A 46,491-nucleotide genomic window follows, 5' to 3' on the forward strand; every position below is an offset into this window, starting at 1 on the left:
GCCGCGCAAGACGCTCGGTTTCCAGACACCCGCTGAGATGTTCAGCGAATGTGTTGCATCGACCGGTTGAATCCGCCGTCTGAAGCGGTCATGTCAGATGCGAAACATCCGCCCGCTTTGGGCGAATACCTTGCTTCCATCCAACGAGCACGAGCTGACCTTTCTCAGCTATCGACAATGGTGGTTATGAGGAACTGAATTCACCGTGTGTGCCGTTCGGTAGCAATTGCTCAAGTAGCGATACGCCGCACTTACCACTACATTGCCGTAGCAATGTCGAGCGCTGACAGATCAACATTTGAGATCGAAGAATCTCTGTAAACGTCCGGCCAACTCATCTTGATCCTCGCCAGCGAGCCTAGGAGCATCTTGTTCACTACTCCACTTATTTCTTGTCGGACACGTGAACACTATCGATACGGTGAAGGGAGGTCGGCGCCGTAGACGCATACGCCTGTTCGCTCTTACGACGGACTTGATCGAGAACCAGCAACCCGAGATACTGAATCCCTCATATCGGCGGGGGATGGCCATGGATTCGCTCCCAGATGAACTCAAGGCGCTTGTGGAGAAGGAAGCGAAGTCGCTCCTTCGGGTCTTGGTTCGGGACGCCTTAGTGCTGTTCCACACTGGGGAGAAATCGAAGCAATGGGAGGCAGTCTCCGTTCTCGCGGATATGCGAAAGAAAATCCAAGAGCCGACGGGATTGATTGGGTACATAGAGGCGTCGAATGAACAGTTGGTTGCCGCTGCGCAGAAGACGTGGTCTACGCTCGATGCACACGCTCTGGATCGTCAACATGTAACACGTCCCCTGTGCGAGAGGTTGGAGGCATTGCAGAAGCAGCTGCAAGAAATAATCCTCTCACGCCCCCCTTCGCCTCCGCCTCGTCCCCCTCCTCCCCCTCCCCCTCCCCCGGTCACGGTTGTCGGCGCAGTGTGTTCGGATGTCCACCTCGGGACAAAGCAGGCCGGGACCGCTCCGTTCCAGGCTTGGCTGAAAGCTCGGAAGGCAGGCGAAGAGGTGGTTCTGCTGGGAGATGTTCTGGATTTCTGGCTCTTCGTGCGCAGCGACAAGCCAAGGGACTTTGTGAATCGAGTCGCCGCTGCCTGGGATCACCTCTACAAGCAACTCGCGCGACTGGTCGATCGCGGGGTCAATGTGCACTACGTGCCCGGCAACCACGACTCGTTCGCCTTCTTCGTGGAGGCAGCCGAGCATGTCGACTGGGCGCGGGTCATCCTGGATCGCACTCCGGAGTTGCTGGCCGTCCGGGACAAGACGGCCCATCAGAGAATCACGGAGGTCGCGACCGTTCACTACCCGTTCCTGGAGCTCAAGCCGGAAGAAGACACGCGCCTTCTTCTGACGCATGGCCACTACAACGCATGGGGCTGGCGCATGACGTCCGGCATGCCGGAGGAGTGGTCCACGCGCCCCGTTCCGTTCCTCACGTCGCTCGCGATATCGATGTCTCACAAGAACGCCCGTCTTCTGCGCCGGTTCGTCAAAGAAGGAGAGTGGCTCTTCAGGGTGGGCGGACTGGAGGATGCCGGCTTGGCCATCACGAATGCCGTCCTGGTCGCGTATGACGGAGCGATGGAGATGGCGGCAGAAGCTCCCGCCGACCTAGCGAAGATCGTCGACAACGCCTCCAGTCTCTACTTCGGGGGGAGGCCGCGAGTCTCCAGGGCCGAAGAAATACTGTTGCGCGACTCCTTGCTGGCCGTGCATCGGATGCAGGGAAAGAGCCTTCGCGAAGACATGGACAGCATCTGGAACGACACGAAGCGCACCCTCTCCACGGAAGCAGACGCCCTCAACATCACGCTGCCCCGAAAGACGATGTCGAGTGGCCAGGCAGGCAAGCACGAGACCAGGAGGTTCGGAGAGTTCGCCGGTGCCGAGAAGCTCATCTTCGGCCACCATCACAAGCCTCGGAATACGGAGCGGGCTTTTGAAGTCGGTGGATTTGTGGGCCCGGTGAATTCCTGGCTCGCCATTCAGAGCGACGGGACGGTGACGCGCCCGGCTTGATGTTGTGCGGTGCTATGTGGAGCCCTGTTCCACCGTGAAGGGTGTGCCCGCCTGCCTCGCGTTCTCGCGTGGAGCGGCTTCGTCAAACGCATCCTGGTAGCTCTTTCCAGACGGAAGCTTCATCGCGAGCACCTCATCGAAGGCCCTTGGGTGCCACACCAGGTTTCGCCCGAGGCTCTCGAACCTGTTCGTCGCCTCTTGATTCCGGGTGGACCGGCCGAAGTGACAGCGATGCCTAGAAAAGGCCTGCAGCTCGTCGAGCTTCGGAAACGAGTTCGAAGGGTCAAATTCATAGAAGACAAAGAACATCGGGTCGCTTTCGGTCGCGTCCAACACATCCGAGTGAATTCCTTTCAACGCCCCTGCCTTGCCTTCCCTGAGGTACGAGTCGCCGTACGTCTTTGGCGACAGCCAGCCTCGGTGCTTGCGCACGATAATGCCGTCCGCTCGTGAGACTTCTCCGATCTTGGAGAACGCCTTCCTCTTTTCCAGATTTGCGAAGCGATAGAAGTAAAGTCCGACTGAGCCGCCCAACCCTTCTACCGTCAGTGCGGCGTGAATGGATCCATCGCCGCCCGCAAGCACCTGCGCGGGAGATGAAATCTTCGAGACAAGGACCTTGCACTGGGTGCGCTCGCCCGACTTGTATGGCTCAACTACATGCATACCTGATTGCTGTCGAATTCAACAGACCCACGATCCTTGAGCAATGGGCTCGAGAGGGTATTCAAGACGAGGCCGCGCGAACCGATCGGTGCAGCAGCTGACCGGCCGATGTTAATTCATCGGTCGTGAGGCAGCGTGGTTGTGACCTCAGCGCATCTGGCGGGCGCTGGTCTCGACTGATCGGGAGGTCTCTAGGTCCCTGGGCCAATGGGCCAGGGGAACTCGTAGCCAAGAGACGGCGCGGGCGCCGTCACCGCGATAAATTCAAGGCGAACCTGATACAAGCAAGGAGACACAAGAGGGCGACAATTCGTCTCATGGCGTAGCAGGAGTCAGTCTCAAGCTATCGGCCCGATGCCCCGGCACGCTGGGTACTGGCACCGATGCTATCTTTTAGTTTTTGAGCCGCCCCTTATCGAAGGCATCTGGCAGCAGGCGCGAGATTCTGCTTCTCTTGATCTTCGTGCCACTCAAGTCTGAGCAAATCACCTCAATGTCGTGGCCGCTGAGCTGCGCGCTCTCCGCTATCAGCTGACGACATCGACCACAGGCCGAAATTGGAGATGCCTGCTGCGGTTCGGTGGGATGCTGTGAGCCACCCACAATCGCGATCCGCCGAATCTTTCCAAGCTGCCCAGCAGTGGAGGCTGCCTGAAGTGCTCCAGCCTCAGCACAAAGGGTAACGCCATACGAGGCGTTCTCCATATTCGCGCCAACAAACACTTGGCCGTCCTCGGTTTCGACAGCAGCACCTACAGCAAATCGCGAATAAGGAGCGTAGGCGTTCATCGAAGCGTCGCGCGCACGCGTGAGCAAATCGAGAAAGCCCAATCTACCGCGCCTCGCAGCAGGAGGCTGCTTTGCCATCAATCAAACTCCCCAAGCACCACAGATGATGTGATGAGTCTGCATAAATAGTTCAAAGAAAAAGCAGCCCGATGCAACAAGCGACACCCACCAGGCACTACGGTAACAAAGCTGTCGGCGATTCATTGTTTTCGAGAGCGCGCAAATCTCCTCGGAGAATTTCACTGTAGCGCCACTAATCTCTGCTTTTCCAAGAAAGGGCCAACCCACATTGACAACAAACAGGCACAACGTGATCGAAATCGCCGATAAAAGAGCCGCGACAACGACGAGGACTGCCTGCACTCTACCACCGAGCATCAAAGAGTGAGGTGATGCGAACTGAGCAAGAAGAAATGTAGCTGCAGCGATCAAGACGCCATTCAAGCGCATCAGGGCTGACGCCTTAGTGTCAAGCATGGTGAGGATCCCGTAAATCCATGCAACCACCTCTGATGGAATCAGATCCTTCGATTCCGCTGTGCCTTTGCAGTCATTTCCTGCTCTTTCGAGCGCCTTGCGCTTTTGCAGGTACTCGTCCTTGTTCCATTCCGTCATGTACGCTCCTTATCCGGAAGACTGGCGATGTGTCGCATCCATAACGGGCCTGAAATGCTGCGCACAACCTCTCCTGTTTCGCATGCAGCGCGAGCCCTAGCGGTACCTGTCGAGGAGTACCCGCAACCTCTCTCTTACCGGCGCCCTCAGACGCTCCGAATTTGCAAGCTCGCTGGATCTAGCCAAGAGGTTGGTCTTGGCCTCGGATTGGGACGTCTTGTAGAACTCCACCAGTTGCCGAGCGTTGTCCAAAACCGCAGGAGAAATGGGCTTGGAAAGGCCCGTGGGGATCATCTTCTCCGCCCCGGGCAGAATAGTTGGGAGCTTGGGCTGGAATGCAGACAGCATCGCGAGTTGCACGCCTATCGTCTCAACGTACTCATCCTGGTACCACTTGCCCTGGCTTTTCTCATAGGCAACCTCATATCTCTGAAGCATCGGTGCGAGTGCATTCAGGATCTCATTTGTGATCTTCTCGTTGTCAACCCCGCGAGAGAGCCCATAGAACACCATCGCCGCGTTGTCGGCATTCAGGACCGTGTCAACGCTCCTCCCGCCCTCGTCGCGCAACCACAGGGGCTCATCGGGGTATGCGACCTGCCGCTTTTCCGCCGCCCGTAGAGCTAACAGGTATTGATTCAACAGGCTTGAGCTCTGAACCGCCGGGTAAGGCAACACAGGTAGCGTCGCACGTCCGCATGCTGTCGTCATGACGAAGGCGCAAAGCGCAAGCACGAACCGGAGTCGTAAGAGCATCTTCATTCGATCAGTGTGATCTTTTGTTATTCGGGTCACATCCCATGTTCCGGCGATGCCAGGACGGTGCAAACCCCTACGCTCATGGCAGGCCGAGCACGTTGGACTAGTAAAGCGTCCGGTTGACCTCGCGAGCAGGCGACCGCTTGCAACCCAAGGCCGAACACAATCCATACCATGATCGAAACAGAGATGCTGCCCGACGAGGAATTGGGCGCAAGGGCCATTGAATGGCGCCGACGAGCGCTGCAGGGTGATCTGCACGCCCGCGGCGTAGCTCATCAACTGGAGGTGGAATTGCGGCGGCGCGCAGGCGCACTCCATCCCGACTACCACGACCTAGACCTGCGACCGCTTGAGCATCGACGAGAACCACTGCGTTGGTGGAAGCCGTGGCGGTCTGACTAGCCGAGGGCGCAATTGGAAATCGAAGCAGGACTTCGCTCCTTCTCTCCGGAACATGAGCCGCGCAGATTGCACGCGTGAACTCTGCATCCTCTGCGCCCCCACCCCAGAAATCCTGGCTGTATTGCGCGTGATTTCCCGCATGGACCTGTCCCTCGGCATCGCCATTGGCCAAAGCTTCGGCCAACCGGTCACTGCAGAGCTGATGGCACTGCACGGACAGGGCTATATCCGCGAACATATCGGTCGACGACATGGCGGAACACCGACCCAGCTATACACGATCACAGCCAAGGGTCGCGGAGCTCTTCAAGAACAGAACAAAAAGCTTGGGCCTGTTCCAACACGCACGACTGGCCCCAGCCCGCCGCTACGCCGCGAGACATGCAGCGGCGGTGCAATACGTCCCTTCACAGGGCGAGCAGGAGCGATGGACGCGCTGAAGTATCCGAGTCGAGTCGGCAATCGACTGCACTATCGGGTTGAGGAGATCGAACCCGCAGACAGGGCTAGCTAGGACTAGGCGCGATTGGTGGCTCCACGGTGCGGCGTATCGCCATTGCGATCACCGCCGCCCCGAGTAGCGGCGCCCAAACGATGAAAATCTCGTTGAACAGCACCTGCGCACCGCGCGGCGAAAGGAACCGCTTGATGGCCACCGGCGACACCTCGATCGGACGCCACGGGCTGAAATAGCGCGTGCTGTCGAAAGGCCAGAAGAGCGCGATCCCGATGCCGCCGTTGGTCAGCATGTCCAGCAGCGGATGCGACAAGGTGCACAGCGCCACCCATGCCCAGCCGACCGCTCGGCGCATGCGCCACCGTGGCGCAAGCCACCAACCAAGAAGGCCGAACACCAGAGCGAACATTAGGGTATGCGTAAAGCCGCGATGCCCCGCCATGCCGCCGTAGGCTATGCCGAGTTTGAAAGCCAGACCGTCGAAGTCTGGCGCGATGGCCGCGAGCATGCCAACCAGCAACGCCGATGCGGGCACGCGCCGCGTTCCAAGTGCAATGGTCGCGCAAACTGGAACTGCGACATGGGTAAAGATGGTCGGCATTGGTGTACGAACGGCGTAAGCGAGAAGTGGTGGGAGCGGTAGATAAGATGGCTTCGGTGACGGGGCGCTCAGCCCAAACGCGTATTGGTTCAGCGTCCCGTAGGGCGCAGCCGAGTACCAGCCTGGCGCAGCAACCGCGTCAGCCGAAGCTCTCCCGTGCGATGCCGCCTGGACAGCTCTAGACTCAAGCCGCTTTCATACTGCGGCCAGAGTTCGAGCGAAAAGACAGATTGCGTACTTGCTGACGCTGCATCCACGGCGGCTGCCTGCGATGGAGCGGTTTCTTCAGTTCTCATTTTGCGGACAGCACCTCGTCGAATCGGGATCGGCCAGAGCATAACGGCTGGCCACGCCGAACGTGTCATTCTCTGCATCCTGTTCGCCAGCAAGGCACGCCCACACCTTATCTGGAGACTTCTGATCGCACAGTGCGACTTTTTTCGCCACCACAACTCATCATCCCTCGATCTCGACCTGAGACCATGGCATACATTGAACTCTTTGCCTGCGGCAGCCATCCGGCATCGAGTAATCAATCACATGCAACATCTTTCCCGTGAAAGAATGAACCACCTCTCGTTAATCGTCGCCGTTGCAGCGTTGGCAGGCTGCTCGACGACAGAGTACACACGAGCTCCTGTCCCCGCGGCAAGGCGCGCTCCTGCGGTCGAATCGACGCCGACAGCTCTCGTTGATCTACCGAAGGAATGCAGTGACTACGCCGAGAGGGTCACTGCTTGTGTAAGCAAGCAACGCAACGCCACGACCGATGCGCTGAAAGTCAGCCTCGATCAGATCAAGGCAATATGGAACTCCATGGGACCAGAAAAGGCCCTGGCAGGTCCTGCATGCAAGACCGCAAACGAGGAATTTGCAAGGTCAGCTGCAGATGTGGGGTGCTGACACTCACCCCATTCGAAATCGCAACTAGAGCCTCAGCAGCGCGGTATCGAACCAATCATTTATCGATACGGTGCAGTTATCGCTACATTGCCATCGCAGCGTTGCGCATGGCCAGACCTGACAGATCAGCACTTGAGATCGAAGAATCTCTTGCGAGTTTGATATAGCCGTACTTCTTCCTCTGCTCGCGCCTTGGCGTCCGGACTGCCGCTTCCACCTTCGAGCACAGGCAACTGGCGATCAAGCCGCGCGCATTCCGCTTGATCCTGTGGCGGCAGCCGCACTCGACGCCGCAATACCTCCATCTCGCCGCGCGACTTCCCGGTTAACGGCCTCAGCGCATCGTCGAACGCGTTGTTCGTCTCTGCGCGCTGCACTTCTGCTCCCTTGCGAGACTGCCCCGACATCTTGTCCACACCCTGATTCGGCGTTGCATCGATGATCTTCGCGCCCACGCAGGGAGAATCCGAATAGGCGACGCGGCCATTCGTCTCGCAGCGGTAGACCGGTGGCGCCGCTGATGCAATGCAAGAGGCCAGGAGACATGAGAGGGCGACCAGCCGGCTCACGGTGTAGTTGGAGCCCATATCAAGCTATCGGCCGGACACCCCGGCACGCCGGATACTGGGAACATCCCCAAAACTGCCCGCCAGCATTCGCGCCCTTCTTGGCAGTGCGCTTGACCATCCCCGAGCCACATGCAGGGCATGCGGTTGCGCCAGCCGCGACACTTGGTGGACTCGATGGTGCGACCGGGTGCAACCTGTCGGCGGCGTCGACACGCGAAGACAGCGATTGCCGAGCTTGTTTGATCAGGCCGAACAGTCGATGCCCATCCACCAGCTTGACATTGCGGCCATCGGCAAAGGCCTTGGCATCCTCGCTGAAGCTGCCGGAGGTCACAACGAACCCGCCCGTAGCTCCCTTCGCTGCCATCACGCCGTACAGCTCGCGCACCACGTCGACCCCAACCTTGTAGGCCTTCCACTGCTTGCACTGGACGAGGAATTTCTCTGTGCCCTTCGAGAGCACCAGGTCCACGCCGCCATCTGCTCCACCACCGCCGGTTTCAGAGACGCTGAAGCCTTGCAGACGAAAAGCTTCACCGACCAGCATCTCGAACTCGCGCCACGACATGCCGTCGAGCGCATCTGCGCCTTTGGCCTGTGCGGTATTCGAGATCAAGGTTCGGCGCTGGTGCCGCCGCCATGCTGAGACTCCCGCACCGCTGAGGCAGATTAGCGGCACCACGTACTGGCCGACGGTCGCCAGCGCGGTGCCCATCGAGCGGACCATCAAGTCAGCCACCTGACCTGGCTGAAGCGCGACCGGTGGTAGAGGCGTGGCCAGCCTGTGCAAGAGCAGGTAGCTGATCACTGCAAGAACGACGCCGCCCCACCATGGCAGCAGGGACACCAGATCCATCAGATCTTCCGCAAGACTCGTTTTCTTTCTAGCCAAGATTCCCTCCAGTGGTGGCCAACTTTCTTGTTGCCGACGGCTCCGTGCCAGATGATCAGTTGGTATCGCTGGACTGTAGCGGCTTCGTGAGGCTCTGGAATTCCGTGCGGCCTGGGCGCTCTGCCGAGCCTTGGTCACGGCGGATCTTGAACTGCTTGGATTCGTGCAGCACCTGCCGCCACGTCGTACAGCCGTAACGCTTGAGTGCCTGCTCAGGATGCATGAGGTTCATTCGCTCTATGACCTGACCGAGGTCTGCCCACCCGTCGACAGCCAGCACCGTTTCAGCCGTGCGCAGGCACCGCACGATGCCGCAGGTCGGCCAGTCGACAGTCCCGTCCGGGCGGATGCCATCAAACAGCAAGTCGGTATATGCGGGGCTCGCCATAAATGCCCCCATTGCGCTGCGCGCTTGGTCCATGGTGATCGCCCATTGACGCAACTCGGCGTAGTGGCCGTCGACCTTCGCCATTCCAACGTCGAGGTACGCATCCGCGTCATGACACCCAGCTTCAGACCAGATGTCGAATCGTTCGAGGAAGTGATGCACGAGCTCGTTGCGCAGCGCGACGAGTTCTTTCAGTCCCACCACGACGCGTTCGTAGTCTTCCGGCTGTAGTGCCATCCGTGTCTGCATGCGAAACCAGATGCGCTGGGAGTCGACTGGGTTCCACTCGGGCTCGACCGTGTCCGGCGGCTCTGGCTGCAGGTAAGTCCCGGTCAACTCGGCGACCAACTGTCCGAGCGTCATGCGCGAGACGACTTCACCGCGCTTCTGTCGGATGGCCATCAGTTCATCGGAAGGGCCGGCGATCTCGAAGTCAACGGCGAACGCCTTCATCAAGCGTTCGTACTGCTGAAGACGAATCAGACAGTGCCCGAGTTTGCGCTGGACCTCGCGCTGCAGTGTCGAAACTGGCTCAACTGGCCTTAGCTCGACGGCCAAGCCTTGCCCTTGAATCTGTAGTTCGATGCTCATGCCCTCTTTCATGAGTTTGCCCGCAGGTCGCGGCCACAGTTTAGACGAGCTCTCGCGGCGGGCTGTTTTCAACTGCCCCCTCTTGGCTGTTCTTCAGCCCAGGTCGAGGGCGAAATGAACGGCGTCCCAAGAGTCGCGCTTTTGGGAGACTCTTTTCTCCGTTTCTCCTATACTGGACGTCGGCATCCGGCCCAACCTGTCCTCGGGTTAAATCGGAAAGAAAGTCACCCATTCGCTTTGCCTATCCGCATTCCGTCGGAGGCCGGCGCGTAATCGAGGAACGCTGGTCTTACCTATGACAGGAGTGCCTTCATGGCCCAATCTACCTCTGCTGCGCGCGAGAGTTTTCGCGCATCTCCCATTCCGGGTACTCTCGCTTTTGTCGAGCCCGCGCCCGATATCGCACTGCGAGCCCTAAAGAACCGGCTGCAGGCGCGCTTCCCCAATGTACGTTCCGCGCACCTGAGCGAAGCCATCGCGACTTCGCTTGGCTTTAAAACGCATGCGGCACTTCAGGCCGACCCGCCGGCATTGATGCGGGCACTCGAATTCGACATGTTCGAGCCGCTTGAGCTCAATCGCCGCTTGGTTGAGCTCGGTTATCCGGTTCAGCACGACTTCACGTTGAGCCCCGTCCTGAACTCCCCGACTCCTTCTCCACGCTATCTCGAAGCGATTGCCGAGCTGCGTCAACTTGAGAAGGCTCCTGACCGGGTGTGGGGCCGCATCCATGCATTGCGCGCCTGGTGCGCAGCCGAATTCTCTTCGGCCTTCGACCTCGGCCACGGCGAAACAGAGGACAAGCACATGGTGAAGCGCTGGAGCATCGGCGTTGACCATGGCGCATGCCTACCGGGGTGGGGCCGTAGTCTCAAGAACCAGCGAGGCGGCCATGTGGATTTCCCTGGCTCGGACCATCGCAGAAAGTTCTACGAGTCGCTTCCGCTCACCAGGAGGGTCAAGCCTGAATGGGCGGAATATTGCAGCGCGACGGTGTCAATGCCCTACGTCGGAAATGACGGCCTTCCGCCGAAATTCGCCGAAGCGGCGCACATGGCCGGCTGCATCGGCTGGACGTGCAGCGTGCATAGTGAATGGTCGTGGTACCAAAGCGGCAGGACTGCTCTCGTTCTGTTCAAACGCACCACCACGGCGGACAGCATCCGCCAACAATGGGCTGGCTCGTTCAAGCGCTGGCTGCTCGAAAACCAGTCCCGGTTGAAGCGGGGCGCATCGATGCGCAAAAATGTCGTCGAAGACATCATTGACTGCAACCACCTGCCGTTCTATCTGAAGGACTTCCCAGACTGTCGCGAGCGCTACCTCAAAGAGTTCGTGCCGAAGCTCTACGCTGGCCTCGACCCGGAGATGGCGAGAGTGTTCGAGCGCTTGATGACCAAGTGGGCCGAGGAGTGGCCTCGCCAAGAAGGCCTACGACCATGAGCACTGTCCAGCCACGCCTCTGCCCTCAAGCACGCCGGTCAACGGACGCGGACATGCGCTTCATCAAGGCCTGGCTTGAAGCGCAAGAAAACGACGAAGTGCACGGCACCTTCTTGTGCAATTGGAATCTGACCGTTGAAGCGCACGAGGCCGGCAAGCTTCTTGTCTACGTTGACGAACAGTCACAGGAGGTCGTCGCATACCAGTGGGGAGCCTTGGTACATCCCGGCATCCTTGAGGTCCGCAACGACATGCGCGGTCAAGGTATTGGCAAGGCTTTGGTTGCGCATCGGCTGGCGGAGGCCGCCGAAGCGGGGCATGACATCCTTCGCATCCAATGCACGCCACGCTCTTCCATTCCCTTCTGGGAAAGCATGGGCTTTGAATTACAGAAAAACGGCGATGTCGGCATGCAGAACGTCTACGCCTTCAGACTGATGCCCAGGACGCTTGTGGTGCCTGACGAAGGCGAACGAGTACAGGTGATCGTGGAGTGGTATCCGGAAATGCGGGACCGGAAGCCTGAGACGCCTGCCGAGCGTACTCAGGTCATAGCCGGGGTGCGTGAAGGAGGAATGATCTACTTGTCCGAGCGCGCACTCTGTCCCAACAAAGTAGTTGGTCAGGATGCGGTGCTGCGGGTGACTGTTGACGGCGAAGAGTGGCTCTGCGGAAAGGCAAAGCACGAACGGGCCGCGGATCTCGGCGTGGAACACTGCCCCAACGGATTCTTCCTAGACTTTCTCTGGCCCGAAGGCCTCCTGGCGAGCTAGCGAAGATCGAACAACCGGTCCATCAGCGATGAAGGAGTTTCGCCACGCGGCCTACTGCACCGAAGAAATCCAGATCATGTGCGGATGCCCCAGTTCCAATCCGAGGACTGGGTCAGGAAGGCCGACATGCCGGTCGAACGTCCCGAGCACATGGACTTGTACCGGTCTCGTCCAGACCGGCGTGTTGGCATAGTCAAGCAACTGCTTTTGCAGCGCGGCTCCCGCTGCACCCTGTGCCAGGCACGGGGTCGTCGGAATCCACACGCAAAGTTCAGGGCCGCCCATTTGCCTTTCGTGGAGCATGACGTCAAATCCATCCGGGTATGCCACAACCTCGCGAGCGGTGCCGACGAATATCTTCATGTGGCCGCGCGGGACGTTGGGGTCGTAGTCCAAGGGATGAAATGCGCTGAAGAATGTGCCACCTGAATTCCACGACGCCGCCAATGACTGAGTCTTGCGGCTCGCAAGGTTCATGCTGTGCCAGCCTCGTGCGAATTTTTCGACCGTCTGCGATTGAGACTCGGATGTTCCGGAGCCACTTCCATTGCGGTTCCTCGATCCAGTACCGGATTGCCCATTGACTTGAGGATTGGGCCCCGCCCCACCCGGCACAGATGGCGCGGCGGTCACGCGCGGATCGACCCATCGTGTCGGCCACATGTCCCGATTCGGGTTTGCGGGAATCTTGCCTTCGCCAGCACTTACTCTGGTCGAGTCATCGGGTGCAGGCTCTCGGTTGCAGGTGTGAGGGTGATTTGGATCGCGCCTCCGGAAACTAGACGAGGGGGTGATCTTTCGGCCGACCTTGAAAGGTTCGATGATCACCGCGCTGACCGGCACGCCGCAATCCGCACAGACAAACGTGAGCGCGTTGTTGGCATCATGGGATGTCTTGAAATGCTTCTCGACCAGGCTGATCGAGATCAGATCGTCGACAAATCTGGCTGCAGCAGGAAATGGGGACTTCAGGCGTGCTTCTTCGTGCATGAATCGGGTAAGCGGGATGTTGATGCCATCATGCTAAGCAGCATTTCGATTTCGTCTCCATTTTTTTGCGCTCGACAACTGCCACGCAGCAGTCGCAGGCCCAACGCCATTCCGCCGAGATGAATCACTTGCTGCCAAACGCGGCCAATCGTTCATTGTTTGATTAACACGCCGTTATCGACACATTGCCGCCGCCGCAGCGTCGCGCTACACCATCCGTCGTCGAGGTCACCTACCTCGACCGAGCATCACCGGAATGGCCGCTTCCGAGCCTGCCCGATGTCGCATTTGGTTTAGGGTTGTCCGGCACCTGTCCGTGCATGACGACGGTGCCGAGCACGACACGGCCTGAGGACAGGTGTTGGACAAGCCTCCATGGAGGAAACCGCGGAATGCACCTGTTGAGCCTGAGAAGACTACGAAGCTATGGGGATTCGAGATGCGTGAATCGAGGTGATGCAGTCGATGGGCCCAAGCATTCGTTCGACGACGTCGATGTGGCGCCGCAGATCGAACCAGCACGTTGGGTCGCTCGGTCCCATGGCCTGCGGCAAGTCCCTCGCGGGGCGTGTAGGCAAGACATCCTCTCATCGCCCTGGGACGAGATGACGACCGACGCTGCTGATGATCAGTGCTCATAGTGTCTGGGGCTGCTGAGGTGGTGCGCGGATTGGTTGTCCGCGAGCGAAGGTCTGCACGATGATCATCGGACCACCGCAGTGCGGGCAAAAGAAACTTGGTCGCGCAGATTCAGGCTCGGCATCAACGTCCGAACTCTCCGTCGCCTTATCGGTTGGCTGCAGTAGCAGTGCGCGAACGCATGTTAGGCCCTCCTGGCGATGGCCGTTGGCCAGGAGCCCGTAGTGGCGAATGCGATGGAAGCCGCCCGGCAGTACGTGCAGCAGGAAGCGGCGCATGAACTCGTCGGCATCGAGCGTCATCGTCTTGTGGCGCGTTCGGCCCTTGGCTCGGTAGTCCTTCCAACGGAAGGTGACGCCACGTTCATCCACGGCCACGAGCCGGCTGTTGGAGATCGCCACGCGGTGGGTGTAGCGCGACAGATAGGCCAGCACCGCTTCGGGGCCGGCAAACGGACGTTTGGCATAGACGCCCCATTCACACTTGCGCAGCGGGGCGAGCCAGTCGGCGAAGGCGTGCTCATCAGGCCAGCGCCGCAGGCCTTGCAAGATAGCGCTCGCGGATCGCCTTGGCCGACCAGTAGGTCAGCGCCGCCACCAGGCCAGTCGGGTTGTAGCCCAGCCCCTGCGGGAAGGCCGACGCGCCGGGCACGAAGACGTTGTGCACGTCCCAGCTCTGCAAGTAGCGGTTGATCGCGCTGGTGCCCGGGTCGGTGCCCATGATCGCGCCGCCGTTGAGGTGGGTGGTCTGGTAGCTCGTCGTGTCGAAGTGCTCGCCGAAGTTCTTGACGAACACGCGCACCGCCTTCGGGCCCATCGCCTCGGCGATGCCGTGCATCTTCTCGGCCATGAAGCGGGTCATGCGGACGTCGTTGTCCTTCCAGTCGAAAGTCATGCGCAGCAAGGGCAGGCCCCAGGCGTCCTTGTAGGTCGGGTCCAGGCTCAGGTAGTTGTCGTGGTAGCTCATGTGCGCGCCGTGCGCATCCATCGACATCGTGTGCGTGTAGTTGTCGGCAACGGCCTGCTTCCACGCACTGCCCCAGCCGGGCGCGCCCTCGGGCAGCGAGATGCCGCTGATCGGCTTCACGCCAGCCTGGTTGACCCACATCGGCGAGCCGCCGACGAAGCCGAACGGGCCGTGGTCGAAGTTGTCGGCATTGAAGTCGTCGATCGCCACGCCGTTGCCGCCCGCGCCGATGAAGGGGTTGGCGTACACGTCCTTGTCGAAGAAGGCCTTGATCGTCGCCATGTTCTGGTAGGCGAAGTTGCGCCCGACGGTGCCCTTGCCGGTCGCCGGGTCGTAGGGCGTGCCGATGCCCGACAGCAGCATCAGCCGCACGTTGTGGAACTGGAACGCGCAGATGACGACGATGTCCGCCGGCTGCTCCACCTCGCGTCCTTGCGCATCGACATAGGTAACGCCGGTGGCGGTGCGGCGATCGGCCGCGAGGTTCACGCGCAGCACGTGCGCATGCGTGCGCAGCTCGAAGTTCGGCACCTGGCGCAGCGCCGGCAGCACATTGACGTTGGGCGAGGCCTTCGAATAGTTGTAGCAGACGTAACCGCTGCAGTAGCCGCAGAAATTGCACGGCCCCATCTGGCAGCCGTACGGATTGGTGTACGGCCCGGAGGCGTTGGCCGACGGCAGGTCGTAGGGGTGATAGCCCAGCTTGCCCGCGGCATCGCCGAAGCGTTGTGCCGACACCGTGCGCTTTTGCGCGGGCAGCGGAAAGGCGTGCGAGCGGTCGGCCGCGAACGGGTTGCCGCCCTTGCCTTCGCCCACTTTCTGGCCGGCCACGGTCCATGCGGTGCCCGAGGTGCCGAATACTTTCTCGGCGAAGTCGAAATGCGGCTCCAGCTCTTCGTAGCTGACGCCGAAGTCCTGGATCGTCATGCCCTCGGGAATGAACTTCTTGCCGTAGCGCTCTTCGTAGTGGCTGCGCAGGCGCAGCTCCGCAGGGTCGACGCGAAAGTGCACGCCCGACCAGTGCAGCCCCGCGCCACCAACGCCGGTACCGGGCAGGAAGGCACCCAGCTGCCGATAGGGCAGCGCCGTGTCGCTCACGCCGTGGCGGATCGTCACAGTCTCGCGCGAGATGTCCTGGAACAGCTTGCGGCGGATGTTGTAGGTGAGCTCGTCCAGCACCTTGGGGTAGATGCCGTCGGTGGCCGTGTCCTGCATCGGGCCGCGCTCGAGCGCGACCACGTTCAGGCCGGCCTCGGTCAGCTCCTTGGCCATGATCGCGCCGGTCCAGCCGAAGCCGACGATCACCACGTCGGCTTTCTTCATCGTGTTGCCGGCCATGCTCAGCCTCTCTGCCCGCTCAAGGCCACGGGTGGCAGCGGGTACTTCACGTCGCGCTCGACCCAGTCCATGAAGTCGGCGCGCGCACCGGGAAACCCGATCAGCTTCCAGCCCGCAAGACCGCGGTTGCCGCCGTGCACCGGATCGGCGAAGAAGCCTTCGCGCACGTTCTGCAGCAGCATCGAGAAGAACAGCTGGGCCGGCACGGCTTCGAACACGGCCTTGCCCGATTCGATTTCGTGCAGCGCCGTGTCTTGCGCATCGGCTGCGAGTTGCACGAAGGATTTGCCTTGCGCCTTCTGCACGAAGCCGTTGGCGGCATCGATTCCCAGCCGATAGATCTGCTGCGGCGTGAGCTGGGACTGATAGCCCATCGTGGCCGGCGCGTCGGCGTTGAACGGCCCTTGCATGTACCAGAGCTTGCCGGTGGCCCAGGGCGTGTCCATCTGCCGGTCGATGTACTCGGGCACGCCTGCTTCCACCGCCCCTGGGCCCGATGCGTCGTTCGGAATCAATCGCGCGCTGGCGGCGTTGACGAAGGCCCATTCGCCTGCGGTGAAGAAGCGCGGCGAATAGGTGCTCGGTGCCGGGTTGCTCGCGGCCGCTTCGCCTTGCGCGGCCTTCGCCTGCCGGGTGTCGCACCCGGGAAGCACCGCGACGGCGAGGGTGGCGGCGCCCAAGCCCTTGAACAACTGGCGCCTCGATGACGGTGGTTGCGATGAGTCCGGTGCGGTCACGGGCGTGCTCCTGTCTGGGTTCATGAGGCGATCGATCAACGCGCGGGAGCGGCCTGCGCGGACCGCTCCTTCTCGATGGCGCTGCGGATCGTGCCGACTTGCGCGGCCTGCACGGCCGAAGCCTTGTTGCCCCAGCTCTGGCGCGTGAAGCTCGCGAGCTGTGCCACTTCGTCGTCCGACAGACGCCAGCCGAAGCCGGGCATGCCGAGCTCCGATGGCGCGACGCGCGTGGCGGGCAATTTGCTGCCCTCGAGGATCAGGCGAATCACCGAGCTCGGGTCGCCTGCCAGCACGGTGGAATTGCCGGCGATGCGCGGAAACACCTGCGCGTAGCCCAAGCCGTCGCTGCGATGGCAGGCCGCGCAGTTGTCGACGTACAGCTCGGCGCCGCGCGTCGAGTTGACGCCCTGCCACAGCGCCTTGGCGGTCGCAGGGTCGGCATTGAACGACGATGGAGAGTGCGCCGAGGGTGGCAGCGCTTTGAGGAATGCGGCAATCGCCTTCAGGTCGTCGTCACTCAGGTGCTGCGTGCTGTGCACGATGGCATCGTTCATCGCACCGCCGACCACTGCATGCGATGCATTGCGCGCGCTGCGCAAGGTCGAGACGATGTCGGCGGCCGACCAGGCGCCCAGTCCGTCCGCCGGATTGCCGCGCAGGTTCACCGCCACCCATCCGTCGATGAGCGGCCCACCGGCCAGGTACTCGGGGCTGGACTCGTCCAGCGCCTTCTCCTGCATCGTCGGCGCGCGCGGCGTATGGCAACTGCCGCAATGCCCCAGGCCCTGTACCAGATATGCACCGCGCGCCACCGACATGTCGGCATAGCGGGCGGCGTCGAAGGCCACGGCATCCGGCTGCGGCGCGAATGCCTTGCGCCACAGCGCCATCGGCCAGCGCATCGACAGCGGCCAGGGAATGCCGCGTGGATGCGCCTGGGATTGGGCCGGCGCCACGCCGTGCATGAAAAAGGCATACAGCGCGCGAACGTCGTCGTCGCTCATGCGCGCATACGACGGATAAGGCATCGCGGGGTACAGCGAATCGCCGTCGATCCGGATGCCGTGGCGCACCGCGCGATCGAAGTCGGCGAGCGTGTAGTTGCCGATGCCGCTGTCGCGATCCGGCGTGATGTTGGTGCTGTACATCGCACCGATGGGCGAAGCCAGCGGCAGCCCGCCGGCGAATGGCGCTCCGCCCGGCGACGTGTGGCAGGCCACGCAATCGCCGGCCTGGGCCAGGTAGCGGCCCTTGTCGACCAAGGCTTTCGAATTGCTGTCGGACGCGGCGGCGATGTCCCGCGTGGTCGTGGGCCACAGCGCAAGAATCAGCACCGCGCCGATGACGAGGACGGTGATGCCGGCGAAGGCCCACAGAAACTTCTTCACCATCGTTGCATTCTCCTTGCAATGCCAACCGTCGTTGAGCAGGTGCCGCGTCAGACGATACGCGTCTCGAGCTCGCCCAGGCCGTCGATCCATACCTTCGTCACATCGCCGCGCTTCAGGAAGACGCCGCTTTCCATGCCGACACCCGCAGGGGTTCCGGTCAGGATCACGTCGCCGGGATACAGGTCGGTGCGCTCGCTCAGGTGGGCGATTTGCTCCGCGACGTTGTACAGGTGGTTGCTCGTGTTCGAATCCTGACGGATTTCGCCGTTGACCCACAGCTTGATGTGGAGATTCTCCGGCGAACCGACGAACTCGGCCGGCGTGAACACCGGCCCGAGCGGGCACGAGCCGTTGAAGGACTTGTGGCCGATCCAGTCGTATCGGAACGGGGAGCTGGGGTCGGCCTTGTCGCGCACGAAATCATCGCGCGCCGACAAGTCGTTGGCGCACATGTAGCCGGCCACGTGGTCGAGCGCCGACCCGACCGTCACGCCCGACGCGTGGCGGCCGATCACGACGGCCAGCTCCGCCTCCCAGTCCAGACGCTGCGTGCGGGCAGGGAACGCCACCTCGCCACGATGGCCCGACAGATTGGCGGCGCCTCCCTTGAGGAAGTGCCAGGGCGCGATCCCCACGCCCTTGGGGTCCAGCACCAACTTCATGTTGAAGGCACTGCTCATGGCCGCCACGTGGTCGCGGTAGTTCGCCCCCGCCGCGTAGATGACGCCGGGACGTGTCAGCGGCGCGAGCAACGTGAGCTGTGCCGCGTCGAGGGCCGCATCGCTGAAGACCGCGGCATCTTCGGCCACCGCGTTCGCCAGTCTTCGCAACGCCGACTGCGACGTCTCCCAGCGCTGCAGCAAGTCATCGACCGATGACCGGGCCAGTGTCGCTTGGCCTGTACGGTCCGCCACACCAGCAAGAGACAGCCAGGCATTGCCGACCACGATCCCGGCGTGCGGCGCCCTGCCCGATCCATAGGTGAACAACTGGTACTTCAAGCGCCTACTCCTCGATGACGAAACCGGAGGCCTTCACAACGCCCGCCCAGCGTTGCAGGTCCTCCCGGATGAGGGCGGACACGCGCTGCCGCGCCATGGACTTCACGGCAATGCCGAACTTCGCGAAGCCTTCGGCGATCGCGTCGGTCTTCAACGCCTCGCCAATCGATTTCTCCATCCCGGCAAGAACGGGCTCCGCGGTGCCCGCGGGCGCGAAGACGCCGATCCAGCTCTGCACCACGACATCGTGGTAGCCCGCTTCGCGCAGCGTCGGCGCGTCGGGCAGGAATCGCGAGCGTTCGGGACCGGTCGTCGCCAGCACGCGCAGCTTGCCGCTCCCCAGCTGCGGCAACACTTCGGCCACCGGGTTGATGCTTGCAGGGACCTGGCCTCCCAGGAGATCCTGCACCGCTTGCGTTCCTCCCTTGTAGCCCACATGCGTGAGTTCGACCTTCGCCGCCGCGGCCAGCATGACGCCGGTGAAGTGCGGCGTCGATCCGGGGGCGGGCGAGGCGTACAGCGCCTGCTTCGGGTTCTGCCGGCACCATTGCAGGAACGCCCCGACGCTCGTCACCTCCCTGGGCGCGGCCGGGCCCACGCACAACGCGAACTCGGACACGCCACACATCGCCACGGGCACGAAGTCCTTCAGCGGGTCGTACGTCAGCTTGCGGTACAGGTAGGGATAGACCGTGAGCGGAAAGTCGGGCGTGACGACGATCGTGCCGCCGTCGTTCCTCGCGCGCGCCACCGCATCGAGCGCCAACCGGCCGCCCGCGCCGGCCCGGTTCTCCACGATCGGATCGAAGCCGCTCATCTGGCGTGCCACCAGGCGCGCGATCACATCGGTAGCCCCGCCTGGGGAATAACCGACATACACGTGCAAGGGGTTGGCCGCGAAGGTCGGCAGCACGCTGCCTGCCGCGACGGCACCTGCGCATTGCAGGATCGCCCGGCGTTGAAGTTGAAAGGTCATGGGTGTGTGAAAGGCGGGGTCTGGTGCAATCGCCTCGTCTCCTTGTAGTCACGTGATTCTGAAACGCACCTTTTCATCAATCCATATCGAATGAATGATTCGAAGGTATAGATGAAATTTATACTTTTGCAATGAAGGACCTGAACCTGCTCTATGTGTTCGAGGCCATGTGGCGCGACCGCTCCGTGACGGTGTCGGCGGAGCGGCTCGGATTGACGCAGGCCGCCGTCAGCGCCTCGCTGAAGCGGATTCGCGAAGCGTATGGCGACAAGATGTTCACGCTCGCGGGCCGGCGCATGGAGCCCACGCCGCTGGCCGAGGAACTGGCGCCGCAACTGCTCGATGCGCTGGCCATGGTGCGCAAGACGCGCGCCGAGCGCGGACGCTTCGACCCCTCGACCGCGCACCGCATGTTCACGGTCAGGACCCGCGACATCGGCGAGGTGGTGTGCTTTCCCCGCATCCTTGCCGCGCTCGGGCAATCGGCACCGGGACTTCGCCTGCGCACGCTGTTTCGCTCGATTCCGGAAACCATGAGCGCCATGGCCGCGGGGCAGATCGACTTCGCGCTCGGCTTCCTGCCCTCGCTCGAGGCAGGCATTCACAGCCGAATGCTGTTCAGGCAGAACTACGTGTGCGTCATGCGGGAAGACCATCCGCTGGCCGGCGTCAGGCTCACGGCCAGGCGATTCGCCGAAAGCGAACACCTGCTGGTCGAGTACTCAGGCAGCGGGCACGCGGTTCTCGAGCGCGCGCTCATCGAAGCCGGTGCGCGCAACCGCATCAAGGTGCGGCTGCCGCAATACCTGGCCGCGCCCCACTTCGTGATCGGCTCCGACCTGCTCTGGTCCGTGCCCGCGATGCTTGCCGAGACGCTCAGCGCGCACTTCCGGTTCGCGATCAAGCCGCACCCGCTGCCGCTGCCTCATTTCGAGGTCGCCCTGTACTGGCACGACCGCTACCACCGCGACCCCGCGAACAAATGGCTGCGCGATTTCATCGTGCAGCAGTTCGCGGCGGACGGCGGCGCGGTCACTTGGCCAGATGCTCCTGCAGGAACTCGATGAAGCGCTGCGTCTTCGCCGGCAGCAAGCGGGTTTCGGTCAGGGCATAGACCGGTATCGGCTTGCCCTCCCAGTCGGGCAGTATCCGGCGCAGCCGGCCGGCCGCCAGGTCTTCGGCGGCGATCTCCACGGGCAGCAGGATCACGCCCAGGTCCAGCGTGGACAGGCGCCGGAACATGCCGACGCTGTTGACATGGAAGCGCCCCCCGACTTCGACCTCGACGGTCTCGGCACCTCGGTGCAGTGCCCATTTGCCGGCCTTGGGAAAACCCAGGCACTCGTGCTGCGCCAGGTCGGTGGGGTGCGTGGGCTCGCTCGATAGCTCGAGGTAGCGGGGCGACGCATAGGCCTGCACCGAAAGGCGAGCCAGCAGCCGGGCGATCAGGTTCGAATCCGCTGACTCGCCCATGCGGATGGCCACGTCGAACGGCTCGGTGACCAGGTCCACCCGCCGCGGCGTGAGGTCGAGATCGAAGGTGATGCCCGGGTAGCGGCGGGCAAATTCCACGATCAGCGGCGCCATGTAGATCATGGCGAAGTCCACCGGCAGCGACGCGCGCAGCACGCCGCTGGGCTGCGCCAGCATCTCCCCCAACTGCTCGTGGGCGATGCGGGCTTCGTCGACGATGCGCCTGCAGCGCTCGTAGTAGAGCTGCCCGGCTTCGGTCAGCTCGACCTTGCGCGTCGTGCGATGCAGGAGCCGCAGGCCGATGGCCTTCTCCAAGGCACTGATTCGCCTGGACAGGGTCGAGTTCGGCACGCCCGTGGCATCGGCCGCACGGCGAAAGCTCAGCGTGCTGGCGACCTCGACAAACAAAGCCATGTCATTCAGCAGCTCCATTTTATTGCGCCATTTTTGGATCAATGATTGCCATTTTACCGTATTTATCTCTCCCTTAGATTAATCAAAGATACGTCCATCGCAAGCACACGCCCCAAGGAATTTCCCATGAGCCAACTGTTCACCCCCGTTCGCATCGGCCGCTACATCGCGCCGAACCGTCTCGTCATGGCCCCGATGACCCGCTCCCGCGCCGACGGCGACGGCGTTCCCAGCGACCTGACGGTCGCCTACTACGCCCAGCGCGCCAGCGCCGGCCTGATCATTTCCGAGGGCGTGTTTCCGTCCGCCATGGGCAAGGGCTACGTGCACACGCCCGGCATCGAAACCGAGGCCCAGGTGGCGGCCTGGAAGAAGGTGACCGAGGCCGTGCATGCGCGCGGCGGGCGCATCTTCATGCAGCTGATGCATTGCGGCCGGGTGTCGCACCCTTCGCTGCTCGACGGCGCCACGCCCGTCGCTCCCTCGGCCATCAAGCCTGAAGGCCAGGCATGGACGCCGGCCGGCCAGGTCGACTTCGTCACGCCCCGGGAGTTGAGCCTGGCCGAGATCGCCGACGTCATCGAAGACTATCGCCAGGCCACGCGCCGTGCCATCGACGCGGGCTTCGACGGCGTGGAGTTGCACGCGGCCTCCGGCTACCTGCCCGAACAGTTCCTCTCGTCGGGCAGCAACCAGCGGCAAGACCTGTACGGCGGCTCTGTCGAAGGCCGCGCCCGCTTCGTGCTCGACGTGCTGGATGCGATGGCCGCTGAGGCCGGTGCCGACCGCGTCGGCATCAAGATTTCGCCGGAGATGAACTACAACAGCATCACCGATGCTGCGCCTCAGGAGACCTATGCCTACCTGATCGACCGGCTGCGCGGCTGGGGACTGGCCTATCTGCATGTCGCGCTGTTCGGTGCGAAGTTCGACTACCACGCGCTGTTGCGTCCGCGCTTCGAAGGTGCGTACCTGATCGGCGGTGGCCTCACGCAAGACAGCGCCGAGGGTGCACTGTACGAAGGCAAGGCCGACGCGACTGTGTTCGGCAGCGCCTTCCTCGCGAACCCCGACCTGCCCGAGCGCTTCCGCGTGGGCGCTGCGCTCAACGCAGTCGACCGCACCACCTTCTTCGCGCCGCCTACCGCCAAGGGATACATCGACTATCCGGCGCTGGCCGTGGCCGAAGCCGCCTGAGGCAAAGCGTCATGACGATCACTGCCCGCATGCAACGCGCCAACCGGGGAAGCCACTTCAGGGCCTACAGCCTGCATGGCGCCGAACCGGCGCTGATGGACCCCTTCCTGGGCATCGACCACGCCTGGATGAGCGCACCCACGTTTCCGCCGCATCCACACGCCGGCTTCTCCGCGGTGACTTACCTGTTCCTCGATTCGGAGACCGGCATTGCCAACCGCGATTCGCAAGGCAACAGCACGCTGATCCAGCCGGGCGGCCTGCATTGGACCGCCGCCGGGCATGGCGTGATCCACGAAGAGAACCCGGCCGTGCCCGGAAGCACCGTGCACTTGCTGCAGATCTTCGTCAACCTCCCCGTTGAGCGGCAAGGCGCCGCGCCCTTCGCGCTCAGCCTCGCCCCGCAGGACGTGCCGGTGGTCCAGCGCCCCGGTGCACGCGTGCGCATTCCCTTCGGCAGCTTTGGCGGCGTGCACTCCCCGCTGACGCCGCCCACCGATGTCACCCTGCTCGACATCTCGCTGGAAGCAGGCGCCGAGCTGGTGCTGCCGTTGGCCGTGGGACAGCGAGCTTTCGTCATGCCGATCTTCGGCAGCGCGGAAATCGATGGCGAGAGCTTCAGCCTCGACAACCTCGGCGTCCCGATTCTTCCTGCCGCGAACGAAGCGACGACGCACACGCTCGTCGCCAAGTCGGATGGAGCCAAGGTCGCCGTGTTCATCGGCGAACCGTTGCACCAACCCGTGTTTTCGAACGGCCCCATGGCTTTTGCGAGCCCGAAGAGCCTGACCGCGGCAGCCGCCGCCTATCACCGTGGCGACCTGGGAACGCTCTAGCAGGCCGCCACACCCTCGGGGCATGTGCCCCATTTACTTCCCAGGAGATCCACCATGAAGATCGAACGATTCACCGCCGACAACACCGCCTTGCTGCTGATAGACCATCAGGTCGGCACGATGCAACTGATCAAGAACATCGACAGCGAACTCGCGGCCAAGCAGTCGATTGCGCTGGCCAAGATGGCAAAGATCCTCAACATCCCGACCGTGATCACGTCCAGCCAGGAAGACCACGCCCAGGGCCCGATCCTTCCGAAGATCGCCGAGATCCTGCCCGAAGCGCACGCTGCACGCATCAAGCGCCCTGGCGTGGTCAATGCCTGGGCCTATCCCGACTTCCGCAACGCAGTGCTCGCAACCGGGCGCAAGCAGCTGATCATGGCGGGCGTCACCACCGACGTGTGCCTGATCTTCCCGTCCATCGACGCTGCGCAAGAAGGCTTTGCCGTTCAGGCCGTGATGGATGCTTCGGGTTCGCCCAGCGATCTCTCCGAAGAGTTCTCCCGCCAGCGCATGCACGATGCAGGCGTGGTGCTCACCGCCACCAACACGCTCATGGCGGAAATCGCGCAGGACTGGTCCACGCCCGCCGGGCAGCAGTTGATCGGCTTGTTGTTCAGCGACGTGTTCCCGGCCCTGGGCGCCGGCATCGTCTGAACCACGCCTGAAGACCGCGACATGCACCGCCCATCGCATGGACCGCATCCGGTAGTGCTTGTCCTGGTCAGCGCCTTGATGCTGGCCGGATGCTCGTTCGGGAATCTCAAGCCGTCGTCCACCCTTGGCGACCCCGCAAGTCTGTCGGCGAAAGACGCGCTGGGCGGCATCTCGGTTTCCGACGCCCGCTGGCCACAGGAAAAGTGGTGGAAGGCATTCGGCGACGATCAGTTGAATCTGCTGGTCGAAGAAGCCCTGGCCGATGGTCCAGGTTTGCGCGGTGCTGCTGCGCGTGTTCGCCAGGCTGAAGCGCTGCAAGGCCTGGCCCAGGCCCAACGAATGCCCCATGTCGACGCCAATCTGGTCAGTACGCGCGAGAGGTTCAGTGAACACGGCATCACGCCCTCCCCGGCCGCCGGCACCTGGCAGACGGTCAACCAGGGCACGCTCAATGTCGGCTACGAGCTGGATTTCTGGGGCAAGAACCGAGCTGCCGTCGAAGCGGCATTGGGTCGTCTGAAGGCGGTGGAAGTCGATCGCTACGCAACCGAGCTCATGCTGTCCTCGGCCATCGTCCAGGCCTACATCGAGCTGCAGCAGGGCTGCGAACAGCTTGCGATCGAACAGAAGATGCTCAGGCAGCAGGAGCAGATTCTTTCGCTCACGCGTCGGCGCTTCGAGGCCGAGCTCGACTCCCAGATCGACATCAAGCAGGCACAGGCATCCATTCCCGCCACGCGCGCCAGGATCGCAGCATTGGGCGAATCCATGGAGCTGAGCCGCAACAAGCTTGCAGCCTTGCTCGGCAAAGGGCCGGACCGGGGACGCGCGATCGCCACGCCCCGGCTCCAGCGCCCCGACACGGTGACCATTCCCAGTGTCTTGCCGGCAGAGCTTCTCGGCCACCGCCCCGATGTCGTTGCCCAGCGCTGGCGCGTGGAGGCTGCGAGCCACGAGATCGAAGGTGCCAAGGCGCGCTTCTATCCGAACGTCAACCTGTCTGCCTTCGTGGGCCTCCAGAGCCTGGGCTTCGCCGCATTCACGGACAGCGGCAACCGCATCCTGGGCGTGGGGCCCGCCATCAGCCTGCCCATCTTCGAAGGCGGGCGGCTGCGCGCCAACCTGGCTTCGCAGAACGCCGCCTACGACCTCGCGGTGGAAGACTACAACCAGACATTGGTCAATGCGCTGCACGACATCTCCGACCAGTTGTCCTCGATTCGCTGGTTGCGCGAACGAATCGATCAGCAGCAAGACGCCGTGAAGACTTCGAACGAAGCCGCGGAGCTGGTCAACAAGCGCTACGCCGCGGGGCTGGCCACCTACATCCAGGTGCTCTCCACGCTGACGGATGCACTCGCCCAGCAGCGCCAGCTCGTCCAGCTTCAATCCCGCGGCCTTGCGCTGGAGGCCAATCTCAGCCGCGCCCTGGGCGGTGGCTATGTCCCGGCTTCGTCCGGCCATGGCACCGACAGATAAGGAGTCCACATCCGTGAATCAAAGTGCCCATCCCGATCCCGCACCGCCCCCACCCAACGCGGCGGGTGATACCGGCGATAAGAAGGTGCCCTTGCGACTTCAGACGCGCGGCAAGGTGGCGCTCGCCGTCGCCCTGGCCCTCCTGGTCGCAGGAATCGCGTGGTACGGCCTGCAACGCAACACCGAGCGCACCGAAGATGCCTACGTGGACGGCAATGTCGTGCAAGTGACCTCCCAGATCGGCGGCACCGTGACGGCCTTTGCGGCGGACAACACCGACCATGTGAAGGCGGGCACGTTGCTCGTCACGCTGAACCCCGTCGACCAGGAAGTCCGCCTCGAGCGCGCCAAGACAGAGCTGGCCAAGGCCGCGCGGGTGGCCAGGACGCAGTATTCGCAAGTCCAGCAGTTGCGCGCCGAAGTGGCGCAGCGGCAGAACGACGTGCTCAAGACCAGGGCCGACCTTGCACGCCGTTCCAAGCTCGCCCCCAGCGGCGCGGTCTCTCGCGAAGAGATCAGTCACGCGGAAGACGTGCTGAAAAATGCCGAGGCCGCATTGACCGCCGTGAACCAGTCGCTGGCACAACGGCGTGCCATGGTCGATGGCACCAGCCTCAGAACGCACCCCGATGTGCTGACCGCCGCCACGAACTTGCGCGATGCATACATTGCACGCGTGCGCACGTCCATTCTTTCTCCCGTGGACGGCACCGTCGCCAAGCGCAGCGTGCAACTGGGCCAGCGCATCAATCCAGGTGTGGCACTGATGTCCGTCGTCCCGCTGGACGAACTGTGGGTCAATGCCAATTTCAAGGAATCGCAGCTCGAGCATCTGCGCATCGGACAGCCCGCCGAGCTGACGGCCGACGTCTATGGCCGCAACGTGGTCTACCACGGGAAGATCCTCGGCCTGGATGCCGGAACCGGCAGCGCCTTTGCACTCCTGCCTGCCCAGAACGCGACGGGGAACTGGATCAAGGTCACGCAGCGCGTTCCGATCAGGATCGCCCTGGACCCCAAGGAGATTGCACGACAACCGCTGCGCATCGGACTGTCGATGCGCGTTTCGGTGAACACGAGCGACCACGGTGGAGAAATGATCCGCAAGGACGTTGCGCCGAATTTCGTCTACAAGACCCAGGTCTACGACCATGAATTGAGAGACGCCGACGCCATCGTGGAGGCGGTCATCCGGGCCAACGAAGGGCAAGTGCTGGCAGCGGAAAAATAATGGACCTGCTCGTGTACAGAAAACATGCCGCGCTGCTGATCACGGTCTGCCTGCTCTGCGCTCTCGAATTCCTGCAGACCGGCATGCTCGCATTTGCCTCAGTCCCGATCCGCGGCGAGATCGATGCCAGCCCCGAGGAGTACAGCCTCGTCGCCGCGCTCTACGCCTGCGTTGCGGTGGTCGTGATCTCCAAGCAGCGGTGGCTGACCGAACGGCTGGGATGGCGCAGCTACATGATCGGCTCGATCGGCGTCTATATTGCGGGCGCCCTGGTGTGCGGCATGAGCCACGACCTCGGCACATTCGCCACGGGGCGGGTCGTCATGGCATTGGGCGGTGCATCGTTCATGACCACGTCGCGGATCATGGTCAACCTCATTCCACCGGGTCCGGGCCGATTCGTCGGGATCAAGGTCTTTGCCGTGGGCCTGGCCAGCGGCACGGCTGCGGCACCGCTGATTTCATCCATGGCAGTCACGCACGACACCTGGCAGGCGATCTTCTGGGTTCTCATTGCCGGCTCGGTGGTTGCCGCCGCGCTCTCCCTCCAGTTTCTTCCCAAAGATCCGTCGCCCGAGCACGAGCGCACGAGAACCAGCCCTGCGCGCCTGCTTCTGCTGACGTTCGCATCGTTCTTCGTTCTCTTCGTCCTGCAACGCTCCTACTACGACTTCTACAGCGACACCGGCATCATGCTGGTGTTCGCAGCGCTGGCCGCGTTTTCGCTCTACACCTACTTCCATGTCGAACACAGCCATGAGCGGCCCCTGCTGAAGATCCGGCAGCTCATGACCTCCCGCTACGTGGCGGGCGTGGCCCTGTTCTCTTTCAGCTATGTGATCCTGGGGGCCAACAGCTACATCGTGCCGTTGTTCCTCCAGGCGGGCCTGGGCTATTCCTGGGAGACCATCGGCCAGTTCCAGTCCATGGGGCTCGTCGCTTCATTGCTGACATGGCTGGTGATGCTCCGGTTGCTGCCCAGGCATCCGGCACCGAAGAAGTTCTTCATCGCAGGATTCTTGTCGCTCGCAGCCTTCGGCTGGCTGCTGTCGTCGCTCGCGCCGGTTGCAGACATGTGGCGGCACATCCTTCCTGCGCTGGCCTTGAACGGGTGCTTCGTGATGCTGGTGCTGGCGACGACCGCCATGCAGACCTTCCGCGACGTTGCCGGCGAAGACACGCTCTTTGCCAATGCCCAGCAGGTCAAGAACATGCTGGGCCAGATCGCCATGGCGATGGGCACCAGTGTTGCGACCGTTTTCATGCAGTGGAGAAGCACCGTGCAGTACGGCTCGCTGAACATTCGGCTGACCGATCACGACCCGATCTTTTCGCACCAGCTGCAACAGCTGAGCCAGTTCTTCTCGCTGTCGCACGAGTCCGGCCAGGCCGCTCAAATGGCACTGGCCGTGCAGGCGCAGCAGATCGGCCAGCAGGCTTCGCTGATGGCGGGCATCGAGTACTTCTGGATCGTGATCTGGGTCGCGGCGCTCGCGCTGGTGGTCTCCATGTTGCAGCGGGTCTTCCGATGAGCAGGGATTCCTTTCCTTCCGGCGTCTCGCTCTCGCAGGAGCGCGTGCCGCAGATCGTCGTTGTCGGCGCATCCCTCGCAGGCCTCACGCTGGCGCTCGCCTGTGCGACGAGGGGCGTGCCTGTTCATGTGGTCGAGCGTTCTGCCCGGCGCGTGCACGGTGGCGACAGCCTGAGCATCGATCTTGCTGCGCTCGCAGCGACCGTGGGCCACGACCCGCGTGCGCACCCGGTCCTGCCCGTCGTGCCCGCCTATCGCGATCTGACGACCTGGCCGGCGCTGTACGCGTGGTTGCGTGACCGGGCTGCCGAGACGCCTGGCATCACCCTCGAAGAAAACAAGACCGTCGTATCGGTCACAGACCTTGGCGACAGGGCCCAACTCTCCTTTTCGGATGGAACGCAGAAGGTTGCCGATGCTGTGATCGGCGCGGACGGGTATCACAGCATCGTTCGCCGCACGATTGCGCCGGACACTCCGTTTGCCCGCTATGCCGGCTATGTCGTGTGGCGGGGGCTGATCGAAGAACAGGCGCTGGTGCGTCCTGTCCCCTGGCCATCGAACGGCGGACTGTGGATCGAGTTTGTCGACGGATACCGTCTGGTCGCCGCGGTGCTTCCCGGCCGTGACGGCTCGACGGACATCGGGCGGCGCCAGGTCACGTTCGCATGGTTCGATGTGCACCGCGAGGAGTTGCTCCGCCGCACCCATCGCCTGACGGCGGACGGCCACATCGTGGGAACGCTCGGACGCGGAACGATCGACGAAGATGTCCGCGCGGAATTGCTGGCGCTCATCCCACAGGTCTGGCCGCAGACATGGGCGGAGGCGGTGGCTGTCGGCGTGCGTTCGACAGACGTGCTGAGCGGCGCCCCCATTGCCGAATACGAACCGCAGCGGTTGGCACGCGGCGCGCTGGCGATCGTTGGCGACGCCGCCCACGTCGTTTCACCCATGACCGGACGCGGCTTCGCGACCGGGGTGGAAGATGCGGCGGTGCTGGCCCGAATGCTGGCGCAGCGGCGTGCGAACGAACCCGCTTCCGCTGCCCTGGCCCGCTACGAGGCCGCGCGATTGCTCTTTGTTCGCGCGCTGGTCACCCATTCGAGGCGGATCAGCGCCGAGTATCTTCGCTATGCCGCAGCGGCTTGAGCCCGACCGCCCAACGGCCGGCTTACCGCGCGAACACGATGTCCTTCACCATCGGCTCGAACGGCACCGAAAGACTGACGATGCACCCTTCGCGATCAGTCAAGAAAGTGACGGCAAGCCAGTCGGGCAGCAGCAGTTGCAACCCCTGCGGCAACTCGAAAGTCTCATGGTGCCGGTGGACCATGGCGACGCGCAGGCCGCGCCACGACCAGCGCAATGCGCCACCCTGCTCCTTGATCGACATCAGGCCGTAGGCCGGGTGCTCGTAGCTGCCAGCGTAGGCCGCAAGGTCGTGTGCCGGTTGCGTCTTCGTGCGATGGAGCTCCTCCTGCGCGGCCTTGCCGGCCTGCACCTGGGCCAGGGCTTGTTCCCGCTGCTTGCGGCCGCGGCCGCGCCAGTCGATCGGCTCGCGGCCACGCAGCCGGTCGATGACCTGCCAGGTCAGCTTTCTGGCCACCCCTTCGTTAGGACTGCGGTTGGTTAAGACCGCGACCCCGATGCCGAAGTCCGGCACGAGGGTCGATGTCCCTTCTGGATATCGGTCTGTCGAAAGCTGCGGAATAGCGGATTGATCGCGCGCAGAGGGTTGTGCGATGCGGGCGAGGGAGCACCCTATACGTCGCCCTGCGCCTGGGGCGCATGCCCGACCGGGGCGGCGAAATTCTAGCTATGCGCTGCCGCTGCGGTAAGTCCAATGAACTTGGCTTCCGATCCGGCAACTCACAGCAAGCTTGGAATTTTGCGCTTGCTCACTGGCCGGATGTACTTCGCCAAGGTCACGTCCGATTTGTGCCCCGTCTGCTCGCGTATCTGCCATGGCGCCATGCCGACGAGCGCCGCTTCCGTGCAGTAGCCCGCGCGCAGACTATGACCGGAGACCGCCTTGGTGGCGGCGGCACCATGCACGCGCTTTACGGAACGCTTGACGACCAGTGCGACGGACTGCGACGTGAGTCCCTTGGTGCCGACGAGATTGTCGTGCCGGCTGACCCACCGGAACACCGAGCCGCGGTCGATGCCCGAAAGGGTCAGCCATTGTTCGAGCGCCGCGACCGGACACCGCTCACTGTCCTTCGCGTGCGGAATCCACACGGTGCGCCCGACGCCCTCTTGGTCCGTCTTAGATCGCGGAAGGTTAATCTCCACGCCCTGCTCGAAGCGCGTGATGTCGGCGCACTGGATTGCTACCAGCTCGGAACGCCGCAGTGCCCCGGCAAAGCCGACCAACAGCAACGCCCGGTCGCGTGTCGCCTTCAAGGGCTTCTGCCGGTTGACCATGACCAGCATCTCCAGCAGGTCGGTCTTCACTAGCGCCTTCACGCGCCGTTGCGCCACGCCGAAGGTGCGCCGAATACCCTGCATGGTGCGCTTGACTAGGCGGTCCATGACTGGCGACTTCAGCCCCTGCTCGGTGTGCGCCTGGTGGAGTGCGATCAATCTTCGCTGGATGGTTGCGACTGCTTGTGTCCCCGCGAACGCGGCGGCGTAGTTGGCCACCATCTGCGGCGTGGCCGGTATCTTGCCGCCGTGCAGGCGGAAGTGCTTCAGATCGCCCGCATAGGCTCGGCGTGTCGCCGCCGACTGGGCCGCGGCAGTGAAACCATCGACCGCCGCAGAAGTCGGCTCGAACGGCGTTTGCGGTGCTGGCCTAGGCTCGCTGCGCGTCGTCGGTGCCACTGGCGCGCGTGTCGGCGGTGCTTTGCCGGCCATCAGTACTCCTCGGGGAACAGCAAGCAGGTGCTGGCGCGTTGGCCGCCCTCGCCAACCGCTTCCGTCACGATCCAGATCACCGCATAGGCCACGGTGTAGGAACTGATCACGCGTGCTCCCAACAAGAGAGCCTGATCGTTGGACTTTGCGTCTTCGCTGTCGACGTTGCCCCAGTCGCCATGCTGATGGCGCGACAGCAGTGCGGCGGGGAAGACGGCGTGCTTTTCGAGATGGGCAAGCACGGCCGGTGTTGCGACTACAACGCGGCCGAGATCAAGTACGGGCTTGTAGTTCTTGATGACTTGCAGGTCTTGCGCGGGCACGGGTACTTTGTCGTTCGGCATGGGAACTCCTTGGGTTGAGGTCGATTTGCGGTAACTCAGAAACGACAAAGCACGCCGACCGCACCTGATGGCGCGAGTGGCGTGCTCTGTGGGGAATGCCGTAGATGGCTACGGCAGTAGTGGGACTGGTGTTGCTACATCAGTCGTTCATCAAGTACTTCTGAAAGTGCGCGAGCCAGAGGTCGTAGCCGACGCGCTCCTTGTCGCGATGGCCGCTCATGTGGCCGCGGAATTTGCAGGAGTCACGCATCGCGGTGTAGCCGTCCGGCGTCCCCGGAAACTCCTGCCCGGTGGCGTCCAGCACGAACTTATCTCCATTGCGGGTGTTCGCGCACTTGCTGGTGTTTTCGGCTCCAGCCCTTCTCAGGCGCCACGGCCCGTCGAAGTCGTGGTACTCGTCTGGGATGATCGTGATCTCCGCGCTGCCGCCACGCGCGTTCATCCACGTGATCTGCCGCTGACATTCCGACGCCAAGGCGATGTCGTCCTTCTCTCCGTGGATGATCAGGAAGGGAGTCTTCTTGAACCTCTCTATCGTGTTCTTTTCGATGCAGGCCGGATAGATGGAAACGACGGCGTCGAAGTCGCGCAGCTTGCCCGCTTGCTGTTTGACGATCTGCCCGATGTAGGGACGCAAAACGTTGATCGCCGATACCCCCGACATGCTCTCGCCCATGTAGCCGATCTTGGCGTTAGCCCATTCAGGCATCGCGCCGAGTGTTGCAACAGCGACCATCGCGTCAATGGACATGTTGAAGCCGTCCAGCCCCTTGGTACGGCCCGTGGAAAGATCGGCTGGCGTGCCGCTGGACTGGCCGCGAGCAGCAAAGCTGTCGAGGACCACGGCGTTGATGTTGTGCTCCATCAGGAAGCGCGCGTAGTCGCCGTGTCGTTTGTCCAGCCCGCCAGCGTTGCCGCTCAAGATCACCAACGCCTTGCGGCTGCCGTCCTGGGCGCGCCCCATGTAGGTCGGAATCTGGATCGAAGCGCACTTGAAGCTGGGCGTGGCCCAGAACCCCGAGCAGTTGTAGCCGGGGATGTAGGACTGCTCGAGGCCCGTAGGCCTGAAGGCAATATCCTGCTGTGGGGCCTGCGCGCGCGAGGCACCAGACACCGCGATCAGCAGAAACACAAGAAGCGGGATGGCGATCTTCTTCATGGAGTCCTCTTTCGATGGGAGGGAGACATGGGGCGCGACCGCGACGCAAGGGACACGGTCGACGAGATGCGGTGTTGGATTGCCCGCTACTGACTCTTGAGTGCGAGGCGGATCTGCTGTGCCAGTACCTGGATGTTCTGTCGCGTGACCGCAAAGGTCTTACCCTGGACCGTGCCTTCCTGCGGCACCAGCAGCGTGATGCCTTCGGCCGTGTCCTGCCGACCGAGGACGACCTTGACGCTGGGCGTGCCCCTGACCTCGAAGCTGTCCTTGGACAGCAAGCTTGTCGCGCTGAACCGAAACGGCACGCCGTTGCGTGCGGCAACGCAGGCCATCCCGACAAGCGGTGCCGGCGTAGCCCACTCGATGAGGTATTGGGCCTTCAGCAGGTCTTCGGGAATGCCGGCTTGCTTGCCGTGCGCCGCGCACTCCCGCGCATCGACGTGCTGTCGAAGCGTGGCGAGTTGCTTCGCTGCAGCGTTCACTGCAGGCTCGCTGCTCGACTGGAAGCGATTAGCCTTCTCCAACGCCGACACGCTCTGGTGGGTCTGCTGTTGCGGTGGTCCAGCCACCAATGTGCGCAAGCTGGCTAGGAACCCAGCCTGCGCCTGACGCTCACGGGCAAGTTCTTCGACGCTCTCTTTGAACAGGGTCGCACTCGGGCCTCCTACAAGTTGTTGGGCCTGAACACAGGCCGCGTAGAACTTCGGCAACTCCAATTGACTTTGCGGTGACAGCGTCAGAAGGTCGCGGGGCAGTTGGTTCGGCTCGGCGCACGTGATGGTGAACGGCGGCTCATCTGACGCGTTGCCGGCGCGCCGCTGCACATAGGCCCATGTCAGCACACCATCTCGCTGGCCAACCTGCGCCGCGCCGCTCTGAGCCACTGCGGTCTGGGCACTGGCCTGCCGGACTTCCTGAGCCAACAGGCGGTCGCGCTGCTGCAGCGAGCCCTTGAGCAACTGGAACTGTCGCAGCGCATCAGCCCGCTCAGCATCCTTGAGGGATTGCGGGCCGGGAGCGGCGGCTTGGCATGTTTCGTAGCGGCGCAGGGCCTGTTCAAGGAACTCGGGCTTCCAGTCGCGCGCACGCACGCCGTAGATGATTCTGTCCAGCCCGCCCACACCCGCACCGTCTATCTCGGTCAGAAGCTCCAGGCGGATGGGGCAGTTGAACTGAGGTGTCTGCGCGAACACAGATGGCGCCAACGCTGCAAGACTCGCGACCAAAGTAGCTCGAATCAACATAGCGGGCCTCACGCGAACACCAGCAGGATGTCGAGGGCGAGGAGCACGCACCAGGTAATACCGTACAACTTGCTATGCCCGAAGACCTTTGCCCGGCTGAAGAGGTAGTACGGCAGCGTGATGGGGTCAGCCAGGCCTAGCTGCTTGACCGCATAGCCTTGCTTCTGCAGTGACAAGTAGTCGATGCACAGGAACAGCCACATGAGCGCCACACGCAGCAGGAAGATCTGAATCAGCGTGAGCCAGCCCCAGTTGTCAGGGTTGCCCCAGAACAGCACGGCTAGGACCGCCACGATGATTGCAGTGAAGAGCGGGCCGAGTGCGGCCACCCATGCGGTGCCGTTCTTGACCTGCGACAGCTCTGGCACTGCGGGCATCGAGCCATTCTCCTCTCGGCCAGCCAGGATGAATGCCGCCGCCTTGAAACCATGGGCGTTTGCGGCCATCAGGGTGACCATGGCACCGGTGCGTAGCGTGAACACGATCTTGGGTGCAAAACCGTGCTTGCCTTCGGTCACGGATGCGATATCGGTCTTCTCGATGGTCTGCCCGCTCGCGGCAATCATTAGGCGCTCGTTTGTGACGACGAGCTCTGTCTCCTTCACGTTGAGCTTACTCTTGAGCAGGGTGCCGTCACCCTCGAACAGGACGGCTTCCTGAGGGCGTGGTTGGAACTTCATTGATGCCTTCTCCAGTTGTAGATTTATGAATCTATGTTGGACGCGCAGTTTGCCAGATATAGATTCATCGTCTATGGATTTATCGTCTATGGCTGAACAGACTTCCATCCATGCGGAAGTCGTTAGCCAAACTGCCAACCAAAGAAGAGGTCCAAGTTGGCTTTGGTGATGCCGTGCGCGCTCTTCGGGATGAGCAAAAGTTGACGCAAGAGCAGCTTGCCGAATCAAGCGAGATGCATGTCACTTACATCAGCCAGATCGAACGTGGACTTAAAAACGTCTCGCTGTTCAACATCTACCGCATTGCTCAAGCACTGAGCGTGCCGCCGGGAGAACTACTGAACGCGCCCGGCAAGCATCCGTCACGGCGCTAGCCGCCTCTACTACGCCTTCCCTTTCGCCGTCGCCTTGGAAATTTCTAGGTAGTAGATCGGCGACTTCGGCGTGATTAGCCTCTGAATCTCAGTCGTCACAAAAAACTTGGGCTCGACAAAGTACGCCGGATCGATGACGTAGTGGAAGGACTTGACCTTCTCTGTGGCCCTAACGTGGTGCCACAGGACCCAACGGCCAAACTGTTTCGCTGGGTTGTACAGCGCCGTGATGAGCGCCACGTCCGGCAGCGCATCGATGGTTGCGCATTCCTTCTCTTCTGCCTTGAAGCCGTACTGCCGCAGGATGGCGGCCAGGGTCGGCGCGTACGGCCAGTCCGGTCCATGCGGCGCCAGGCCGTGCTTGACGGCATCGTTCATGATCGTGTCCAACGGCTGGTTAGTGATCATCGCGATGCAACTCAAGCCGTCATCGATGCGGATGTTCGGCTGCATCTCGACCCGGGTGAATGGCGAGACGAACCCCTCAGGCAAGCCCCCCTCCGTGGTAGCGCTCTTGGGGGAGGCTGCGGACTTCACAGCTTTCGTTGCGACTGAATTCTTGGTCTTGGTTGCCATGGGAAAGAAGCTCCTTGTTGATTGAAGAAGCGAGCGCCCATGCAGCGGCCCGACCTGCCAGCCGATGGCCGCGGAAGGGAATGCAAAGAGGAAGGGCGAAGGTCTGCGAGATTGAAGCTCAGGGCCTCAGTTCGCATCTTGCTGCACTGCTGTGCGCTCGGTCAAAACCTGGCTTCGGCGAACGAAAACAGCACTTTGACAACCAAATCATAGCCGCCTGCGGCCAGTGGGGGGCGCCTAAATAACTTTGCCAGGCAGCGACTTTTTCCTGGGTCAGGCCCAGCCTGTCGCTCTTCTCCGAAGCAACCCGTGAGCAACCCAGACACCCAACGGGTCGCGCCAATTGATACTCACATAGCAGAGTTGATTTGTCCCCGCCAAGACCGGCAGGGCGTTGAAGGTGAAGCGGCTTGGAACCTGCTCGTTAGGGTGGTTCGAGTATCTAAGAATCGATTCCGCGCAAACGTAACTACCGTATTCTTCGACATATGGTGCGTCACCAGACGCGTAGAACTTTCCACGCCTTGGCTCGTCAAGGCCGCTGAGCTGAAATTCAAGCACCTCGTGGCGAAAGATCAGCTTGTCGACCTGGGCATCAAAGGACGCGACGCCTGGGCTTACGCAGCCCACAGTCAACTCACCAAAATAGCTGCTGCTCCAGTCTGCTGGAATCACGCAAAAGCTCAGGCCTGTGGCGTCCTGCTGTGAAATGGAATCACTCAATTGATGCCCCCAATAACGCACCTTCGGTGGATGGATCTGCGGTGGGGCATTCTAGGGTGTTGGAGACTGTCGTATCGACGGCCAACAGCCTTTGATAGTAGCTTTGCCAGCTGAAGCGTGATAAGCTAAAAAGCTTTTATTTATCAATCACTTGCAAGCATTTTTGGCGGAGAGTGTGAGATTCGAACTCACGGACGATTTCTCGTCGGCAGTTTTCAAGACTGCTGGTTTAAACCACTCACCCAACTCTCCGGAACTGGCGATTTTATGCCGACGGCGCCGCCCTACTCTTCGTCGGGCAGGAACATCGCCTGCAGATCGCTCAGAAAATCCAGTCCGCGCTCGGTCGGCCACACGCGAAACAGGTCGCGTGCCACGAGCCCCTTGCGCTCCGCTTCTTCCAGACCGCGCTGGATCGACGTCATCGCCAGCCCCGTGCGTTCGCTGAATTGCGGCAGCGTGAAGCCGGTCTTCAGCCTCAGCGCGTTGAGCATGAACTCGAACGGCAGATCGGCCAGCGCCACTTCGTCGCTCTGCGACACCGCGGCGCCCGCGCGCGCGTTCTCCATGTACAGGCGCGGCTCGCGAAAGCGCACCTGCCGCACGATACGGTGCGCAAAGCTCAACTTGCTGTGCGCGCCGGCCCCAATACCGAGATAGTCGCCGAACTGCCAGTAGTTGAGGTTGTGCGCGCACTGGTGCCCCTCGCGCGCATAGGCCGACACCTCGTAGCGCGACATGCCGTTGGCGCTGGTGCGCTCGGTGATGCGGTCGAGCATGGCGTAGGCAATGTCGTCTTCGGGCAGCGTGGGCGGAAACTTGGCGAACCAGGTGTTGGGCTCGATGGTCAGGTGGTACACCGAGATGTGCGGCGGCGCGAGCGCCAGTGCCTGCGAGAGGTCGGCGTCGAGGCCTTCCAAAGTCTGGCCTGGCAGCGCGTACATCAGGTCGAGGTTGAAGGTGTCGAAGGTGCTCGCGGCCTCTTCCAGGGCAGCGATGGCCTGCGCGCGGTCATGCACGCGGCCCAGCGCCTTCAGGTGATCGTCGTTGAAGCTCTGCACGCCCACCGAAAGGCGCGTGACGCCGGCCGAGCGGTACGCGCGGAAGCGGTTGCGCTCGAAGGTGCCGGGGTTGGCTTCCAGCGTGATCTCGCAGTCGGGCGCGAGCTTGAGGCGTGCACGCACGTCGCCCAGCAGGCGGTCGATGGCTTGCGGCGAAAACAGGCTGGGCGTGCCGCCGCCGATGAAGATGGTGTGGACCGTGCGGCCCCAGATGAGCGGCAGTGCGGCGTCGAGATCGGCTACCAGCGCGTCGATGTACGCCGCTTCGGGAATGCCGTCGATCTCGGCCTCGCTGGCCGCGCGCCATTCGTGCGAGTTGAAGTCGCAGTACGGGCACTTGCGCAGGCACCACGGCAGGTGGATGTAGAGCGACAGCGGCGGCAGCGCGCTGAGCTGCAGCGGACCGGGTCGCATCCAGTGCAGCACGTCGTTGGCCTGCGGCGCGCCCGTGGGCTGCGCCGGCAGGATCGGGAAGGTGGTGGCCATTACAGCCAGCGCTCGCGCATCAACGCCAGCATGGCCTGCGCCGCGCGACCGCGGTGACTGTTGGCGTTCTTCACTTCGGGCGGCAGTTGGGCAAAGGTCTTGCCGAAGGCCGGCAGGAACATGACGGGGTCGAAGCCAAAGCCGTTGTCGCCAACGGGTGCGGGCGCGATCTCGCCGACCACGCGGCCGACGGCGATGAGCGGCTCGGGGTCGTCGTGGCTGCGCAGCGCGACCAGCGTGCTCACGAGCGCGGCGCGGCGGTTGGCCACGCCGTCGAGCTGTTCGAGCAGCGCCTTCACGTTGTTGGCGTCGCCCTTGGTGTAGCCGAACTGCGTGGCGTAGAAGGCGGTGTCGACGCCCGGCAGGCCGCCGAAGGCATCGACGCACAGGCCCGCGTCGTCGGCCATGGCCGGCAGGCCGGTGGCGGCGCTGGCGTGGCGCGCCTTGGTCAGTGCGTTCTCGACGAAGGTGCGGAAGGGTTCTTCAGCCTCGCCCACGCCCAGTGCCGACTGCGGCACCAGGGTGACGGACAGCTCGGCAAACAGTTGCTGGAGTTCGGCGAGCTTGCCTGCGTTGTTGGAAGCCAGAACCAGTTTCATAAAAAGTCAAAAGTGGCTGTGGCGCCCGTTCGGCGAGCGCCAGTAGCTGTTGGTCAGTTCGATGGCAGCAGCGCCTGCTGTTGCAGGGTCACGAGCTCGCCGATGCCCTTCTCGGCCAGGCCGAGCAGGATGTTCATTTCTTCGCGCGTGAAGGCCACGCCTTCGGCCGTGCCCTGCACTTCGACGAAATGGCCGGCGCCGGTCATGACGACGTTCATGTCGGTGTCGCAGGCCGAGTCTTCGGTGTACTCGAGGTCGAGCAGCGGCGCGCCTTCGACGATGCCGACCGAGATGGCGGCCACGTGACCCTTGATGGGCGAGGCCTTGAGGGTACCGGCGGCCAGCAGCTTGTTGACGGCGTCCTGCGCGGCGACAAAGGCGCCGGTGATGGCCGCGGTGCGCGTGCCGCCGTCTGCCTGCAGCACGTCGCAGTCAAGGTGGATGGTGCGTTCGCCGAGGACGGCAAGGTCGAACACGGCGCGCATCGAGCGGCCGATGAGGCGTTGGATTTCCTGCGTGCGGCCGGTCTGCTTGCCCTTGGCTGCCTCGCGGCTGCTGCGGGTGTGCGTGGCGCGCGGCAGCATGCCGTATTCGGCGGTGACCCAGCCTTCGCCGCTGCCCTTCTTGTGCGGCGGCACCTTTTCTTCGACCGAGGCGGTGCACAGCACGCGGGTCTGGCCGAACTCGATCAGCACCGAGCCTTCGGCGTGGATGGTGAAGCCGCGGGTGATGCGTACGGGGCGCAGCTGGTCGGCGGCGCGGCCGCCGCTTCGTGTGAAAGCAGTCATTTGTTTGAGAACCGGAAAGAAAAAGAAAAGCCGCGCGCGCTCAGGTCTTGCGTGCGGCGGAACGGCGAATGGCTTCGTTGATTTCGGCGATGGAGCGCTCGATGGCGTCTTCGTCGAGGTCGTCGATTTCGTTGTCCGACGGCATGCCGGCCTGGATGGTCGAGGCGAACACGCCGTCTTCGATGGTTTCGGTGGACACGCCGCTGCGATCGTCGCCCGTGCTGTCGGGCATTTCCCATTCGAGCGCGATCAGCGTGACGTTGTCGCTGTGGGCGCCGCCCTTGCGCAAGGCCATCTCGGCGAGATCGGGGGCGGCGTCGGACACAGGCTTGTCGGACGAGAGGGTGTGCACGATCAATTCGTCGTCGAGCACGCCCCAGACGCCGTCGGAGCACAGCATGATGCGGTCGCCGCGCTGCAGCTGCAGCGGCGCCGAGACGTCGAACAGCGGCGTGGTCGGCGAGCCGAGGCAGGTCAGCAGCAGATTGCGGTTGACGGGCATGTCGGAGCCGTGCGGCTTGGGGCGCTCGGCGTGCGAGTGGTCGCGCGTGCGCACCAGCAGGCGGCCGTCGCGCACGACGTACAGGCGCGAATCGCCGCAGTGCATCCAGGTGGCGGTCGTGCCCTGGAGCACGGCCGCGACGACGGTGGTGCGCGGCGTGTCGAGCATGGCCTTGTGGCTCGCGTAACGCATGATCTGCTGATGCGCGGCCATGGCCGACTCGGCCAGGAAGGCCTTCGCGTCCTTCACGACCGGGCGCGCTTCGCGCTGGTAGAGCGCGGCAATGGTCTGCAGCGCCAGCTGCGCCGCAACCTCGCCTTCCGGGTGGCCGCCCATGCCGTCAGCCAGCACGAACAGGCTCGATTCCCGCGTGTAGCAATAGCCCATGCGGTCTTCGTTCTTGAGACGTCCGCCCTTGCGGCTGACCTGGAAGACGGAGAATTTCATGATGTCATGCAGGGCGCGTGGTGGGCGCAGCCGCCTTGGGCAGACTCTTCTTGTCGAAGGAGCGGATGTTGTCGATCGACAGGCGCACTTTCTCGCCCACCGTGAGCTTGGTGTAGCGGCGCTCGCCTTCGCGGCTGAGCTCTTTCTGCAGCGCGAAGACCGATTGCGGGCGCGACAGCGGGTCGAGCGACATGCACCACTCAACCACCTCGATCAGGTTGTCGGAGTACACGCCCCGCAAGCGCGACAGCGACAGGCTGAGCCGGTCTTTCTCGATGCGCCTGGGCGCGTCGTTGGGCGGATAGCCCTGCATGCAGGCGTAGATGCAGGCGCCGATGGCGTAGATGTCGGTCCACGGGCCCATCGACGAGTCGCGCCGGTACATCTCGGGGGCCGCGAAGCCGGGGGTGTACATCGGGCGGATGAAGATGCCTTCCTTGCTGAGCACTTCGCGCGCAGCGCCGAAGTCGATCAGCACGGCGCGGTCGTCGTCGGTGACGAAAATGTTGGCCGGCTTGATGTCCAGGTGCAGCATCTTGTATTGGTGGACGATGCGCAGGCCGCGCAGGATCTCGTCGAACAGCGAACGGATGGTCGACTCGCGAAACACCTTCTGCTTCTTCAGGTCGCGCGCCGTGACCACGAAATCCTGCAGGGTCGCGCCCTCCAGGTAGTTCATGACCATGTAGACGGTTTCGTTCTCGCGGAAGAAATTGAGCACGCTGACCACCGAGGCGTGCGAGATCTGCGCGAGCGAGCGGCCCTCTTCGAAGAAGCTCTTGAGCCCCAGCCGGTAGAGTGACAGCTTCTCCGGCGGCACCTGCGGCGCGAGCTCGCCCGGCCCCCGCGTGGCAAGCGAAGACGGCAGATATTCCTTGATGGCCACCTGCTGTCCGCTGGGGTCGATGGCGAGATAGACGACACCGAACCCACCTGCGGAAAGCCGGCGTACAACGCGGTAACCACCAATGACCGTATCGGGCAACAGGGGCGTAGGCTTGACCTTTGACATAATCCGGGAGTTTCGCCCGAAGGCGATGGTGCGGCAAGCGAACGCCGTGCCGACGCCTCGGTGCATGCAAGCAAAACCACAGTGAGGCGCAATGCCAGTTTACAGCATGACCGGCTACGCCAGCGGCCAGAACGGGTCCGCAGGCAGCCACTCCGAAGCCGAGGCACGGCCTGCAGCCGCGGGTCGGCTCGGGGTAGAAATCCGCTCGGTCAACAGCCGCTTCCTCGATCTCACCTTCAAATTGCCGGAGGAACTGCGCCAGCATGAAACCGCGCTGCGCGAGCTGCTCACGGGCAAGCTCAAGCGCGGCAAGGTCGAAGTGCGGGCCGCCATCGAGAACACGGCCCAGGCCGGTGTGGTCGAGCCCTCCGTCAAGCTGCTCCAGCGGCTCAACGGGGTGCAGGACAGCATCAAGGCCTGGCTGCCCAGTGCCCGCGACCTGAGTGTGGCCGACGTGCTGCGCCTGGCCGGCGGCGACAGCGCCGCCCGCGGCGACTGGGGCCCCGACCTGCTCGATGTCGCCGGAAAAGCGCTCGAAGGCCTGATGTCGGCCCGCCAGCGCGAAGGCGCGCGGCTGGCCAAGATGCTCGAAGCCCATCTGGGCCAGTTGCGCACCCTGGTGCTGCAGGCGGGCCCGCTGGTGCCGCAGCTGGTCGAACAGCAGCGCACCCGCTTCCTGGAGCGCTGGCAGGAGGCCATGGGCCTGACCGCCGGCACGGGCGGCACGCTGCCTGAAGCCGCCCAGGACCGCGCGCTGACCGAAGCCACCGCCTTTGCGATCCGCATCGACGTGGCCGAGGAGCTCACCCGGCTGAACTCGCACCTCGACGAGATCGAGCGGCTGCTCAAGAAGGGCGGAGAAATCGGTAAGCGCCTCGACTTCCTGATCCAGGAGCTGCACCGCGAGGCCAACACCCTGGGCTCGAAATCGGCGGCCCTGGAGCTCACGCGCATCGGCGTGGACATGAAGGTCCTGATCGAGCAGATGCGCGAGCAGGTGCAGAACATCGAATGACGACGAGCGAAAGAATGGATTACCCCGGCAATATCTTCGTGGTGGCTGCGCCCAGCGGGGCCGGCAAATCGAGCCTGGTCAAGGCACTCATGGAGCTCGATTCGGCTGTGCAGCCCTCGGTTTCGCACACGACCCGGTCGCCGCGCGGGCAGGAAAAGCACGGCCGCGAGTACTTTTTTGCCTCGCCGACGGAGTTCGACGCCCTGATCGCGGCGGACGGCTTCGTGGAATGGGCCCATGTGCACGGCCACCGGTATGGCACTTCCAAGAGGGCCATCGAGGAGCGGATCGCCCAGGGGGCCGACGTCATCCTCGAAATCGACTTCCAGGGTGCACTGCAGATCCGCAAGACCTTTGCCAACGCGGTCATGATCTTTATCCTGCCCCCCAGCTGGGAAGAATTGCGCTCCCGCCTCGAACGGCGCGGCGAAGACAGCGCCTCGGTCATCGAATTGCGCCTGAAGAACGCCGCCGAAGAGATGGCCCGGGCGGGGGAATTCGACTTCGTTATAATCAACGAGTTATTTGAGCGCGCGCTTTTCGATCTCAAGGCGATCGTCCACGCTCAGCGGCTCCGGTATTCCGCACAGCGCCGTGCACGTGCCGACACATTCGCCGCACTGAACATCCCCTGATATCCGAGTTCATCCGCTCACAGACAGAAAGATTCTCATCATGGCCCGCATCACCGTCGAAGACTGTCTCGTCAATATTCCGAACCGTTTCCAGCTCGTCCTGGCCGCCACGTACCGTGCGCGCATGCTGAGCCAGGGCCATGCCCCCAAGATCGAGAGCAAGAACAAGCCCGCCGTGACGGCGCTGCGCGAAATCGCCGAAGGCAAGATCGGCCTCGAAATGCTCAAGAAGGTGCCGGGCTGATCTGACGCAGCCCTGCAACGAAAAGGCACCGCAAAGCGGTGCTTTTTTTATGCCTGAACGCGTCCATACAGCGGTCACGCTAAAGTGGTAGCCATGAGCGCGGTAGCCAAATCTCAGTCCCATGCCCCCAAGGGCACGCCGAAGCCGAGTCCGGCTGCGCTGAACGCGGCCGCCGCAAGCTTTGCCGCACTGACCGCGCGCCTCGACTACCTGAGCCCCGAAGACACCGAGCTGGTCCGCCGAGCCTACCGCTTCGCCGACGAGGCCCACCTCGGACAGCTGCGCAACAGCGGCGAGCCGTACATCACCCACCCCATCGCCGTGGCGGCGCAATGCGCCGAGTGGAAGCTCGATGCTCAGGCGCTGATGGCGGCCCTGCTCCACGACGCCATCGAAGACTGCGGCGTCACCAAGCCCGAACTCATCGAGCGCTTTGGCGCCCCGGTGGCCGAACTGGTCGACGGGCTGACCAAGCTCGACAAGCTGCAGTTCAACACCCGCGAAGAAAACCAGGCCGAGTCGTTCCGCAAGATGCTGCTGGCCATGGCGCGCGACGTGCGCGTGATCCTGGTCAAGCTGGCGGACCGCACGCACAACATGCGCACGCTGGCCGATGCGCCGCGCGAGAAGTGGGGTCGCATCTCGCGCGAAACGCTGGAGATCTACGCGCCCATCGCGCATCGCCTCGGGCTGAACCAGACCTACCGCGAGCTGCAGGAGCTGTCGTTCCGGCATCTGAAACCGTGGCGCTATGCCACGCTGTCGAAGGCCGTGGCCAAGGCGCGGGGCCGACGCCGCGACCTGATCCAGAAGGTGCAGCGCGAGGTCGAAACCGCCTTTGCCGCAGCGAACATGACGCTGCGCATCGCGGGGCGCGAGAAAACGCTCTATTCGATCTATCGCAAGATGGAAGAAAAGCACCTGAGCTTCGCCCAGGTGACCGACATCTACGGCTTCCGCCTGATCGTGCCGAACGTGATCGCCTGCTACACCGGCCTGGGCATCCTGCACCAGATGTACAAGCCCCTGCCGGGCAAGTTCAAGGACCACATCGCGATCGCCAAGCTCAACGGCTACCAGTCGCTGCACACCACGCTCGTCGGCCCTGCCGGCGTGAGCGTCGAGTTCCAGTTGAGGACCGAGGCAATGCATGTGGTGGCCGAATCGGGCGTGGCTGCACACTGGCTGTACAAGGCGGCCGAACCGAACGCGGCCAGCAACGACCGGCTGGGCACCAAGTGGCTGCAGTCGCTGCTCGACATTCAGGACGAAACACGCGACGCCGCCGAGTTCTGGGACCACGTCAAGGTCGACCTGTTTCCGGATGCGGTCTATGTGTTCACGCCCAAGAGCCAGATCATGGCGCTGCCCCGAGGCGCCACGGTGGTCGACTTTGCCTACGCCATCCACAGCAACATCGGCGACCACACTTCGGCCGCGCGCATCAACGGCGACCAGGTGCCGCTGCGCACCGAACTCAAAAATGGCGACGTGGTCGAAGTGATCACCGCGCCGGTGTCGACACCCAACCCGGCCTGGCTGGGCTTCGTGCGAACCGGCCGGGCGCGCTCCAAGATCCGCCACTATCTGAAGACCCTTGCGCACGCCGAGTCCGAAGGCCTTGGCGAAAAGCTGCTCGCGCAGGCACTGCGCGCCGAAGGCCTGAGCAAGCTGCCCGAGGAAGACGAGGAACACCAGGCGCTGTGGGAGAAGCTGCTGCGCTTCACCGGCAACCGCACCCGCTCCGAACTGCTGACCGACATTGGCCTGGGCAAGCGCATTGCCAGCATTGTCGCGAAGCGGCTGGTGGCAATGCTCTCCGAACTGGGCGAAAGGCCCGATGCGCTGCTGCTGAGCCGCGAGCGCTTCATCTCGCACGAAACCGTGTCGCAGGGGGCGGTCACGCTGGATGGAAGCGAAAACTCGTCGGTGCGCTTTGCGCTGTGCTGCAGGCCGATTCCGGGCGATCAGATCGTCGGCTACCTCGGCCATGGCGAAGGTCTGGTGGTACACACGGAAGACTGTGGTGTCGGCCAGCGGCTGCGCCATAAAGACAGCGAACGCTTCTTCGCCGTCGAATGGGCAGATGAACCCACACGAGCCTTCGAGACCGGCGTGGTCATCACCGTGCGCAACGACAAGGGCGTGCTGGCGCGGGTCGCAGCCACGCTGGCCGATGCGGAAGCAGACATCACCCACGTGGAAATGGCCGACGAGACCCCGCAGGATTCGACCGACCTGCGCTTCGTGATCGCCGTGCGCGACCGCACGCATCTGGATGCCGTGTTGCGCGCCGCCCGACGTACCGCGTCGGTGCTGACCGCATCGAGGACGGTTCCCGCCCCCTGAGGCGCCGTTACGCCGCGGCTGGGCGCGGCGCCGGATAGCTCACCGACAGAATCTCGACCTCGTGCGCTCCACCCGGCGTCACGAGCTTCACCACATCGCCTTCGCGCGACTTGAGCAACGCCCGCGCAATCGGCGAAATCCAGCTGACCTGCGACTTCGCACTCTCCGCTTCGTCGATGCCTAGGATCGTGACGCTGCGCTCGTCGCCGGTCTCGTCGATATAGCGAACGGTGGCGCCGAAGAAGATCTGATCGCGACCGTGGTGCACCGAAGGATCGGTGACCTCCGCGATTTCAAGGCGCTTGGTGAGAAAACGGATGCGGCGATCGATCTCGCGCAGGCGCTTCTTGCCGTAGAGGTAGTCGCCGTTCTCGGAGCGGTCACCGTTCTTGGCCGCCCAATGCACGGTTTCGACGATCTTCGGCCGCTCCTCGTCCATCAGCTGCAGCAGCTCGTCGCGCAGGCGCGCGTAGCCTTCGGGGGTGATGTAGTTCTTGCTGCCTGCGGGCAGCGGAGGCAAAGCGCCATCAGCGCCGTCGTCATCCCCGTCAGAGTCTGTTTCCTTGGTGAATGCCTTGCTCAAAGCAGAATCCTCCAAATGAAAAAAGCCCGCAACTTTCGTTGCGAGCTTTTCTTGTAA

Annotated in this window: 46 protein-coding genes, 1 tRNA gene and 1 pseudogene; 17 read left to right on the forward strand and 31 right to left on the reverse strand. The window is 63.0% G+C overall.

What is annotated here, in order from left to right:
- The first annotated feature begins 532 nt into the window (after positions 1 to 532).
- Positions 533 to 2,038 carry a metallophosphoesterase gene (locus AC07O3_RS21470; protein ID WP_495340303.1) on the forward strand — a complete coding sequence of 502 codons (1,506 nt, stop codon included), beginning with the start codon at positions 533 to 535 and terminating at the stop codon, positions 2,036 to 2,038.
- Positions 2,039 to 2,050: 12 nt separating this feature from the next.
- Here the strand turns inward: AC07O3_RS21470 and AC07O3_RS21475 are convergent, their stop codons facing one another.
- The 4 genes from AC07O3_RS21475 to AC07O3_RS21490 all read right to left on the reverse strand — a co-directional run bounded on the left by AC07O3_RS21475 (position 2,051) and on the right by AC07O3_RS21490 (position 4,870).
- Positions 2,051 to 2,704, reverse strand: coding sequence for a hypothetical protein (locus AC07O3_RS21475; RefSeq protein ID WP_093179441.1), 654 nt, complete (start codon positions 2,702 to 2,704; stop codon positions 2,051 to 2,053).
- Between the two features lie 393 nt (positions 2,705 to 3,097).
- Positions 3,098 to 3,571, reverse strand: coding sequence for a cytidine deaminase (locus AC07O3_RS21480; RefSeq protein ID WP_093179465.1), 474 nt, complete (start codon positions 3,569 to 3,571; stop codon positions 3,098 to 3,100).
- A 3-nt stretch (positions 3,572 to 3,574) separates the two neighbouring features.
- The gene (locus AC07O3_RS21485; RefSeq protein WP_495340304.1) at positions 3,575 to 4,108 is read right to left on the reverse strand and encodes a hypothetical protein; all 534 of its coding nucleotides are present in this window, start codon (positions 4,106 to 4,108) and stop codon (positions 3,575 to 3,577) included.
- 96 nt (positions 4,109 to 4,204) lie between these two features.
- Positions 4,205 to 4,870 carry a hypothetical protein gene (locus tag AC07O3_RS21490; RefSeq protein ID WP_495340305.1) on the reverse strand — a complete coding sequence of 222 codons (666 nt, stop codon included), beginning with the start codon at positions 4,868 to 4,870 and terminating at the stop codon, positions 4,205 to 4,207.
- 454 nt (positions 4,871 to 5,324) lie between these two features.
- On the opposite strand from AC07O3_RS21490, the gene AC07O3_RS21495 reads away from it, so the two are divergent.
- Positions 5,325 to 5,786, forward strand: coding sequence for a hypothetical protein (locus tag AC07O3_RS21495; protein WP_143047836.1), 462 nt, complete (start codon positions 5,325 to 5,327; stop codon positions 5,784 to 5,786).
- Here the strand turns inward: AC07O3_RS21495 and AC07O3_RS21500 are convergent.
- The 4 genes from AC07O3_RS21500 to AC07O3_RS21515 all read right to left on the reverse strand — a co-directional run bounded on the left by AC07O3_RS21500 (position 5,779) and on the right by AC07O3_RS21515 (position 9,673).
- Positions 5,779 to 6,330, reverse strand: coding sequence for a metal-dependent hydrolase (locus tag AC07O3_RS21500; protein ID WP_093179437.1), 552 nt, complete (start codon positions 6,328 to 6,330; stop codon positions 5,779 to 5,781). The two genes, AC07O3_RS21495 and AC07O3_RS21500, sit on opposite strands and share 8 nt — an antisense overlap.
- A 1,028-nt stretch (positions 6,331 to 7,358) precedes the next feature.
- Positions 7,359 to 7,820 (reverse strand): DUF4124 domain-containing protein, encoded by a 462-nt coding sequence (locus tag AC07O3_RS21505; protein ID WP_495340306.1) that lies wholly within the window; start codon positions 7,818 to 7,820, stop codon positions 7,359 to 7,361.
- Position 7,821: 1 nt separating this feature from the next.
- Positions 7,822 to 8,658 carry a restriction endonuclease gene (locus tag AC07O3_RS21510; RefSeq protein ID WP_093179432.1) on the reverse strand — a complete coding sequence of 279 codons (837 nt, stop codon included), beginning with the start codon at positions 8,656 to 8,658 and terminating at the stop codon, positions 7,822 to 7,824.
- Between the two features lie 91 nt (positions 8,659 to 8,749).
- Positions 8,750 to 9,673, reverse strand: coding sequence for an OST-HTH/LOTUS domain-containing protein (locus AC07O3_RS21515; protein ID WP_495340307.1), 924 nt, complete (start codon positions 9,671 to 9,673; stop codon positions 8,750 to 8,752).
- Positions 9,674 to 9,985: 312 nt separating this feature from the next.
- Here AC07O3_RS21515 and AC07O3_RS21520 point away from each other — a divergent pair, with 312 nt between their 5' ends.
- A complete protein-coding gene (locus AC07O3_RS21520; RefSeq protein WP_495340308.1) occupies positions 9,986 to 11,116 on the forward strand; it encodes a hypothetical protein in 1,131 nt (376 codons plus the stop codon).
- A gap of 53 nt (positions 11,117 to 11,169) precedes the next feature.
- Positions 11,170 to 11,889: a GNAT family N-acetyltransferase gene (locus tag AC07O3_RS21525; protein WP_495340309.1), complete on the forward strand. Its 720-nt coding sequence runs from the start codon at positions 11,170 to 11,172 to the stop codon at positions 11,887 to 11,889.
- A gap of 51 nt (positions 11,890 to 11,940) precedes the next feature.
- Here the strand turns inward: AC07O3_RS21525 and AC07O3_RS21530 are convergent, their stop codons facing one another.
- The 7 genes and pseudogenes from AC07O3_RS21530 to AC07O3_RS21560 all read right to left on the reverse strand — a co-directional run bounded on the left by AC07O3_RS21530 (position 11,941) and on the right by AC07O3_RS21560 (position 19,927).
- Positions 11,941 to 12,879: a hypothetical protein gene (locus tag AC07O3_RS21530; protein WP_495340310.1), complete on the reverse strand. Its 939-nt coding sequence runs from the start codon at positions 12,877 to 12,879 to the stop codon at positions 11,941 to 11,943.
- Positions 12,880 to 13,514: 635 nt separating this feature from the next.
- Positions 13,515 to 14,033: pseudogene (locus AC07O3_RS21535) on the reverse strand (IS91 family transposase); the annotation flags it as partial.
- Between the two features lie 7 nt (positions 14,034 to 14,040).
- A complete protein-coding gene (locus tag AC07O3_RS21540; RefSeq protein ID WP_495340311.1) occupies positions 14,041 to 15,822 on the reverse strand; it encodes a GMC family oxidoreductase in 1,782 nt (593 codons plus the stop codon).
- A 2-nt stretch (positions 15,823 to 15,824) separates the two neighbouring features.
- The gene (locus AC07O3_RS21545; protein WP_495340312.1) at positions 15,825 to 16,583 is read right to left on the reverse strand and encodes a gluconate 2-dehydrogenase subunit 3 family protein; all 759 of its coding nucleotides are present in this window, start codon (positions 16,581 to 16,583) and stop codon (positions 15,825 to 15,827) included.
- Positions 16,584 to 16,594: 11 nt separating this feature from the next.
- Positions 16,595 to 17,950: a c-type cytochrome gene (locus AC07O3_RS21550; RefSeq protein WP_495340313.1), complete on the reverse strand. Its 1,356-nt coding sequence runs from the start codon at positions 17,948 to 17,950 to the stop codon at positions 16,595 to 16,597.
- Positions 17,951 to 17,997: 47 nt separating this feature from the next.
- Positions 17,998 to 18,951 carry a fumarylacetoacetate hydrolase family protein gene (locus AC07O3_RS21555; RefSeq protein WP_495340314.1) on the reverse strand — a complete coding sequence of 318 codons (954 nt, stop codon included), beginning with the start codon at positions 18,949 to 18,951 and terminating at the stop codon, positions 17,998 to 18,000.
- Positions 18,952 to 18,955: 4 nt separating this feature from the next.
- Positions 18,956 to 19,927: a Bug family tripartite tricarboxylate transporter substrate binding protein gene (locus AC07O3_RS21560; RefSeq protein ID WP_097201197.1), complete on the reverse strand. Its 972-nt coding sequence runs from the start codon at positions 19,925 to 19,927 to the stop codon at positions 18,956 to 18,958.
- 131 nt (positions 19,928 to 20,058) lie between these two features.
- Here AC07O3_RS21560 and AC07O3_RS21565 point away from each other — a divergent pair, with 131 nt between their 5' ends.
- Positions 20,059 to 20,994, forward strand: coding sequence for a LysR family transcriptional regulator (locus AC07O3_RS21565; protein ID WP_093179420.1), 936 nt, complete (start codon positions 20,059 to 20,061; stop codon positions 20,992 to 20,994).
- Here the strand turns inward: AC07O3_RS21565 and AC07O3_RS21570 are convergent.
- Complete coding sequence (locus tag AC07O3_RS21570; protein WP_093179418.1) at positions 20,960 to 21,832, reverse strand: LysR family transcriptional regulator; 873 nt, start codon at positions 21,830 to 21,832, stop codon at positions 20,960 to 20,962. The genes AC07O3_RS21565 and AC07O3_RS21570 overlap by 35 nt on opposite strands.
- Positions 21,833 to 21,940: 108 nt before the next feature.
- Between AC07O3_RS21570 and AC07O3_RS21575 the strand changes: the two genes are divergently transcribed.
- Genes AC07O3_RS21575 through AC07O3_RS21605 form a run of 7 tightly spaced genes read left to right on the forward strand, consistent with a single transcriptional unit; the run spans position 21,941 to position 29,900 of the window.
- On the forward strand, positions 21,941 to 23,011 hold the full coding sequence (locus AC07O3_RS21575) for an alkene reductase (protein WP_093179417.1): 1,071 nt from the start codon (positions 21,941 to 21,943) through the stop codon (positions 23,009 to 23,011).
- Positions 23,012 to 23,022: 11 nt separating this feature from the next.
- Positions 23,023 to 23,847 carry a pirin family protein gene (locus tag AC07O3_RS21580; RefSeq protein WP_093179415.1) on the forward strand — a complete coding sequence of 275 codons (825 nt, stop codon included), beginning with the start codon at positions 23,023 to 23,025 and terminating at the stop codon, positions 23,845 to 23,847.
- Between the two features lie 54 nt (positions 23,848 to 23,901).
- Positions 23,902 to 24,507 carry an isochorismatase family protein gene (locus AC07O3_RS21585; protein WP_495340315.1) on the forward strand — a complete coding sequence of 202 codons (606 nt, stop codon included), beginning with the start codon at positions 23,902 to 23,904 and terminating at the stop codon, positions 24,505 to 24,507.
- A 21-nt stretch (positions 24,508 to 24,528) separates the two neighbouring features.
- Positions 24,529 to 25,986, forward strand: a complete 1,458-nt coding sequence (locus tag AC07O3_RS21590; protein ID WP_495340316.1) for an efflux transporter outer membrane subunit — start codon at positions 24,529 to 24,531, stop codon at positions 25,984 to 25,986.
- Positions 25,970 to 27,217, forward strand: coding sequence for an HlyD family secretion protein (locus AC07O3_RS21595; protein WP_495340317.1), 1,248 nt, complete (start codon positions 25,970 to 25,972; stop codon positions 27,215 to 27,217). Before AC07O3_RS21590 ends, AC07O3_RS21595 begins: the two co-directional genes overlap by 17 nt.
- An 11-nt stretch (positions 27,218 to 27,228) precedes the next feature.
- Positions 27,229 to 28,749 carry an MFS transporter gene (locus AC07O3_RS21600; RefSeq protein ID WP_093179461.1) on the forward strand — a complete coding sequence of 507 codons (1,521 nt, stop codon included), beginning with the start codon at positions 27,229 to 27,231 and terminating at the stop codon, positions 28,747 to 28,749.
- On the forward strand, positions 28,746 to 29,900 hold the full coding sequence (locus AC07O3_RS21605; RefSeq protein WP_093179411.1) for an FAD-dependent monooxygenase: 1,155 nt from the start codon (positions 28,746 to 28,748) through the stop codon (positions 29,898 to 29,900). Before AC07O3_RS21600 ends, AC07O3_RS21605 begins: the two co-directional genes overlap by 4 nt.
- Before the next feature lie 22 nt (positions 29,901 to 29,922).
- Here the strand turns inward: AC07O3_RS21605 and AC07O3_RS21610 are convergent, their stop codons facing one another.
- From AC07O3_RS21610 to AC07O3_RS21635, 6 genes are all read right to left on the reverse strand, one after another.
- Complete coding sequence (locus AC07O3_RS21610) at positions 29,923 to 30,414, reverse strand: DUF3471 domain-containing protein (protein ID WP_177142473.1); 492 nt, start codon at positions 30,412 to 30,414, stop codon at positions 29,923 to 29,925.
- A gap of 206 nt (positions 30,415 to 30,620) precedes the next feature.
- Complete coding sequence (locus AC07O3_RS21615; RefSeq protein ID WP_256331024.1) at positions 30,621 to 31,610, reverse strand: site-specific integrase; 990 nt, start codon at positions 31,608 to 31,610, stop codon at positions 30,621 to 30,623.
- Positions 31,610 to 31,954, reverse strand: a complete 345-nt coding sequence (locus tag AC07O3_RS21620; protein ID WP_218137550.1) for a hypothetical protein — start codon at positions 31,952 to 31,954, stop codon at positions 31,610 to 31,612. Before AC07O3_RS21620 ends, AC07O3_RS21615 begins: the two co-directional genes overlap by 1 nt.
- Positions 31,955 to 32,093: 139 nt before the next feature.
- On the reverse strand, positions 32,094 to 33,113 hold the full coding sequence (locus AC07O3_RS21625) for a dienelactone hydrolase family protein (RefSeq protein ID WP_495340318.1): 1,020 nt from the start codon (positions 33,111 to 33,113) through the stop codon (positions 32,094 to 32,096).
- Positions 33,114 to 33,199: 86 nt separating this feature from the next.
- Positions 33,200 to 34,309 (reverse strand): hypothetical protein, encoded by a 1,110-nt coding sequence (locus AC07O3_RS21630; RefSeq protein WP_143047833.1) that lies wholly within the window; start codon positions 34,307 to 34,309, stop codon positions 33,200 to 33,202.
- Positions 34,310 to 34,368: 59 nt separating this feature from the next.
- Positions 34,369 to 35,040, reverse strand: a complete 672-nt coding sequence (locus AC07O3_RS21635) for a hypothetical protein (RefSeq protein WP_495340319.1) — start codon at positions 35,038 to 35,040, stop codon at positions 34,369 to 34,371.
- Between the two features lie 110 nt (positions 35,041 to 35,150).
- Between AC07O3_RS21635 and AC07O3_RS21640 the strand changes: the two genes are divergently transcribed.
- Positions 35,151 to 35,414 (forward strand): helix-turn-helix domain-containing protein, encoded by a 264-nt coding sequence (locus AC07O3_RS21640; RefSeq protein ID WP_093179404.1) that lies wholly within the window; start codon positions 35,151 to 35,153, stop codon positions 35,412 to 35,414.
- Positions 35,415 to 35,423: 9 nt separating this feature from the next.
- On the opposite strand, the gene AC07O3_RS21645 is transcribed toward AC07O3_RS21640, so the two are convergent.
- From AC07O3_RS21645 to AC07O3_RS21680, 8 genes are all read right to left on the reverse strand, one after another.
- A complete protein-coding gene (locus tag AC07O3_RS21645) occupies positions 35,424 to 35,990 on the reverse strand; it encodes a hypothetical protein (protein WP_495340320.1) in 567 nt (188 codons plus the stop codon).
- A gap of 273 nt (positions 35,991 to 36,263) precedes the next feature.
- Positions 36,264 to 36,713 carry a hypothetical protein gene (locus AC07O3_RS21650; protein WP_143047832.1) on the reverse strand — a complete coding sequence of 150 codons (450 nt, stop codon included), beginning with the start codon at positions 36,711 to 36,713 and terminating at the stop codon, positions 36,264 to 36,266.
- 164 nt (positions 36,714 to 36,877) lie between these two features.
- Positions 36,878 to 36,965, reverse strand: a tRNA-Ser gene (locus tag AC07O3_RS21655).
- A gap of 32 nt (positions 36,966 to 36,997) precedes the next feature.
- A complete protein-coding gene (gene hemW, locus AC07O3_RS21660) occupies positions 36,998 to 38,260 on the reverse strand; it encodes a radical SAM family heme chaperone HemW (protein ID WP_495340321.1) in 1,263 nt (420 codons plus the stop codon).
- Positions 38,260 to 38,859 carry a non-canonical purine NTP pyrophosphatase gene (locus AC07O3_RS21665; RefSeq protein ID WP_435459250.1) on the reverse strand — a complete coding sequence of 200 codons (600 nt, stop codon included), beginning with the start codon at positions 38,857 to 38,859 and terminating at the stop codon, positions 38,260 to 38,262. The genes hemW and AC07O3_RS21665 overlap by 1 nt, the downstream gene beginning before the upstream one ends.
- Before the next feature lie 53 nt (positions 38,860 to 38,912).
- A complete protein-coding gene (rph, locus tag AC07O3_RS21670; protein WP_495340322.1) occupies positions 38,913 to 39,647 on the reverse strand; it encodes a ribonuclease PH in 735 nt (244 codons plus the stop codon).
- 40 nt (positions 39,648 to 39,687) lie between these two features.
- Complete coding sequence (locus tag AC07O3_RS21675; protein WP_093059685.1) at positions 39,688 to 40,596, reverse strand: PP2C family protein-serine/threonine phosphatase; 909 nt, start codon at positions 40,594 to 40,596, stop codon at positions 39,688 to 39,690.
- 4 nt (positions 40,597 to 40,600) lie between these two features.
- On the reverse strand, positions 40,601 to 41,608 hold the full coding sequence (locus tag AC07O3_RS21680; RefSeq protein ID WP_042673779.1) for a serine/threonine protein kinase: 1,008 nt from the start codon (positions 41,606 to 41,608) through the stop codon (positions 40,601 to 40,603).
- A 91-nt stretch (positions 41,609 to 41,699) separates the two neighbouring features.
- Between AC07O3_RS21680 and AC07O3_RS21685 the strand changes: the two genes are divergently transcribed.
- The 4 genes from AC07O3_RS21685 (at position 41,700) to AC07O3_RS21700 (ending at position 45,851) form a co-directional block, all read left to right on the forward strand.
- Positions 41,700 to 42,623 carry a YicC/YloC family endoribonuclease gene (locus AC07O3_RS21685; protein WP_093059687.1) on the forward strand — a complete coding sequence of 308 codons (924 nt, stop codon included), beginning with the start codon at positions 41,700 to 41,702 and terminating at the stop codon, positions 42,621 to 42,623.
- Between the two features lie 14 nt (positions 42,624 to 42,637).
- Positions 42,638 to 43,258 (forward strand): guanylate kinase, encoded by a 621-nt coding sequence (gene gmk, locus AC07O3_RS21690; protein ID WP_093059689.1) that lies wholly within the window; start codon positions 42,638 to 42,640, stop codon positions 43,256 to 43,258.
- Positions 43,259 to 43,298: 40 nt separating this feature from the next.
- Complete coding sequence (gene rpoZ, locus AC07O3_RS21695; protein ID WP_007835875.1) at positions 43,299 to 43,502, forward strand: DNA-directed RNA polymerase subunit omega; 204 nt, start codon at positions 43,299 to 43,301, stop codon at positions 43,500 to 43,502.
- Between the two features lie 93 nt (positions 43,503 to 43,595).
- Positions 43,596 to 45,851 carry a RelA/SpoT family protein gene (locus AC07O3_RS21700; RefSeq protein WP_093081838.1) on the forward strand — a complete coding sequence of 752 codons (2,256 nt, stop codon included), beginning with the start codon at positions 43,596 to 43,598 and terminating at the stop codon, positions 45,849 to 45,851.
- 7 nt (positions 45,852 to 45,858) lie between these two features.
- Here AC07O3_RS21700 and greB read toward each other — a convergent pair.
- On the reverse strand, positions 45,859 to 46,491 hold a 633-nt coding region (greB, locus tag AC07O3_RS21705; protein WP_495340323.1), incomplete at its 5' end, for a transcription elongation factor GreB.

The organism is Variovorax sp. GW821-FHT09D05 (assembly GCF_059416325.1).

Bases quoted from the DNA above. Each gene is read 5' to 3' on its own strand.
- AC07O3_RS21470 (WP_495340303.1), top strand. From the start codon at position 533: ATGGATTCGCTCCCAGATGAACTCAAGGCGCTTGTGGAGAAGGAAGCG.
- AC07O3_RS21475 (WP_093179441.1), bottom strand. From the start codon at position 2,704: ATGCATGTAGTTGAGCCATACAAGTCGGGCGAGCGCACCCAGTGCAAG.
- AC07O3_RS21480 (WP_093179465.1), bottom strand. From the start codon at position 3,571: ATGGCAAAGCAGCCTCCTGCTGCGAGGCGCGGTAGATTGGGCTTTCTC.
- AC07O3_RS21485 (WP_495340304.1), bottom strand. From the start codon at position 4,108: ATGACGGAATGGAACAAGGACGAGTACCTGCAAAAGCGCAAGGCGCTC.
- AC07O3_RS21490 (WP_495340305.1), bottom strand. From the start codon at position 4,870: ATGAAGATGCTCTTACGACTCCGGTTCGTGCTTGCGCTTTGCGCCTTC.
- AC07O3_RS21495 (WP_143047836.1), top strand. From the start codon at position 5,325: ATGAGCCGCGCAGATTGCACGCGTGAACTCTGCATCCTCTGCGCCCCC.
- AC07O3_RS21500 (WP_093179437.1), bottom strand. From the start codon at position 6,330: ATGCCGACCATCTTTACCCATGTCGCAGTTCCAGTTTGCGCGACCATT.
- AC07O3_RS21505 (WP_495340306.1), bottom strand. From the start codon at position 7,820: ATGGGCTCCAACTACACCGTGAGCCGGCTGGTCGCCCTCTCATGTCTC.
- AC07O3_RS21510 (WP_093179432.1), bottom strand. From the start codon at position 8,658: ATGGATCTGGTGTCCCTGCTGCCATGGTGGGGCGGCGTCGTTCTTGCA.
- AC07O3_RS21515 (WP_495340307.1), bottom strand. From the start codon at position 9,673: ATGAGCATCGAACTACAGATTCAAGGGCAAGGCTTGGCCGTCGAGCTA.
- AC07O3_RS21520 (WP_495340308.1), top strand. From the start codon at position 9,986: ATGGCCCAATCTACCTCTGCTGCGCGCGAGAGTTTTCGCGCATCTCCC.
- AC07O3_RS21525 (WP_495340309.1), top strand. From the start codon at position 11,170: ATGCGCTTCATCAAGGCCTGGCTTGAAGCGCAAGAAAACGACGAAGTG.
- AC07O3_RS21530 (WP_495340310.1), bottom strand. From the start codon at position 12,879: ATGCACGAAGAAGCACGCCTGAAGTCCCCATTTCCTGCTGCAGCCAGA.
- AC07O3_RS21540 (WP_495340311.1), bottom strand. From the start codon at position 15,822: ATGGCCGGCAACACGATGAAGAAAGCCGACGTGGTGATCGTCGGCTTC.
- AC07O3_RS21545 (WP_495340312.1), bottom strand. From the start codon at position 16,583: ATGAACCCAGACAGGAGCACGCCCGTGACCGCACCGGACTCATCGCAA.
- AC07O3_RS21550 (WP_495340313.1), bottom strand. From the start codon at position 17,950: ATGGTGAAGAAGTTTCTGTGGGCCTTCGCCGGCATCACCGTCCTCGTC.
- AC07O3_RS21560 (WP_097201197.1), bottom strand. From the start codon at position 19,927: ATGACCTTTCAACTTCAACGCCGGGCGATCCTGCAATGCGCAGGTGCC.
- AC07O3_RS21565 (WP_093179420.1), top strand. From the start codon at position 20,059: ATGAAGGACCTGAACCTGCTCTATGTGTTCGAGGCCATGTGGCGCGAC.
- AC07O3_RS21570 (WP_093179418.1), bottom strand. From the start codon at position 21,832: ATGGAGCTGCTGAATGACATGGCTTTGTTTGTCGAGGTCGCCAGCACG.
- AC07O3_RS21575 (WP_093179417.1), top strand. From the start codon at position 21,941: ATGAGCCAACTGTTCACCCCCGTTCGCATCGGCCGCTACATCGCGCCG.
- AC07O3_RS21580 (WP_093179415.1), top strand. From the start codon at position 23,023: ATGACGATCACTGCCCGCATGCAACGCGCCAACCGGGGAAGCCACTTC.
- AC07O3_RS21585 (WP_495340315.1), top strand. From the start codon at position 23,902: ATGAAGATCGAACGATTCACCGCCGACAACACCGCCTTGCTGCTGATA.
- AC07O3_RS21590 (WP_495340316.1), top strand. From the start codon at position 24,529: ATGCACCGCCCATCGCATGGACCGCATCCGGTAGTGCTTGTCCTGGTC.
- AC07O3_RS21595 (WP_495340317.1), top strand. From the start codon at position 25,970: ATGGCACCGACAGATAAGGAGTCCACATCCGTGAATCAAAGTGCCCAT.
- AC07O3_RS21605 (WP_093179411.1), top strand. From the start codon at position 28,746: ATGAGCAGGGATTCCTTTCCTTCCGGCGTCTCGCTCTCGCAGGAGCGC.
- AC07O3_RS21615 (WP_256331024.1), bottom strand. From the start codon at position 31,610: ATGGCCGGCAAAGCACCGCCGACACGCGCGCCAGTGGCACCGACGACG.
- AC07O3_RS21620 (WP_218137550.1), bottom strand. From the start codon at position 31,954: ATGCCGAACGACAAAGTACCCGTGCCCGCGCAAGACCTGCAAGTCATC.
- AC07O3_RS21625 (WP_495340318.1), bottom strand. From the start codon at position 33,113: ATGAAGAAGATCGCCATCCCGCTTCTTGTGTTTCTGCTGATCGCGGTG.
- AC07O3_RS21635 (WP_495340319.1), bottom strand. From the start codon at position 35,040: ATGAAGTTCCAACCACGCCCTCAGGAAGCCGTCCTGTTCGAGGGTGAC.
- AC07O3_RS21640 (WP_093179404.1), top strand. From the start codon at position 35,151: ATGCGGAAGTCGTTAGCCAAACTGCCAACCAAAGAAGAGGTCCAAGTT.
- AC07O3_RS21645 (WP_495340320.1), bottom strand. From the start codon at position 35,990: ATGGCAACCAAGACCAAGAATTCAGTCGCAACGAAAGCTGTGAAGTCC.
- hemW (WP_495340321.1), bottom strand. From the start codon at position 38,260: ATGGCCACCACCTTCCCGATCCTGCCGGCGCAGCCCACGGGCGCGCCG.
- AC07O3_RS21665 (WP_435459250.1), bottom strand. From the start codon at position 38,859: ATGAAACTGGTTCTGGCTTCCAACAACGCAGGCAAGCTCGCCGAACTC.
- rph (WP_495340322.1), bottom strand. From the start codon at position 39,647: ATGACTGCTTTCACACGAAGCGGCGGCCGCGCCGCCGACCAGCTGCGC.
- AC07O3_RS21675 (WP_093059685.1), bottom strand. From the start codon at position 40,596: ATGAAATTCTCCGTCTTCCAGGTCAGCCGCAAGGGCGGACGTCTCAAG.
- AC07O3_RS21680 (WP_042673779.1), bottom strand. From the start codon at position 41,608: ATGTCAAAGGTCAAGCCTACGCCCCTGTTGCCCGATACGGTCATTGGT.
- AC07O3_RS21685 (WP_093059687.1), top strand. From the start codon at position 41,700: ATGCCAGTTTACAGCATGACCGGCTACGCCAGCGGCCAGAACGGGTCC.
- gmk (WP_093059689.1), top strand. From the start codon at position 42,638: ATGGATTACCCCGGCAATATCTTCGTGGTGGCTGCGCCCAGCGGGGCC.
- rpoZ (WP_007835875.1), top strand. From the start codon at position 43,299: ATGGCCCGCATCACCGTCGAAGACTGTCTCGTCAATATTCCGAACCGT.
- AC07O3_RS21700 (WP_093081838.1), top strand. From the start codon at position 43,596: ATGAGCGCGGTAGCCAAATCTCAGTCCCATGCCCCCAAGGGCACGCCG.